This window comes from Streptomyces sp. NPDC047043 (assembly GCF_040644055.1).
Lineage (GTDB): Bacteria > Actinomycetota > Actinomycetes > Streptomycetales > Streptomycetaceae > Streptomyces.
In genome coordinates this window covers 113,018-167,881 of the sequence record NZ_JBEYVO010000030.1, presented here as the reverse complement: position 1 = coordinate 167,881, position 54,864 = coordinate 113,018, and the positions used below count along the sequence as shown (strand labels likewise).

The window sequence follows — 54,864 nt, the reverse complement described above, 5'->3', positions numbered from 1 at the left end:
CTGCGAGGCGGACTACACCCAGGCCGGGCAGACCTACCACCAGACCCTGACCTGCAAGTTCGGGCTCGACATGGGCTGAACGCGCGGAACGGCACGACCACTTCCCGCCTCACGCACCCCCCTGACCCTGACCCATCCTTGACGCCCCGCCCCGACTGCCGGGGCGGGGCGTCATCTGTTGTCGCGTGACGTCGAGTCTTCTTCAGTGGCGACCAGACGTCAGGAAGCGTCTTCGGGACTCGCCGCCGCGGCGTCGTCATCGCCTTCGGTCGCGGCCGCGATCCGGCCGCGGGCGTAGTCGGCCAGGAACCGTAGCGTGGCTGCATCCTCAGGGAACTCGCCGTGGCAGAAACGGAATTCCAGCCCGTCGTCCTTCAGCCCACGCAGGGTGGTGAGCACCTCGATCTGACTCAGCACGCTCGTGCAGGCCTCGTCGGAGAGGACGGTCTCCACCGCGATGCCCGCGAGGTGGTCGGCTGTCTCCTGTAGCTCCTGAGGGCCGAGAGACAGATGCCGGCCAGTGCGCAGCTCGGCGAACCACGGAGGTTCGGGAGCGGCACCGAGTTCCTCAAGACTGACGCCGGCAGCGGCAAGGGCTCCGCGCACGCGGTCGACGCGGGCGAGCAGGCCAGCGTCGGCCACTGCCGGAGGGACCGCGGCCGGCCGGGGAACGGGGGGCGGCCGCCGCGCGGGGGCGACGCCGGAGCTTGTCGAACACTCCTCCGAGCATGCCGGTGGATTCTCACATCGGCCACAGGGCAGGGCTCTGACCAGGTGTGATGGTTCCCGCTGTCAGGCCATCGTCACCTGGGTTGACCGGCATCTGCCAGGATGGGGGCATGGCGGGAGAGGCGAAGACACACGACGAACGGCTCCGGGATCTGGAGGCGTCGGCGTTCCGTACGGGGCGCACCCTGGCCGAGCATGGTGAGCAGCTCGGGGAGATCCGCGAGCAGCAGACCACCGTGTTCGGGAACATCGACTCACTCGCCAACGCCATCGGCGCTCCGGGAGAGCGCACGATCACGGACCGGTTGGATGGCATCGAGCGTGTTCTGTTCGCTCTGGCCCGTGCCCAGGGCCTCGACCCTGACGCTCTGACGCGTAAATAGGTGCAGGTCAGGGGTTGTTTGGGCAGGGCTGGGTGCCCGGTGGTCGTCGAGGCCGCCGGGCACTTGGTCTGTGAACGGTCAGGCTGCGCCTTTGATCGGGTTGAGGGTGACGGTGTAGCCGAGCTGGTTGAGTGCGGTGATCGCGCGACGGGTGGCGCGTTCGGGGTCGCGCTGGACGAAGTAGGTGCCGCCGAGTTCGTGGTAGGGGACGTTGTCGGTGAGCATGTGCCAGATCGCGGTGATGATCGAGTGCTCCACGGCGACCAGGGCTTTCATTGGTCCGCGGCGGGCGGTCAGCCGCTTGTAGCGGGCTTGTAGGTAGGTGTCCTTGTTTCTCGCCGCGCCGAGGGCGGCGAGTCCGAGGGCGCCTTTGAGGTAGGGGTTGCCGGGGCGGACCTTGGTGTTTTTGGTGCGGCCGGCGGACTCGTGGTGGCCGGGGCAGACCCCGGCCCAGGACGCCAGGTGCCCGGCCGAGGCGAACCGGGTCATGTCCCCGCCGGTCTCCGCGATGATCACTTCGGCGACGGCCCGGTTGATCCCGGGGACGGTGTCGAGCAGGTCGAGGGCGGGACGAAAGGGGGCCATCGCCTCCTCGATCCGCTGGTCCAGCTGTCCGATGGCATCGGTGAGCTGGTCGTAGTGGTCCAGGTGCAGCCGGGTGAGGAAGGCGTGGTGGGCGCGGAAGCGTCCGGTCAGGGCCTCGGTGAGTTCGGGGATCTTGTTGCGGAGTTTGCGTTTGGCCATGTCCGCGAGCGTCTGCGGGTCGCGTTCACCCGCGATGAGGGCCTCCAGCATGGCCCGGCCCGAGACGCCCATGATGTCGGAGGCGACCGCGGCGAGTTTGATCCCGGTGTCCTCCAGCAGTTTTTCCAGCCGCTGCACGATCTGCCCCCGTTCGCGGGTCATCTGGGTGCGGGCCCGGGTCAGGTCCCGCAGCGCGCGCACGGGTGCGGGTGGCACGAACGAGGGACGGAGAAGGCCGTGCGCGCCCAGTTGGGCCAGCCAGGCGGCGTCGGAGACGTCCGTCTTGCGGCCGGGCAGGTTCTTGACCTGCCGGGCGTTGACCAGGATCACGTTCAGGTCTTCGGCCAGCAGGTAGTAGAAGGGCTTCCAGTAGTCCGAGGTCGCCTCGATCACCACCAGCGTCACCTCGGCGGCCAGCAGGTGATCCCGCAGCGCGAGGACCTGGTTCGTCGTCGAACCCCAGGTCGTGGTCCGGGTGGTGAACGTTCCCCGTCGCCGTGTGCTCGGGGTGCGGACGCACGCCTTGGCGTCCTTCTTGCTGATGTCGAGGCCGGCGCAGCGTTCATGCAGCACGTCCACGGCCTTGCTCCCTCCCTCACCGACGGCCGGACAGCTCGCCGTTCCGGGAGGGCCAGGGTGGAACAGGAATTCTGACGCGCGTGCTCACAGCAACACTCCACGGTTCCCGTGGACGGCCCTCGGCACCATGCTGACCTGCGAGCTCACCGGCATCACAGAGCTATCGGTTTCGGCCGGAACGAACCTCATCAGCGTCCCGTACCGACATCAGCCCCCGTCAGGGCAGACAGGAAGCACCTCGGCGCGCGCCACGGCATTTACCACGCCCCCGGCGCGCACCGAAGGTGCGCTGAGTCGCTGACCTGAGAAGACGGTGTCGCCTTCGGCAGACGACCGGCGTGACGGTCTCGGACGACATGCCCGCCCGGGCCCGGACGTTCTGCAGTACCTGCGGGGGCGCCACGCGGCTTGATCGGCTCGTGCTGTCCGTGGGGTCGGCGAGGGTGGTGCGGACGAACGGTCGTCGACGTCCTCGGAGGGGCACTCATGACAGACATCTGGCACGGCCCGTACGACATGGGCCAGCGGCACGGACGCGACCGCCACCGTGATGCCGTTCCCCGTCACCAGTAGACCGACCGCCGACACCGACACCCTGAGGTCGCCGGCGATCAGCTCCAGGAGCCCGACGGGCAGGTTCTCCGCGGTGTTGAAGGTGAAGGCGGCCAGCATCAGCGCCCCGAGCACCGCCGCCCTGCGCCACACGGCCGGTTGTGCCGCGGCCGTACCTTCTCGGCTCGGCCCGGTCCGTCGCACCTGCTCAGCGGCACCGCCCATGCGATCAGCTCACAGGGCACGCCGCAACGGAATTCCGCTTCGGCGACCACAGGGTGCGGTGGCCGCCGACCGGCCGGTCCTTACGGCTTCCTGGCCACTCCGCAGAAGTGGGTCACGTCCACGATCTCTCCATCGGCCGATGGGTCGGGGCGCCAGCGCGAGCAGGAGACGACACCGGGTTCGAGCAGTTCCACGCCGTCGAACAGGCCCAGCAGTTCCTGGCGGGTGCGCAGGGTCATCGGGGCGGAGCCCTGGCTGTTCCAGTACCGCACCGCCTCCGTCATCGCCTCGCCGTCGACCTCGGTGGTGGGGTGCGAGATCACCAGGTAGCTGCCGGAGGGTACGGCGTCCAGCAGGCGGCGGACGATGGTCCGCGCCTCGTCGGTGTCCATGATGAAGTTGACGACGCCGAGCAGGGTGAGGGCGACCGGCCGGTCGAAGTCCAGGGTGCGGGCGGCGCCCTCCAGGATGGCGGCCGGGTCGTGCACATCGGCGTCGATGTAGTCCGTGACGCCCTCGGGGGTGCTGGTCAGCAGGGCGTGGGCGTGCCTGAGGACGATGGGGTCGTTGTCCACGTACACGATCCGGGAGCTCGGATCGACGCGCTGGGCCACCTCGTGGGTGTTGTCGACGGTCGGCAGACCGGTGCCGATGTCCAGGAACTGCCGTATGCCCGCCTCACTCGCGAGGAAGCGCACGGCCCGCGCGAGGAACTGACGGTCCGCCACGGCGGAGCGCGGCAGGGCCGGCACGAACTGCAGGATCTGGTCGCCGACTTCCTGGTCGACGGCGTAGTTGTCCTTGCCGCCCAGCCAGTAGTTCCAGATCCGGGCCGAGTGCGACACGTCGGTGCGGAGCCGGGCCACGCGCCCGGGGCCGTCGTCGCCGGGCAAGGAATCGTCTGACATGCCTCAGGTCTCCTCGTGTCATCACTTGATCGGTTCGGTGACCAAAGTAGACGGCTTCCGGCCGGTCGACACGTTGTTTCGACGATTGTGAGCGGGGACCATGCCGGTCCCGAAGTCGGGGCGCGGCAAATGGAGTTCACGGTTTCCGGGGCCCATGGCCGGCGTTTGGTCCGGCCCTGAGATGTCCCATCCCTCTCATGGCTTCAGAATGGCGTTATGGCCTGCTTGTTCCGGATCGGAGGCTCCCATGAAGGACTTCAAGTTCGAGCAGAAAGACATCGCTGTCACGCATTGAGCGGCTGACCGACTCACCGCGATCGCGGCCGCGCTGAAGGAGGGCGCTTCGACGGCAGCCGGTCGATGCCCCCGTATCCGCTGTACAGCTGGGTCGCGCGCCGGTACTGGATCGCGTGGAGCTGTCCACGCTGTCACGCGGAGCAGGGCAGAGACTGCGTGCTCGTCGAAGGAACGGACACGGGAGGCGGCGGCATCCCCACGATGAGCGGCTGCAGCCGATCCTGGACGAGCGGAAGGCCAAGCAGAAGCAGACCCCTCGGGCGTGGCGGGTGTACGAGGTCACCTGCCCGGACTGCGGGAAGGGGTACAACACGCCGTGCGAGAGTCCGGCCGATCCGCACCGCTCACGAGTCGAACTGGCCAAGGAATACAGCCGTCTTGGCACGCCCCCGCCGAAGAGGTGAGCGTGGATGCTCCTCGCGACGATCATCGAACGGCACCGTTAACGGGCTCTTCCTACTTCAGGTGGGGGCTGGTGAGTCCGCCTCCGATGAGCAGCATGCGTAGTCGGTAGTGATCGCGGTTGCGGAAGCCTCGTGCGATGCGGCGTTGGAGTTCGATGAGTCCGTTGATGGCCTCTGTGCCGCCGTTGTTGGCGCGGCTGGTGTCGAAGTAGGCGAGGAAGGCTTCGCGCCATTGCTGCAGCGTCTTGCCGAGTCGCTTGATCTCCTTGATCGGGCACGTCGGGAAGGTGGCGAGGACCTTCTCGGCGATCTTGCGTCCCTCGGCGGGACTGTCGGCCTGGTAGGCGGTTCGCAGTTGCTGGGCGCAGAGCCAGGCGACGAGAACCTCGTCGTGGCGTTCGTCAGCGGCGATCGCGAGGTCGAGTCGCGCTCGTTGTCGGTCGGTGAGTTTCTCGACCCCGCAGCGCAAGATGGTGCGGATGCCGTAGAGCAGGTCGCCCTTCCTGCCCCGGTGGCCATGGATCTGTTGCTGGACGCGACGACGGACCTCGTCGACGGCCGCGGAACCGAGCTTGACGACGTGGAAGGCATCCAGGACCGCAGTCGCATCCTCGAGCTTGTCATCGATGGCGTTCTTGTAGCCGCGGAACGGGTCCAAGGTCGCTTCCTTGATCCCGTCACGGAAGCCCGGTCCGCGTTCTTCGAGCCAGTCGGCGTAGGCCTGCCCGGACCGGCCCGGGACGAGGTCGAGCAGCCGGGCTCGTGTCCTTCCCTTCGCGTCGGTGGTCAGGTCGACCATCCCGGTCAGCATCTTCGGCCCGCGACCCCCTTGGTCGATGGGTCGTTCGCTGACGTGGTGCCAGACGTGCTCATCGACCCCGAGCCGGGTGACCCCGTCGAACCGCGTGTCGTCATCGGCCATCGCCTTGAGCAGGGGACGGATCGAGGTCCACACCGTGTTCCATGTCGTGCCGAGTTGGCGGGCGATCCCGCGCACGGAGGCGTGCTCACGCCGCAATTGTCGGATCGCCCACCGGCACGCCCGCACGGTGAGCAGCGCCCGCGGCTCGGCCACCGTATGGTTCTGCTCGGTGAACGTGCCGACCGGGCAGGCCGGTTCGACACAGCGCCCGGTCCGCTTGCGCCACACGATCTTCATGGGTCGGTCGAAGCAAGGTGCGTCGATTAGGACCACCTCGCGTCGACCGTGGGAGTGAGCGATCGCGCCGCAGGTCCGGCAGCCCATCACCATCCGCGCCGACTCGACCCGAACAGTCAATCGGTCGCCATCACCCCGGTCGACGTCAATCACGTGGAGATCGTCGAGGCCGACGAGCAGGTCGCAGTTCACGCAGTAGGTGTTGGCGTGATGGCAGCGCGCAGCGGCACGCGCCACGGGCTCAGACAACGTCGAGGCCTTCCCGAATGGCGCGTGTCTGATCTCGTCGGCGATGGGTCTAGTGACCAAAGGTGACCGGCTGGCCATGCCAGTCGGTCTTGCGGAGGAACTGTTCCCAGCTCAGCGTGTTGGGATCGATGCGCCGGCTCCACGTCGTGTCGCGGTCGTCTCGGAAGTATCCGAGGTCGACCGCGTACTGGACCATGCCGAGGGTCTCGTCGACCAGCAGAGGGTTCTCTCCCAGCGCGGGGAAGTAGGTCAGCAGGTCTTCGCGAGAGTAGGCGCTGCGGTATTCGGCTTTGAGTCCGGTGACGCGGGAGAACTCCTCGACCATCTCGGCTGGGGAGATGACGTCCCCCACGACCGGCAGACAGGCGCCGCGGTAGGTGTCGGGGTTGGAGAACACCTCGAGGGCGGCCGGCCCGGTCGCGGTGAGTGGGTCCACGAACGGGGCACGGAAGTCTTCGGGGAGGTAGAAAGGCATGAGCACCGTGTCACCATCGATGCGCGGGGGGTAGTACTCCAGCGCGTTGGTGTAGAAGAACGAGAGCATGATGAAGGTGTGCGCGATCGGCAGAGTCCGGATGTACTCCGCGATGAGCGCCTTGTCGGTGAAGTGCGGGGCGTACTTGGTGCCCGAGGACCGCTCGTCGACGTTCTCGAGAGCACTGAAGACGACGTGTATCACTCCGGCCTCGACCGCTGCATCGGCAAGTTGGCGCCCGAGAGGGAACTCCTCGGAGGGCGGCGCGATGGGCGGGGTCATCAGGAAGGCCCCCTCGGCCGATCCGAACGCGTCGACGAGCTCGCGCTGGTGACCCAGCGCGAGAGGAACCTGGGCGATCTCCGCTCCCAGTCCTGCCAGGCTCCGGGCCTGGGCAGAGCCGGCGTCTCGGGTCAGGGCTCGCACTCGGAACCTGCCGCTCTCAAGCAAGGAGGTGGCGACGCTCCTTCCCTGCTTGCTAGTGGCACCCGCGACGACGATCAACGGCTTGCTGCTCTCAGACATCGTGTACTTCCTCTTGTGTATCCCCGGTGTTCGCGGCGGACGGCAGTTGCGCGGCAGATACCGGAGGGGCGTGAACGCAAACGACCATATCGCGATATCGCGATGTGTCAATGTGTGGCTGGGGGCGAACTCGGTTCGTCACATCGAGATACGATGGTGTGTGAGAGGTGAGGAGGCGACCGTGGCGACGTCACAGGCAACGAACTCAGGAGGCGACGCGGAGAACGAGCCCCCTCTGGCTGCGGTCGAGGCCTTGAAGGCGCTGGCGAACCCTGCACGGCTGCAAATCATGGACTGGCTGCGGGACCCTCACGGCGAGTTCGCTCAGTGGGAGCCGATAGCCGACCGGGACGAGGTCGGAGTCTGCGTCAGCCATCTGCAGGCCAAGTCGGGGCTGGCGCAATCGACAGTCTCCTCGTACATGGCAACCCTCGAGCGGGCAGGCCTGGTACAGGCCACACGGGTCGGCAAGTGGGTCCACTACAAACGCAACGAGGGCACGCTGTCGCGACTCGCGGAGATGCTCCGCGGCACATAGCGACGATCACGAAGGGGCGCCACGAGGCGACCAACGGCGCACGGCACACCAGACTCCTCGCGACATCGCGGGCGTGACTGAGGCAGGAACCAATCCCTGCCTCCGCGATCCTCGAAGCCTTGCTTTCCACGCCGTTCAACGCTAGCCGCGATCATTACCCCAGGCATCGACCAGGGCGGCGTGTTCCACCAGATCGATCAAGCACTTGGCGACCGTTGCCCCCACCTGAAGTAGGAAGAGCCCGTTAACGTCCTCGTCCAACCGGGTTGAGGCGCTCGCCGTCGCCGTCTGGCGCCGACGGTGCGGCCGATGAGTGGTCCCGCGAAGCTCCGGGTGCAGCCACCCAGAGCCGTGGCCACCGGCGGGCCGCGGCCCGCGGCGGAGTCGTGGGGCGCTCCGCAGGGGTGCGTTGCGCCCTCCGGGCACGCCGAAGGCCGCGCCCGCCCCGGCGCGGTCAATGTCTCCAAACTTTGCGAGAGAACTCGATCTATCGAGTTTGCGAGGTATTTATAGAGCCGCCAAAGCCTTCATGAGCCGCTTTAGCAATGCTGACGGCTCCCCGTTTTCTTTTTGCTGCGGAGATTCGTGAGGTGGATCTCCTGGCAGCTCCATGACCGCCACCCGGGGCCGTCCCACCACCTCATGACGGCACTGCTGGGCAACAGCGGGCAGAGACGCGGGCGCGGGAGGCGCCGTCACGACCAGGGCCCGCGTACCGTCCTCGTCCTCGGCTGCACCGAAGCACGTGGCGTCGGCGATCAGTGACTCCAGCGCCGCGTTCGGATCGCGCGCCGCTCCCACGTTGTCCACCACGACCGTGATGCTGGTGCGCAGCGAGAAGCAGCTCTGCACGGCGTCACGGAGCTGTTCGTTGTGCGAACTGACCATGTAGTGCAGGGATTCGAACTCCGCCCTCCTGGGGGCGGCGTAATCCGTGTGCGGATCGTTCAGCACCTTTTCGCAGGCGTAGAGCGTGATGGGACGTGCCATCGCGGCGCGCCCCCAATTTGCTACCGCCGTTCCGCCCTCGCCACTCCAGACAAGCAGCACTGTGGAAAATGCCTTCACCCATTCGTCTCTGAGGTATGGAACCGGAATCAGGCTTTGCTCTGTCATGCCATCCACTACGACCTCGGCGGAGGTCATAAATGGTGCCCTCGCGGGTCGCGCAGCTGCCTGCAGCAGGCTTCCTTCCTCGCCCGGCCGTGAGCCGGTCTCGGTAGCGCCGTTCTCGCCTTCTGGAGAGGCCAGGAACCTGCTGCTGTCCGCGAGGTCTTCGATCTCCTCCGGGAGCGGGCTGACAATCATACTGTCCAGCAAGGCGATCCGCTGCTCAAGTCCCTCTTCGGATACTGGAGTGAAGCGCTCATCGACCGCACCGCCGGTGACGTCCTCGCCTTCCGCGGGCGTCTGCATGAGGCGCCAGTAGGCCAGCAGGCCCGCGTAGGTCTTGCCGCTGCCCACGAAGGATGGCATCTCGTACCGCTGCTCTTCCCAGTAGTTCATCGCCGAACCTCCGTCTCCTGCGTGACCAGCTTCTGCAGCCGCTTTTTTGCCCGGTGCAGGCGAACTCTGGCCGCTTGCTCCGTCGTTCCCAATTCCTTGGCCTGTTGTGCGGCGGTCGCACCGAAATAATCCATTGCGATCACGCGCTGGTCGTCAGTCGACAGCTGGCCAATCAACTCGTTAAGGCGAAGAAGGCCCACGCAGTGCTCTGGTTCCCCGTCTTTCGGAGCGGTCTGCACGACGATCTTCTCTGACATCTCGCACGGAACCTCCCGTAGTGCTTGCTGTTTCCTCCAGAAATCCACGTGCCTCTTGATCACGCGATCCCATAGGAACGCCTCCGGATCTCGTACTGAGGTCCACCACTGGGCTGTCTCCTGGAAGGCGGCCGCCACGACGTCCTCCGCGTCAGCCTGTGCCAGGCGGGACTCGCGCGCCATCAGACGGCGGACGGTCGGGTTGTACCGGGTGCGGAAGAAGGACCTGAACTCGTCCATGGTGCGGGGCGCTTCATTGCTCACAGCTCCCTGACTCCGTCATCTGTCACTCGTCCGGCTGCGCGCCGGACCTCGGGGACGCACAGGAGGAGGCCGCAGCGGATGGCCTGCTCATGGGGAGGACGAACGGCGGGGGCGGGTTGTTACAGCCGAACCAACGTGAGATGGCCGCGAGTTGTGCCATTCTCTGAATCCAGGGTTATTCCAGGGTTAGTTTTCCATGAAGGGTTGCACCGTGAAGATCGTCATTGAGCTCCCTGACCCGGCGCCGGCGAGCGTCTTTGCGGCGCTCGCCGACCTCATGGCTCGCATCGGGCCTGGCGCCACGGTGACGACCGACACCGAATGGACCGTCGACCGCGCTGTGAAGATGCTTCGGGACACCAACGCCCGCACGCTCCTCTTCGTGGAAGCCGCCATCGAGGGCGAAGGCTGGGTGGACGGGCCAGCCTTCCGCGAGCGGTGGGGCGAGACCGCGCTGCGCGGACCGTCGCAGTCCATCACCAAGGCCATCAAGCGGGGGGCGGAGCAAGGGCATTGGTCCCCCGACATCACCCCGCCGTTCCAACCCACCACCCCGGACAAGAACGGTTGGTCGAAGACCAGCGGCTATTACCTCAGCGACGGGCTGCTTTCCGTCTTCACCGAGGCCATGAGCATCCTGAAGACGGAGAAGAAGGGGAGCATCTGACCGGTTGCATCCGTACCGAATGTGCGGCGTACGAGTACGAGCGAGAGCCGCGTCTTCCCCAGCTCCGGAGAGGACGACCAGACATCGCCCTTCGGCCTGACCGCCCGCAGCGAGCGACCGAAGCCGGACCGGCGGGGCATAGGTTGGCTGACACCCGTTGTGCCCGCGTGGTGGACTACATGATCCATGACCGAGCTCAGCTGCGGCGCGGTCGTGCCACCACAGGTGCGGACATGGACAAACCCGCGAGGTCGGTCCAAGGGGAGTGCGGCCACTTCCCGGATCCCGCAGGACCAAGTGCACCTGCTTGTAACGACGCAGTGGTCCTCGTCGTCTGTCTGGGGCAACAGCATGCACATCGGCACCAGTTGCCGCTCGGCCAGACGATCCCGGGCGTAGGCCGCGTGTCCTGGAACCGTTGGAGAGCACTACTGTGTCCACGCTCGCGATTCTCGTTGGCCTGCTCCTCGTCCTGGTCGGCTTCATCATTTTTGCTGGTCTCGCCTTCCTTGTGCACCGTCACCCAGCATGGGCCGAACCTGTGGTCGTTGCGTTGGGCGGCGTGACTCTGATGGGCATGGTTATCGGGCTGGTCATCACCCGATGACGACGAACGGGAGCAGCACTACGACCGAGGACCTGGCCCGGAGCGTGTCCCACGTGCCCTGCCCCACCTGCAAGGCTCCGGCGGGACGGCCGTGCACGGTGCCGGGCAGCCACGAGTCTCGCTTTCAGCGGGCTCTGTCACAGCGACGGCAGTGATCGAAGAGGAGTAGTGCTCGCCGAGCACGCGGGCAGAGGCACTCGCGCCGCGGTGGCTACCCAGTCTGGGAGCCGTCGGCACTCGCGGCCGGGACGAGCTCCAAGGTTCCGGAGTGGATACGCTCACGTGCGGGGTGTCGGAGCCACTGGCATTGGCTCCGACACCCCTTCTGGCTTTGGTCAGTCGTCGATGTCTTCGCGTGGTGCGAGGAGCGCGAAGTAGGTGTCGCGCGCTTCCTGGCTCAGCTCACCGTCGAGGGAGAGCGCCTGGCGCAGAGTGCGCAGCGTCTCCGTGGGCGGGACATCCCACCGGTTGCGGGCCTGGCGCATGATCTCGCCGATGTACCAGTAGGCGGATGACGGGTGGTGGCGGATGTACCAGTCCAGCATCTTCGCCACGGGGATGGTCAGGCTGAGGTGGTACCAGGACGGGTCCTTTCGTGTCCCCTTCCTCGTGCTGTTGCCGTGTTCGTGGAGTTCGATGGACTCGGCGAAGTCGTTGAGGACGGTGCCTTCGATGGTGGGGCCGAGGATGTCGGTGGGCAGGATGCGGTCCAGACTGGCTGCGACGCTCCAGGCGAGTGCGTCGGAGATCTCGCGTACGGAGGTCTCGTTGCGCTGGCGCAGGACCCACCGTTTGCGCACGTCGGGCCGGCCCCACAGGCGCTAGAGACCGGAAGGCATGAAGCGGGACGGTGACGGTGTGCCGCCCAACCAGTGGGCGACGGTGGCCAGTTGAGGCGGTGCCACCGCCTTCGAGGAGGCTGTTTCATGGCAGAGACCGCAGTCCCCAAAGTCGTTCCGAGCGTGCCGACGGGTGAGCCGGTTGACCTGACGCGCCCGCACTTCGTCGGGATCGGCGGAACGGGCATGCTGCCCGTGGCGCGTGTGTGTGCAGAACGCGGATTCGCCGTCTCCGGCAGCGACGTCGGGGCCTCGGAGCAAGTGAAGAATCTGGCACGGCTGGGCGTGACCGTGCGCACGGGGCACGCTGCAGAGCACCTGCCGGCGGATGCGACCGCGCTGGTGTTCACGCACGCCATCGCACCAGACAACCCGGAGATCCTGGCGGCCCGGGAGCGGGGCGTTCCCGTGGTCCACCGTTCCGCGGCGCTGAGCGCCCTGATGGCCGGGCACAAGGCGGTCGGGGTGCTGGGCACGCACGGAAAGTCCAGCACAGCGGGCATGCTGGCCGTCACGTTGAGCCGCATGGGACAGAACCCGTCGTACATGGTGGGCGCCGACCTGGAAGAGCCCGGCAGCGGAGGCCGCGCGGGCGGCGAGAGCGGCCTGTTCGTCGCCGAGATCGACGAGTCGGACCGCACGCTCCTCGGCGTGGGCGTGGGCGTGGGCGTGGACGTGGCGGTCGTGACGAACATCGGGTACGACCACCCGGAGAACTACGCCAGGCCGGTGGACTACTTGGGCGTGTTCGAGGAGTTCGTGCGGGGCCTCGGGCCGGACGGCATCGTCGTGCTGAACGCCGACTCTCCCGGCTGCCGCGAGCTGGAGTCCCGACTGCGGGACGGGGACTCCAGCCCCGCCAGGCGCAAGAAGCCGACGATGTCCGGCAGCCCGTACGCCATCCCGACGAGCCGGTCGTCCACACGCATCCGCCAGCCGCCGTCCTCAGCAGGCGGGTAAACCACAATGGGCTGGGTGCTGGCCATGGCACCAGCGTGCGCGCAGGGGTGCCAGAGCGCATGCGGGGCAACCGTGCCGCTCGTAGGCTGGACGTGCTCGGGGCTCCTGCGGAGGTTTTGCCATACCCCGAACGATCTGGAGCGGTGCGATCAGCTTCGGCTTGGTGACCGTCCCTATCCATGTTGCGTCCGCCACCGAGAACCATGCGATCCAGTTCCACCTGGCGGACATGGGCCGGGTGCGGGTGCGGAAGGTGTGTGAGCTGGAGGAGAGGGAGGTCGCCCAGTCGGAGATCGGCAAGGGCTACGAGTACGCCAAGGACCAGGTGGTGGCGATCTCGGATGCGGAGCTGCGGGAGCTGCCGCTGCCGACCGCCAAGGCCATCGAGATCCAGGCCTTCGTGCCGCTGGAGTCGATCGATCCGATCCGTATCGCCGAAGGCTACTACCTGGTGCCGGACGGACAGGTGGCGGCGAAGCCGTACAAGCTGCTGCGGGAAGCCCTCGGCCGGTCGTCGAAGGTGGCGATCGCCAAGTACGCCTGGTCCGGCCGGGAACGCCTGGGCCTGCTGCGGGTACGCGAAAATGCGATCGTTCTGCACGCGATGCGCTGGCCCGACGAAATCCGTGATCCAGCCGCCGTCGACCCGCCCAATGAGAAGGTGTCCGAGGAGGAGATCGAGGGGGCCCTCGCCCTCATCGACGGCATGACCCAGGACGACCTCGAAGGGCCCGAGTTCACCGACGCCTACACCGAAGCCATGGCGAAGATCATCGAGGCGAAGCGGGAAGACAAGCCGCTGCCCCAGGCCCCGGAGCCCGAGCAGCCGGGCCAAGTCCTTGATCTCATGGCAGCCCTCACCGAGTCCGTCCATCAGGCCAAGGCCTCCCGCGGCGAGGACGCCGACGTCCATCAGATGCCGAAGAAGAAGACCGCGAAGAAGCAACCGGCCAAGAAGACCGCGGCGAAGAAGGCCACGAAGAAGACGGCGGGGCGCCGGCCACGCAGCGCCTAACTGCGCTCCCTGGCCCTCACAGACCCTCGGACGAAGGTCGGAAACGCTGGTACCGTCGCTCGTATGGACCAGAACGGATCTCAGGTGCCGCCCTTCGAGCCGGAAGAGTACGCGCGCGTCGAGGCGGCCGCGAACATCGTCGGCAAGACGCCCGAGGACTTCGTCCGCGACGCGGCGCTCACGGCCGCCGATGACCCGTTCCTCAAGGCCCTCAGCCGAACCCGTGACCGCGTCCCGCAGCTTGCGGAGGTCTTCGCCACTCAGGGCACCCCCACGGCCGACTCCGGAGCGGCGTCTTGGCCCGACCCGGCGCCGCTGGGCAGCCGTGACCTGCACGACGCCCGGCACGGTCACGCCGCGTGACCCGATTCCTCACCCCGCAAGAGCTCCTGCAGATCACGCAGACCCTCCCGGGCGACCCGGCCTGCCTCGACCTGGGCGTCCTGGACGCCGTCTGCGCCCGGGTTCAGGCCCACTACATGGGCCGCGATGTCTATGCCAGCGACTGGCTCAAGGCCGCGGCCATGCTGGAGACCATCGCCCTGCACGAACCGCTCGAGGCGAGGAACGAATTTTTCGCCTGGCTGGTCGCCGAGACATTCCTGAACACCAACGGCGTCACCCTGCACTACGAGCCGGAGGAAGCCCTCGCGCTCGTCATGCGCGCCAAACACAAGGGCGCCCCCGTGCAGGAGGTCGCCGCGCAATTGCGTGCCTGGTCCACCGCCGGCTGAAGTCCAGTAGGCGATGGATGCGGCCCGGGAACTGCGAGACCGGCGATCACTCGCCTCCAGCCGTGTCACAGGGATGGGTGTGCGAGGCGGTGTCGGCGGAGTAGCCGGCTGGCTGGCAGGCCCAGGCGGATGGGGGTTCGCCTCGTCCATGGCAGGCTCCCAGGATCGAGCGGCGCTGCATCCACGCTATGTCTGCTCTTAGGCGGCAGCGAGCTGGAGGAGTTCCGCGACGCCCTGCGCGTCCTGGTAGCGCTGAAAGCGGGGGAGGAGGTTGTCGACAAGCTGCACGCAGCGGGGGGCTCCGATCCGGCGGGCCAGGTGGAGGGATTCCGTGGCGGCGGCCGCGGCAGGCTCAGGTTCCTTCAGATCGAGGTAGGTCGCGGCGCGGTAGGCGAGGAACACGCCGCGGGTTTTGTCCCGGGCCGGCGTCAGGAGGCTTTCGCCCTCGGTGATGAGTCGGTGGGCGCGGCCGAGGTCGCCGAGGTCCACGAGGGCCTGGCCGGTGTCCACGGCGAGATCGGCTTCGGACACCCAAGCGCACCATGCGGGCCGGTCGCCGCCAGCGTCACTCAGGTGTCTTTCCGCTGCGGCAAGGGCTCCCAGCACGGCACGCCGTTCGTTCCGGCCGTCGTGTGCGGCGAGGGTACGGGCGAGGCGCAGCTGGAGTAAGCAGCGGGCGGCGGGGTGCTGGGCGCGCGTCAGCGCGTGATGCAGGATGCTGGCCGCGGTGGTGTGGTCGCCCCGCCAGGCAGCCTGGTAGGCGAGGTCGCTCAAGAGGCCAGCACCCATGTCGTGGTCCCCGGCCGCGTGGGCGTTGTGCAGGCCGGCAATCCAGTTCTGGCTGGCGTGGGTGTGACGGCCGAGATCGAAGCGGTGCCAGGCGACGGTCTGGGACAGGGAGGCGGCCAGGGTGTGCAGGCGCAGCCCGAGTGCCGGCGCGTAGCGGCCGTGCTCGAGGAGTTCGGTCACCGTGGACAGGTGGGCGTCCAGCAGCATGGCAGTGTGCTGACGCTGCTCGGTGGGGAGCGAGGCGAGGTGCCGGGTGGAGCTCTCCAGGTAGGCGACGAAGTCCTCGCCGATCGGTTTGCCGTCGCGGGCCTGGGCGAGGACCGCGGCGGGGCCGAGGGCCCAGTCCGAGGCCAGCGCGGACAGGGCGGCGCCGGAGATGGTGAAGAAGGTGCGGCGGTCCATCGCTGATCGCAGGGCCTCTCTGAGGGCGGGCACGAAACTGGCCGGTCCGAGCGGGACCACGCCGTCGGCGGTGAGCGGCACCCAGTTCGGCCAGTCGTCGGCGCGGACGATGTCCGCGGGCCAGCCGAGCGCTTCGGCGATGTAGATCTGGGATTCCTCGTTGGGTTCGACGCCGCGCTGCCATTTGCGCACCCGTGCCTCGTCGGTGCCGGAGCGCAGCCCGCGCCGGGTGGCCGCGGCCCGGATGCCGGAGACGAGGTCCTCCATCGTCATGCCACGCGCGAGGCGTGCCACAACCAGCGGGTGACGGGTGGTCTCTTCCACACCTCTATCCAAACACTCAGCGCACTCGCACGGTGACGTCTCGGCGGGCGCGGGACCCCCCGGGGACCCCCTCCAACTGGTCGACGAGATCGAACAGTTGAGCCCATTCTTGTGGAGTCGCAGCAGATGGGGTGGCAGAACACCACAGGAGGCCGCGTGCCCAGCACCCGAACGACACAGCCCGGCGCATCCATCGACATCCCGAGCGAACTCGAAGCCGCTCTGGTCGACCGTTCTCTCCCTCCCGGGGAACTGGACGGTTCGTTCCTGGCGCAGTCCACCATGAGGGAGTACCGGACCCAGCTGACGGCCGCCCCGCGGTTCGAGGAGACCGCCGCGACGCTGCGCCAGGTACTGACCGGAGAGGGCGGCGGATACGCCGTGCTGCGCCTGGGCAACCTGGCCAAGGCGCTGGGGATTGACGGCGACCACTTCCTGCGGCTGGTGACGGCCTTCGCGGCCGAGGTGGCGATCCCCTTCTCGCCCTTCCCGCGGTGGCCCCTGTGGAAGGACATCGGGGTCAAGGTCGACAAAGACCCGGGCCAGTCCAGCGGCATCGGGTACAACGCGTTCCACATGGACCTGGTGAACGCGACCCGGCCCCCGGACTACACCACGCTTTTGTGCGTCCGCCCCGACCGGCTCGGCGGCGGCCTCAGCATCCTTTCCGACGCCCACGCCGCGGTGGCGCGGCTGTCGGAGAACAGCCGCGCCCTCCTGGCCGAGACCGCCTACCACTACGGGACCTTCTTCGACCTGCACGGCGTCGGCGACGAGTACAAGCCGTTCCCGATTCTGGACGGTTCCAACCCGGAGGAGGGGTTCGTCCGGTTCACCGCCAAGATGCTGAAGAGGTCCGAGCTCGGCCAGGCGCACGCCGACGCCGCCAGGGAGCTCGCCGAGGAACTCGTCCGGGGTCAGATCTCCTTCATGCTCCAGCCCGGGGACTACCTCATCGTGAACCAGCGCCGCTTCCTGCACGGCCGGGAGGCACTCCACCGCGGTCAGGAGACCGCCCCCGCCGCCGACCGGCGGCTGCTCCTCCAGCTGTTCCTGCACGCCAGGGACGACGCCGGCTCAGCCGGGTAGCCGGCCCACCGCAAGGGGACCCGCCGAGTTCCGCCTCGGGGCATGTCGTCGAGCACGCGGCACGGCCGAGCACCACCTGGGAACGATCGCCCGCCGGGCAGCTCTAGATCCGGGACTTGCGTAGCGAGTGCCACACCGCCCCGGACAGCGCCAGCGCGGACCGCGGCACCGAGAGACGTTCGTGTTTTCGGTATAGCCGCCAGTTGTGCTCCACCAGCGCCAGCTTGTTCGAGGACAGCGACCCCGCCCGGCCGGCCCGGTAGATCGCCAGTGGTTCTTGCAGGCCCCGGGCGGGGTGCCCGTCCCTCATGATCGACAGCCACAGCGCGTAGTCCTGCCGCTTCGGCATGTCCGGCATCAGCCTCGTGCCCAGCACCGTCCGGTCGTACATGGCGGTCAGGGCCCCGATGTGGTCCTGCACCAGCATGTCCCGGTACGTCACCCGTTCTCGTGCCGCGACCACCCGCCCGTTCGGCGTGAAGTCGCTGGCCTCGCCCGTGTAGTCGCCAGCGACCTTGTAGTAGGAGGTGAACGTCAGTGGAGCATCGCCTCCGGCGGCGAACGCGAGCTGCCGCTCCACCTTGCCGGGCAGCCACATGTCGTCGCTGTCCAGGAACGCCACGAAATCCCCCTGTGCCCGCGCCAGGGCGAGGTTGCGGGCCCTGGCCGCGCCACCCTGCTCGGGCGCCGCCTGCGGGCGCACGCGCTCGTCCTGGCGGGCCAGGTCCTGCAGCAGGTCCATGGAGCCGTCGGTGGACGCATCGTCGGTGACCAGCAGTTCCACGTCGGTGTGGGTCTGCGCGAGCACGGAGCGCACCGACGCGCCAAGAGTGGCGGCCGAATTGTGGACCGGCATCACCACGGAAACCAGGGGCACTGCCATGTTCCTTACCCAGGTTGGAGTTGTCATGGACGTCGTTGTCGCTGGTCAAGGCTATGTGGGGCTGCCTCTGGCCGTGCGCGCCGCCGAGGTGGGTCACCGTGTCGTCGGCTACGACGTGGACCCGCACCGTATCAAGCGACTCATCGCCGGTGAGTCGTATGTGCAGGACGTGACCTCCTCTCGGGTCCGCGCCGTGCTGGATTCTGGGGCCTACGCGGCGACCACCGACGCTGCCGCGCTGGCCGGCTTCGACATCGCGGTGATCACCGTGCCGACTCCGCTGCGGGACGGCGTGCCCGACCTGACCTACATCGAGGCCTGCGCCCGGACGCTGGGCGCGCACCTTCGCCGCGGCGCGACGGTGGTCTTGGAGTCCACGTCCTATCCCGGTACCACCGAGGAGCTGCTGGTGCCGATCCTGGAGACGACCTCGGGCCTCAGAGGCGGGGTGGACTTTCTGGCGGGATTCAGTCCCGAACGCATCGCTCCGGGGAACAAGAGGTGGTCGTTCGCCGGGACGCCCAAATTGGTGTCCGGCATCGACGCCGCGTCACTCGATGCGATCAAGGGGTTCTACGACGGCATCTTTGAGACCACGGTTCCGGTGTCCGGGACCAGGGTCGCCGAGATGGCCAAGCTGATCGAGAACGTCTTCCGGTTCGTCAACGTCTGTCTGGTCAACGAGATGGCGACGCTGGCCGCTGGCCTCGGCGTAAACATCTGGGAGGCGATCGACGCGGCCGCCACCAAGCCGTTCGGCTTCACGCGGTTCACCCCGGGCCCGGGAGTCGGCGGGCACTGCCTGCCCGTCGACCCGTTGTTCCTCTCCTGGAAGGTCCAGCAGGAGCTCGGCGTCCCATTCCGGTTCGTGGAACTCGCCAACGACGTGAACCGCCACATGCCCCACTACGTCGTTCGGCGCCTCACGACAGCACTCGACCGACGCCACAAGCCTGTCAGCGGGTCCCGGATCCTGCTGCTCGGCCTGACCTACAAGATCAACGCCACCGACCTCCGCGAGTCGCCCTCGGCACGCGTCGCCGAACTCCTGATCGACCTCGGCGCCGAGGTCCGCGGCGCCGACCCCAACATCCCGGAAGTCGACCGCAACCAGCTGAAGGTGCCCCTGGTGGACGCGAGCGCACAGGAGATCGCGGCCGCTGACGCCGTGGTGCTCCTCATGGACCACGCACGCTTCGACCTCCCGACGATCGAGAACAACGCGCCCTACGTCCTCGACTGCCGAAACCGCCTGTCCGGACCGAACGTAGAAACTCTCTAGCTCCTCGCCCCACCCCTGCCAACTCTGAATCCCCAGGAGCTATCTTGCGCGACGAATGGGAACACGCCCACACGGACTACACCCTGCCCGCACAGCGCCACATGCCTGCCTCGCTGGCCGAAAGCGAGAGTGACTGGCGCCACCACCTGGAACGCTCAACCCCCAACGGCTGGCTGATACGGCACAACGCCATGACCGAAGCGCTCGTCAGCGGACAGCCGATGTACCTGCTGCACACCACCAAGGACATCAACGCCATCCGCACCAGCCGGCAGTTGCACGTCTCCACCGGATGCCTGGTCGGTGCCCTGTACTGCTCACCTCTCGCCAGCCAGCGCCAGGGACTGCGCCCCCACAACCTCGGCGCCTACCTGCTGCGGACGAAACCCTCCACCACCCCCATGATCTTCGAGGTCACCCCGGATGCCCCGATCCGGCCCAAGGGCATCGACTACCTGCACCTCGGCGCCATCCACCTGCGCACCTACCGGCGCTACCAGAGCTTCCTCACCCCGGCCGAACACGACCGGCTCGGCCGCGCCGTGCTGGCCGGACTGCACGCCGCCGCCCCGTTCCTCGACGTCGCCCTGCGCAACGCCGCCGGCCATGCCACTGCGGCACCTCAGTTCATCGACCAGCTGGCCGACGCCGTGGCCCATGTTCCGTTCCTCGGCTACCTGTACTTCGAGGTGCTGTCCGAATACCTGATGCTCCACTCCGCCACTGCGGAGACCAAGATCTACGCCCAGGCGGGAGAGTTGAATAACTTGCTCTACAAACGGCTCGCCTTCGCCGCCGTGGACGACATGAACCAGTTGTTCGACCTGGCCAGGTTCAACCCGCGCCATCAGCGGCTCGTCCAGCTCATCGAAGGCCTGGAACCGGCTCTCGGTCCGGGAGTCGCCGAGTACGTGCGGCGACGCCTGTCTCACCTGTTCGCCCGGACCGCCCTGCACCCGTCCCAGGACGCAGCATCGGTCAGCTTCCAGGGCGTCGGACTCGGCACGCTCCGCAAAGCAGCGCCTGGACTGATCGGCCAGATGATCTTCCGTGAGATTCGGTACATGCCTCGCTACCAGCACCTGTACCACTGCTTCGAGAAGGCCAAGGCGCTGGAGGCATGGGACTACTGGAATAACGAGGGAGTGCCCACCCCCTTCAACGGAGTCCTCCCCAAGGGAGAGATGGGGATCAATCCCGTCTACCCCCGGTCGGCAGTCAGAGCATGGACCGCAAAACCGGACGCTAAGGGCTATGTGCATCCGGTCGAGGAGATCACGGCCGACTTCACGCCGCACCTGGCGTCGTGGTGGGCGTCACCGCGCCGGCGCGAGATGCAGCACTCCACCGGTGACTCACCATTCGAGTTGGGGGCCTGGTCTCCCGTCCATCCCAACGGACATCCAATGGAGTTTCCGCATGACCGCCAAGCTCCTGAACGTCCTGACCGGCATCAACCGCCCTGCCGCGCCTTCCTCCGGGAGCATGATCCTCGTTAACGATCTCTACGGCGCGATGCCTGAAATCCACACAACCTTCCTGGGCAGGGAGCCGGTCGATCAGACTTGGAAGGGTGCCTTTGATGAGCTGATCACCCTCTCCACGCCGAAACACCCCCACGGCCCGGACTTCGCTCCCTATGTCGGTGCGCTGACGCGTGAGGTCGGTGCGCTCATCGAGAAGATCCAGCCGAACATCATTCACGCCCAGTACCTCGGGTTCGCTCTCAGCCAGGCATTCACCCGAACGGCTGGCAACATCCCGGTCATCGCCATCGCCCACGGCCCCGACGTGCTGGCGGCCGAGTGCAGCGCAGCGGAACGTGAAGGTCTGATCGAAGTAGCCGCCACAAGCGCCGCTATCGTCGCCCCGACTGCCGCCCTCGCCGACCGCATCGACCATCTCACCGGAGGCCGTTTCACCGATCGTCTCACCGTCATCCCGTGGGGCATCCCGTTGAGCGATGCCCTGGTAAGCGATCAACCGCCTAGCGAATCCGGACCACTGTCGTTGGTGCACGCCGGTCGTCTGGACGACAACAAATCCACAATCACTGCGGTGGAAGCCCTCGCTTTGACTGACCAGCCCCACCACTTGACTGTGATAGGCGAAGGCACGTTGCGGGAGCATCTGGAACACCGGGTCCTCGAACTCGGGCTGCGCGACCGGATTCAGTTTGATCCGTTCCTGCCACGTGTCGAACTATGGCGCCGCCTGCCGAACTTCGACGCCTTCGTCTTCACGACCAAGGGTCTGGAGGCTTTCGGACTCGTCCTCATTGAGGCCCAAGCCCACGGACTGCCGGTTGTCTACTCCGATCTTCCCGGTGTGCGGGAAATCCTCGGCACCGCTGGTGTTCCCTACACTCCCGGCGACCCGCGCTCGCTGGCGGTAGTCCTGGACGAGATGGGCCGGAACTTCCACAGACGCAAGGCGTTCACCAAAACGGCTCTCGCCAACGCGCGCCGATACAACATCACTGCCACCGGCCGCCAGCTTCGGGAACTGACGCTCCGCGTCACCGCCTGACCCGCTTCCTTGTCGCCGTCCCGACTAGCCTTCCGCTACTGAACTTGAACCCGTGATGTCGGGTTCCTCGCGGGCTGACGTGCGTCAACGGCGGCGACGCAGGCCGGACAAGCTCCACGCAGACAAGGGCTACGACTATCCTCACCTGCGCCGGGCGCGCACTATGTGACACAAGACACCATTGACGCGCACATGTCTTTCACGTGCTCACTGCTCTTGGTAAGGAAAACTGCTGGAAGGCGACGGCCGATGACCCCTTACGGGCCCTCGGCAAGGCCGCCGACCTCCTACGCCCTCCTGAACAGGCGGAAATCCCTTGGAGATAGACCCGCTGGTCATGCCAAGCTGTCACCCACCAAAGCGGCGTAGCTCAGATGGCCAGAGCGCCGGTCTCCAAAACCGGATGCCGCAGGTTCGACTCCTGCCGCCCCTGCCATGGATCACATCCTCAGACAGCTGAGGTGAGCCTCACCAACGAAGCCACCTGGGTCTTCCCGGTCGTCAAAGTCTCCGTCACAGCCCGGGCCCATCGACGCGGCGACTCCGCGCCCGGAATGACCTTTTGTGTGAGGCACGGCCCCATCTCAGGACCGAGGCCCCGTCCGCCCCGAACTCCTCGGCAGACGCCAGCCACAGATACAGCGGCCGCGACGGCACCTTCCGTGTCCCGGATGGCCAGGTACGCATGCCCCGTCGCCGGGCTCGTATCCACCGCCGCCCACCGCAGACGCTGAGTAGCGCGCGGCCCGCCGTTCCCGAAGGATCGGCGGGCCGTCGAGGGTGCCCCCCGCTCGGCGACGCACCACGACCGTACGCCCGCCACATCAGTGCGTCCACACCTCCGGGCCACCACCTCGCCACTCGATCAACTTCGTCGTAGCCACGTCGACCTGGTCCCAGTCCGGCAGTCCAGCACGGCGCAGGAACACCAGCACATCCCGCTCATGGAAGGCCCGGCCGAGGATCACCCCGTCGATGCGTACCCGGCGGCCGCCCTCCTCGTCGGGCGGGTACACGATCACCGGACGCTGCACCATGACCTCAGGATCATCCCGGCTGCACCGACCCGCACCCGCCCGTCGACCGAGAAATCCGCAACTCGGTGTCCGGACGGCAGAACGGGCACGAGTCCAGCTGCGCGTCCGTGAGCGCCAGCGTGGCCTCATGCGCCGATGCCCGGTGAGTGCGGTGCTGGCCCGCGCGGTGCCGCGGCGGCGAGTGATCACAGGGGCGAGGAGGCGAGTGGAGTGCAGGCTCCCGCACCTTTGACGTTCCCGCCCGAAGCTTCCCGGCGGCAGCCCGGGAGCCGAATGAGTGTTCCATTCATGGGGAGTGGAGGGTTAAGGTCGCGGTCTTCGGATCTTGTACGGAGGTGCCGGCATGGACAACAGCACAACCCCGCGCCGGGGCCGACCCCCGGGCCCGCAGACCGCCGGGGGAGAGCTGACCGACCGCCAGTCGGCCATCGTCCGCTACATCACCGAGACCGTCGACCGTCAGGGCTATCCGCCGTCGATGCGGGAAATCGGCCAGGCCGTGGGCCTCGCCAGTACCTCCTCGGTCGCCTACCAGCTGATGGCGCTCGAGCGTAAGGGGATCCTCTACCGCGACCCGCACACGCCTCGCGCATACCGCGTGCGTCCCTCCTGGGCGCCCGACCTCGGCAGCAGGAGCGAGACGGCCGTCGAGGTACCGCTCGTTGGACGGATCGCCGCCGGCGCCCCTTTGCTCGCCGACGAGGTCGTCGAGGACGTCTATGCCCTTCCCCGGCAGATCACCGGCAGCGACGGGGACGTCTTCGCCCTGACCGTCTCCGGCGACTCCATGATCGACGCGGCGATCTGCGACGGTGACATCGTCACCGTCAAACGGCAGGACAGCGCCGACCATGGCGACATCGTCGCCGCACTCCTGGAGGACGAGGCCACCGTGAAGGTCCTGCGGCGCCAGGACGGACGGGTGTGGCTCATGCCGCGTAACCCGGCGTACGAGCCGATTCCCGGCGACGAAGCGCGGATCCTCGGCAAGGTGGTCGGCGTCTTCCGCCTGCTGTGAGAAGACGAGGGAGCGACGAGCAGCCTCCAGCCTCCAATTCATACGCCGTCCCCAGCAGATGCCGCCTCACGCAACGCGGCCTCGGCACGGTTGCGCGACGTAGCGGCGGTGCAAGAGTGGCGTTATGTGTGGTCGATACGTATCCACTCGCAGCCCGCAGGAGTTGGCCCCGCTCTTCGAGGTGCCCGACGTACCTGCGAAGGAGACGCTCGCGCCGAACTGGAACGTCGCCCCGACCAACGACGTGTGGGCGGTCCTCGAACGCGCACCCCGCGACAAGGAGGACGCTGCGCCGGTGGAGCGGGCTCTGCGGCCGCTGCGCTGGGGCCTGGTCCCGTCCTGGGCGAAGGACCTGAAGATCGGCGCCCGGATGATCAACGCGCGGGTCGAGACGGTGCACGAAAAGCCCGCATTCCGCCGCGCGTTCACCCGGCGCCGCTGTCTGCTGCCCGCCGACGGCTTCTACGAATGGGAACAGATCAAGGACCCAAACACCGGCAAGGCGCGCAAGCAGCCGTACTTCATCCACCCCGAAGACGACCAGGTCATGGCGCTCGCCGGTCTGTACGAATACTGGCGCGACCCGGCCGTCAAACAGGACGACGACCCGGCCGCCTGGCTGATGACCTGCACCATCATCACCACCGAAGCCACCGACACGGCCGGCCGCGTCCACCCCCGCATGCCGCTCGCTCTTACTCCTGAGCACTACGACGCCTGGCTCGACCCCGCCCACCAGGACCCCGACGAGCTGCGGGCCCTGCTCGGCCAGCCGGCCGGCGGTCACCTGGATGCCCGTCCCGTCTCCACGGCCGTCAACAACGTCCGTAACAACGGCCCCCAGCTCCTGGACGAACTCGCCTCCTAGGGCTGTTCCGCCGTTGCAGTGTCGCCCGAAAGCGACTTCGCCCGGAGGGCGAGCGCGTCGGAGGCGGGTATGGCACCGTGGACTCGGGCTGGCTCCGCCACTTTCCCCCGTAGTAGCGGAGCCAGCCTCACGCCATCCCGGAGCTCTCAACAGGCCGGGGGAGCACCTGTCGGAGATCGGCGTATAGGCGGATCCGTACGCCGGGCTGACCCGTTCCGCGTCGAACGCTCGGCCGTGGCCGCCCCCCCATGTCCGGGCGACGGCGTCCTGGAAGGCCATCACGGTCGCGTCATCGACGCCCGCGACCTCCACGACAGCCAACCCCGGCTCCGCCACGTGCGCGTCATTGATCGGTCCCATGCACGGCACTACGCGCTGGTGTCCTGGATGGTTCTGTGACCGGGCGGCATGCACCCGCCCGAGTAGCCTCCGGGCGGACAGCGAGCCGACACCCTGGGCGTGGAGCGGTTGCCCCGTCTGCCTCGATGGTCAGGACACTGGGACCGGAGGCACGGGCAGATCCGCCCCGGTGGTCCCGGAACCCTGTACGCGGTACCGGCCGCCGCCGATCGGCACGGACCGCTCCCGCATCACCGCGGCAACGGCCTCAGGCCAACGTGTCCGCTCCGACCACGTCACGTTCACCAGGTCCGCGCCGTCCAGGTTCGCTCTGTCGAGGTTCGCGGCGTCCAGATCGGCGCTGCGCAGGATTGCGCCGCGCAGGTCGGTGCCCCGCAGGTCCGCGCGGGTCAGGTCGGCGCCGTCCAGGTCTGCGCCGCCCAGGACCGCGCCCGGCAGGATCGCGCCGGGCAGGTCCGCGCGGACCAGGTGTGCGCCGGTCAACCATGCGCGGGTCAGGTCCACGCCGGTCAGGTCCACGGCGCGCAGGTCGGCACGAGTAAGATCCGCGCCGGTCAAGTTCGCGGCGATCAGATACGCGCCGCGCAGGTCCGCACGAGTCAGGTCTGCCTCTTCCAGGTGCGCGCCGCGTAGGTCCGCGCCGCGCAGGATCGCCCCGCGCAGGTCGGCGCCGCGCAGGTTTGCGCCTCTTAGGTACGTGCCGGTCAGGTCCGCGGTGCGCAGGTCCGCGCCGTCCAGAGGACGGAGGCGAGCGCCACCGGCCAGGAGCACCCGGGTCCACCAGTTGGAGGCCTGCACGCGCAGCCAGGGGCGGGACGGGCGGGCCGCCACGGCGAGGCGCCCCAGCAGGCTGTCAGGGCGCGTCTTCACGGACATCCCCGTCCTCGTGTACGGGCGGCAGTGGCGAAGGTGCGGTCGCGGGACGGCCCTGAGGTGTTTCGGACATGGGTCGTGGTCCGGCCTCCACGCCGGAGAGGATGCCTCGGATCGTGGCGGGGGCGCCGATGCCGAAGATGAAGGCCGGCCATGGCCCGCTGATCTGATCGTGCGCGGCGGTGGCCACCACGGACCCCAGCACGAGCGCGACGGCCAGCACGAACAGCCGCGGCCACAACTCGCCCTCCTTGCGCCACGGCCAGGTGTACCCGGCCGACACGACAGCCACAGAAAGGGACCACACCGAGGCCGCTCCACCGCCGGCCAAGCCCCACAGTGCCGCCTGCCACCACGTCATCCTCTGACGATATCCGTCCAACACCGGTATTCACAGGACGAGTTGGAGATCACGCCAGCGCCCCGGGCACAGCACGTGCCGGCGCCAGCTCATCAGGCACGGCGGGCGTGATGCCCCGGACGACCCGGTGGGCCGGGATCAGAGCCGGGTGCTGGTGTGCCGCACGGTCGGGCCCCATTTCTCCGTGACGGCGGCCATGCACCACTGGCAGAGCGGGCTGCCGCCGCTGCCGTATTTGTGTGTCTTGCGCTGGCAGGTGGCGCAGGGGCCGACCTGGTTGCCGGAGCAGACGAGCGCGGACGGGTCGGGCTCGGTGATCGGGGGCGGGGGAGTGGTCATGGCAGTGGTCCTGTTCCGGGCGATTCGTGCAAGTCGCCCGTGCGTAAGAATGTCGGACGGGATGGCACGGCCGTTCGAGCCGTGCGGCGGTGGCTGCGTCCGGCTAAGTCGAGGATGTCCAGCTGGGCTTCCGGCCGGCAGTGGCTGCAGGCGCGCAGTCCGCCGGCCAGCAGTCGGCGGGCCTCCTCGCGGCTGACCGGGCGGCGCCGGCTGCCCGCCATGTGGCAGTCGCCGGCGTGTACTCGCACGGGCGGCCGGCCGACGCCGATGCCGAGCTGGACGATCCAGTCCGGCGGCCGCGGCCGGTTGCGCCGACCGTGTTCCTCTTCTGCCTGACGCTGCCGGACGGCTGCGATCTTGGCGTCGATGCGCTGCAGCCACAGGACATGCCAGACCCGCAGGGTGTGCAGGCGCTCCAGGTCGGGTGGCAGATCATCGAACACATTTTTGATTCTATGCTCATGATCCATCATTCGCGCCCCTCGCGTGTTCGAATATTAGTTCGATACCGTGGGGTGTGGGAGGTGGGTGTGATGACCAACGGCACCGAGGCGCTGCCGGCAGCGCCGTGTGTGATGCATGTGCGCTGCCCTAACCGGCTGGGACAGGAGCGCTACCGGCAGGTCCTGGAGCAGCTCGCGGACCTCTCCCCGGTCGTGCAGGCCCTGCCGCCGACCGCGGCCCTGGTGGAGTTGAAGGGCGCGCTGCGCTACCACGGCACCGACGCCCGCCGGCTGGGCGAGATGCTGCGGGTGCGCACGCTGTCCCGGCTCGGCATCGACGTCCGTGTCGGCATCGGCCCCTCGATCACCGTCGCGGCCACCGCCTCCGCCCAGATCCCCCAGCCCGGCGGCGTCCTCGCCATCGGCCCCGAGCGGGCCGCCGGCTGGCTGGCCGGGGCTGCCGGTCGAGGCCCTGCACGGCATCGGCCCCCGCCAGGCCGGCGTGCTGCGCGACTACGGCATCCACTGTGTGGGCCTGCTCGCCGCCGTCCCGCCCGCCACCGTCCAGCGCCTGCTGGGCGGCCGCGCCGGCCGCACGGTCGCCGACCGGGCCCGCGGCATCGACCCGCGCCCCGTCGTCCCCCGCGCCCTGCCCCCGGCCGCGAGTGTCCGCTGTTCCTTCGACCGGCACGTCCTGGACGGGTCTGAAGTCCGCGCGGCCCTGCTCGAGTTGGTGGTGCGGCTCGGGCTGGTGCTGCGCCGCCGCGGGCAGGGGGCCCGCGCGCTGACGCTCACCCTGACCTTCGCCGGCAACAGCCGGTGGGAGAAGACCCGCCGCCTTACGGCGCCGTCCGCGCACGACGACGACCTGCGCACCCTCGCCTACCAGCTGATGGACGCCGCCGGCCTGCAGCGCGGCCGGCTGACCGGACTCGCCCTCAAGGGCGAGGACCTGGTCGGCGCCGGCCAGGTCGCGACGCAGATCAGCCTCGACGACGCCCGCGAAGCCCGGCTGGTCGCGGAGACGGCCGTCGACCGCGTCCGGGACAAGTTCGGCCCCCGCGTCATCGGCCCCGCCGCCGTCTTCCGCCGCGCCTCCTGACCCGATCCCGATCCGCTCCCGCTTCGCAGAGGTGAGACCCGTGTTGCTTGACCCACCCGGATGGCCCGGCCGGCCCCAGGGACTGCCACACTGGCCCTACGTCCAGGCCGTCGACGCGGCCCTCACCGCCCGCGGCATTCCGCCGGGCGTCGTCCGGGCCGACGTCCGCACCCGCCAGCGGGGACTGACCACCTACATGCTGCTGCGGTGGGACGCCAGCCGCACCAGCGGCTTCGGCGGCATCCGACTGGAATGGGAGGAACGCCGGGGCTGGTTCTACGCCCTGCTCGGACTCGGCAGTGACGACGTCCTGCTCCACACGGTGCTCACCCCGATCGAGACCATCTACGCGGAGCCGGACGCGCTGGCCGATGTGGCCGAGGAACTGCTGCACCACCGGCGGCTGCCCGATACGCGCTGCCGGCGGGAGTGGGACGGCGCGAAGGAGGCCCGCGCGGCCGCCGTCGACTTCCGCCGCAACGCCTTCGGACTTTCCCCGGCGAGGTCCAGGATGGGAGCGGAGATCACGGAGGGGGAGGGCGTGCAGCTGACCATCGACACCCGGACCGACACCTACGAGCAGGCGATCGCGGCCGTGCAGGCCGCGTACGGGCTCAACCCCACCCTCGTGGCGGGCAGTTGGCCCGACGCCCCCGCGCACGAGCCCCGCCCCGACCCGGCGGACCTGAGCAGCGAGGACCTCTGGGAGGGCTGGACGGAGCGGCTGCTGTTCGACACCGTCGCCGCCGTGATGCCCGGCGCCCGGGCCGTGCTGCGCCGCCTGGTCGAGCTGGGCGGCACCGCCTCCTACGACGACGTCCGCGGGCACTTCATCCACCACCCCGAGACGCCGATCCCGCACGGGAAGATCGGCGGGGCACTGACCAGCGTCCGCGCGGTACGCCGCCGGATCGGCCCGGACAATCGGACCAACGTGCTCCAACTCGACGACCGTATACGCGTCTACCGGATCGAGCCCGCACTCCTGGAAGGTCTCAAGCGGGTCTTCGACCTCGCCGACACCCGCCCCGACCTCCTGCGCCAGGAACCAACCAGCCCGTGACCAGTCACGTCCGGTGAAGCGCCGGGTGGGGTGGTCAGGCGGGCGGGTCGGTGGCCAGGTCGTCGGCGTGTTCGCCGGTGGCGAGGTAGACGACGCGGCGGGCGATGTTGACGGCGTGGTCGGCGAAGCGTTCGTAATAGCGGCCGACCAGGGTGACGTCGACGGCGGTTTCCACGCCGTGGTGCCACCGCTCGTCCATCAGGTGATGGAAGATCATGCGGTGCAGCTCGTCCATCCGGTCGTCGTCCCGCTCTAGCTGCAGCGCGGCCTCGACGTCGTGCGTGATGAGGACCTCGGCGGCCTGTGCCATCAGACGCTGGGCGAGCTGGCCCATCTCCAGGACGGTGCGGCGCAGATCCTGCGGCACGGCGGGCTCGGGATAGCGCCTGCGGGCGACCGCGGCGACGTGCTGGGCCAGGACGCCGCAGCGTTCCAGGTCGGCGCTCATGCGCAGGGAGGTGACGGCCGGATCAGCGTCCGGTAGGCGAGGGAGCTCACCACGAGCAGCACCAGGAGTACGGGGGCAAGCTGCCAGAACCCGGGGTCGGAGACCCGCGCCATCTCCAGCCCCGCGAACGCTGCGAGGCCGACGATGACGCAGGAGCCCACGACTCTGCGCTCGATCCAGTACCCGGTCACTCCCGCATCACCCGCCCGAGGAGAAGAGGCTGTTCCAGCCGCCGACGGCCTTGGCGCCCTGCCAGGTCTTCACCCCGGTGGTTGGCGACGGCCCGGCCGCTCTGCGCGTCCTCGATCACCTTAGCGCCGGTCAGGGTAACGAAGATGCCGGTGATGCAGCTGCCGCAGTCCTTCTGCATGCAGGAGTCGATCGCCGCCGCGGCGATGAACACCACGCCGATGCCGGTGTACACGACACCCGCGCCCACGCAGACCGCGACTCCGACGCCCGCCGTCCCGGCACCGGTGGCGGCCGAGCAGTACGCCCCGACTGCCAGGGCGGTGCATCCGGTGGCCGCCATGGCCTCGGTGTGCCGTCGTCGAAGATGCCGCCAAGAGGTCCTGTTCTCATGCCCGCGGCCAGCTGCGATCACCCGATCGAGACTCCCGTTCGACGCGCACCCGTCAAGATCGGAACGACAACAGCTTCTAACCTGCGCCCCTCAGTCGCCCTCCCCGCACCAGCGCCAGAATCTCGCGGTGCGTGGTCATCCGGCTGCTCGCTCAACGCGGCCCGGGTCTGCTGATGGTCCTGCGCGAGGCCGATGTGGACTTCGTCCTGCTGGACAGCACTCTCCCCGAGTGCGACCAGGTCGGCGACGGACGGGCCCACTGCTCCCACAGGCGCCGCCGGCGCAGGTCCGTCAGCGGTCTCGGCGGCGCTCTTTGAGATAGGCCAGTACCGCCAGCACTCGACGGTGAGCATCGCCGTTCTCGGAGATGCCGAGTTTTTGGAAGGTGCTGCGCATATGGGACTCGACCGTGCGCTCGGAGAGGTGGAGGCGCTGCGCGATGGCGGCATTGGACAGCCCCTCGGCGGCCAGCGCCAGCACCTCATGCTCCCGGACGGTCAGAGTGGAGATCGGGTCATCTCGACCGGTCGTACGCAGGAGGGCGGCGACAATCTCGGGATCCAGGGCCGACCCTCCGGCTGCCACCCGGCGCACGGTGTCGAGGAAGTCGGCGACGCTCAGTACCCGGTCCTTGAGCAGGTAGCCGAAGCCGCCGGAGGCCACCAGCGGCAGGCACTGGCGAGTCTCGATGTGCTGAGACAACAGCAGCATCGGGAAGCCCGGATGGGTCTGGCGGATGTCGCGGGCGGCCCGGGCACCATCGGATGTCATCGTGGGCGGCATACGGACGTCGATGACCGCAAGGTCGGGTCGCAGGCGGGCAACCGCGGCCACGAGCGCGTCGGCGTCGGTGACCGCCGCAACGATCTCGTGACCGGCCTCGGTGAGCAGACGGGCCAGCCCTTCGCGGAAGAGCGCAGAGTCCTCGGCCAGCAGAATGCGCATGTCAGATCGTCACCTGGATGGTCGTGCCCGAGCCCTCGGGGCTGTACAGGCTCAGCCTTCCGCCGACCGCACTCACCCGGTCACGGACGGATGTCAGCCCGTATCCGAGGTGGGCGCCGCCGATGCCGTCGTCGGACACCTCCACGTGCAGCGCCGACCGGTCCTGTCGGACGCCCAGGCTGATGGCGGTGGCACGGGCGTGCTTGAGCGCGTTGGCCAGGGCCTCGGCGACCACGAAGTACACGGTGGTGGCGACGGCCTCCGGGACGTCCACGTCGCATACGGCCGCCTCGACTGGCACCGGGCAGTCGCCGACGAGCGCGTTGAGGGCGACGGCGAGCCCATCGTCCAACAGGCTCGGGCGCACGCCGTGGGCGAGGCGGCGCAACTCGGCCACCGTGCCCGCGAGCGTGGTGACGGCAGCGTCCAGGTCGCGGTGGGTGGGGTCACCCGGGCCAAACCGGCTCTGGGCCGACCGCAGCCGCATTCCGACCGCGATGATCTGCTGCTGCGCACCGTCGTGCAGGTCGCGGGCGAGCCGCTCCCGCTCGGCCGCAGTCGCCAACGCCAACCTGGACTGACTTGCCCGGGCCTCGTCCAGTGCCATGCGCAGTTCCAGGCGCAACCGACTGACCTCGATCGGTAGCCGAGCCCGCACGGCGGCGTCGCGGGTGCGGCGCATCCGCCTGGCGGTCGGCGCACCGAGCAGGATGACTCCCGCATCGCTCGCGCCGGTCACCAGCGGCACACACGTCGCGTCGTCGGGCACCGTGACAGGCTCCCCGTCGAGGCCGACGTATGTGCGGGGCGGGCTGGTGGGCAACTTCAGGAGCAGGCGGAGCTGCGGGTCGCCGACGACGGACCGGAGGAGATCCGCGACCTCTTCCGGCTCTGCCGCACCGTCCCTGACCCGCCGCACGAACTCCTCCACGCGTGCGGTGATGACCGTCCGGTCCCGGTCGACCAGCCGTCCCACCAGGTTGTTAACGCCGCGGTGCAGCGGCAACAGGCACAACGCGGTGACGAACGCCGCACCGGTCAGGCCGATTTCGGTGCCCGCACCGAACAGATCCGCAGCGAACAAGACCAGGACGGCGAAGATCGACGCCGACACCAGGGTGGTGAGCAGCCAGGCCAGTGACGCGCCGAGCAGCCGGTCCACGTCGAACAGGTCATACCGCAACACGGCCACCGTGACCGCGGTGGGCACCGCCCACAGCATCGCCACCATGAAACCGCTGTAAGCAACATTTATCGAGGCCCCCAGTATCTCGGCGGCCCAGCCTGCGGCGAGCAACACCGGCACGGCCCCGGCCCCGAGCATCAGCCAGCGCAGCTGCTGTCGCACCACTTCCCCACCCCGCCGATAGCGCACGACCAGACAGCAGACCGCGGCCCCCAGCACTGCCAGCACCCCGCCGAAGGCCGTAATCCCCACGGCCACCACCGCGGGCAGCGGGATCCGCCACGCGACCTGGCCGGGCAGCAACTTGGGACCACCGCGGTCGGGTGCGATGAACGACAGGGCCAGATTGAGGTAGAGACCGAGCACCACGCCCGCCCACGCGACGAGACGCCACGGGCGTCCCGGCAACAGTCCGTCGGGAAACACCAGGCACAGGGCGACGAAGCCGACCAGGTTCCACACCCACGCACCGGCCTTGAGCATGTAGAACAGACGGGCCGCCGGCGCCTGATGGGCCAGCGTGAGCGTCTCTCCCCACGTCTCGACGGTGAACACGGCAGCGGGGGCCGCGCCCACCCAGCTCAGTGCGCTGCCGACCGGGCTGCCCGGCACCCGCCAGGTGAGCAGGGATCCGGTGACGACCGGCACAACCAGGAAACCGGTCTCGAAGGCCCACAGGCCGGGTGACAAGGCCCGCATGGACCCGAAGGCCAGCCAGGCCCTGACGAGACATGCTGCGGCGAAGACTGCCCCTGGCAGAGCCACACGGACTGTCTTCGCCATGACGCCATCATCGCGGCGCAGGGGGCCTTCGTCATCAGTGCCAGCACGCAGTGCAGACCGCGCGGGTCATTCCGGCGCCAACCCGGATGCGGGTGAGACGACCTCCAAGAGACGCTGACGGCCCTACCTCGACAATGAATGGAGCGGTCGTGGAACTGATCCTCATGGTCCTCACCGCGTTCCCGCTCGGATACTTCATCCGCAGCCGGACGGCCGCGCTCGTCGCCTACATCGCCATGCATTCCTTCGTGTTCAGCTTCCAGAACACGGCACTGCTGATGGAATGGCTGGGCGGCGACTACTCGGCCTTCCCCAAGGACGCCACCTCGCCGCCATGGTCGTACCTCTTGATCAACGTCGCGATCTACGCGGCCGGCCTCGGTCTCGTCCTTCTCGGGGGCAAGGCGCGCGCCAAGGTCAGCGCCAAACGTGCCCGGAACGCCGTGGACATCGCCGGATAACGCTGGGGCCCAGCCCAGCTGAAACACAGCTTGCGTCGGACACGCGGGCTGTACCGTGAACGAGGCAGCGCCCGAGGGCGCAGGGAGGTGTCACGTTGAGAAGGGTCCTGGGAGTCTCGGCGCTGCTGCTGGCGCTCGCCGCTTGCACGTCGGGCACATCGAAGGTGCAGCAGTCCCCATCCGCCTCGGCGGGAGAGTCCCCCACGGTGATCCGTCTGACGATGGCCGTGCCCTACGGCACCACGTCTTCGGTGGACAGGTTCATCGCGCAAGTCGGCAAGGCGACCGAGGGATCCCTGCAGATCAAGGCCAAGCAGGGGTGGCGGACGGGCCAACTCGCCTACGAGGACGGCACGATCGCGGACGTTCGGGCGGGCGAAGCGGATCTGGGGGTGGCAGGCACGCGGGCCTTCCCCGGCCCGGTGCGGATACTCAGCGCGCCCGAGCTGATCACCAGTTACGCCGCCCAGGAACGGCTGCTCAACAGCCCCCTCTACCAACGGCTGGGCACCGCACTGAGCGTCCCCGGGATCACCGGCCTCGGCCTGCTCCCGGGCCAGTTCCGCTACCTGTTCACCGCGAGCGGCTCGGCCCCGACGCCCGCCGCTCTGCACGGGCGGCTCGTCGGCGTGGCACAGTCGAAGCTGGCAGACAGCACCTTCCACGCTCTGGGCGCACGCACCCGCTGGTATCCGCTGTCCGGGTCGGTCAGCGACATGGACGGCGTCGAGTCCTCGATTTCCTCCTTCAACCACGAGGGCTACATCTCCTCCACGAAGTACCTCACAGGGAATCTGGCGCTGTGGCCACGGATAATCGTCCCCTTCATCAGTGACACCGCGCTGAAGCGCCTGAGTCCCCAGCAACGCCAGGCGCTGACCGGGGCCGCGGCCGCCACCTTCGAAGACACGATGTCGGAACTGCAGTCTGAGGACGCGGATGAGCTCGCCGACCTCTGCGCGGGAGGGCTGGTCGTGAGGCAGGCCAGTCCAGCGCAGCTCGTGGCGTATCGTGCGGCGGTCGCGTCGGTCGGCACCCGGCTGGAGAACGACCCCCAGACCGGCGAGCTGTTCACCATGGTCAAATCGCTGGTGAAGGGAGCGAAGCCGGAACCCGCCCTGCACTGCTGATGCCCCTGGACCAACGATCACGCAGCACGGAAGCATCAACAAGAACTGGCAAAGCGCGTTGCAGGCCTACGTCGTCGAGACGCTACCAGCAGCTGTCGTTCACGGTCCGATGAGCTGGAGTACGTGTGGCCAACTCTCCGCCTTCGTACGGACGTTCGCTGGGCGGCTTCCGCCCAGCTGGCCGCCTCCGCCGCCCGGGAGATGGCCTCGCCGGTACGGAATCCGCCGGTGAAGGACACCATCCGCACATCGGGGGCGGCCACGATCGCAGCGGCGATGCCGGTGCCGTCGTACGGCATGCACGCGCAAGCTCCGGGTGGACAGGTTGCTCTTGGCGACGGCGGGCGTGTCACCAGCCAGGGAAGGGGATCACTGCCAACGCAGGAACTGCAGCACTGCCTGCACCCGCCGGTGCTCGCGCTCGCCCGGTTCCAGGCCGAGCTTGGTGAAGACACTGCGTACGTAGCCCTCGATCGTCTTGGGGCTCAGGACTAGTTCGTCGGACAATGCGGCGTTGGTCAGCCCCTGGGCCATCAGGGACAGCACCTCCCGCTCACGGTCGGTGAGTTCGGCGAGGGGGTCACGTTCCCGTCGCCGGCCAACCAGCCTGGACACGAGTTCGGCGTCGATCACGACCTCGCCACCGGCGACGCGTCGTACGTCGACCGCGAAAGCACCGAGGTCGGACACCCGGTCCTTGAGCAGGTAGCCGACCGCACCGTCGAAATCTTCCATGAGCCGTAGTGCGTGATGCACCTCGACGTACTGCGACAACAGCATCAGCCCGACCTGCGGCGCGAACGAGCGGATCTCGGCCGCGGCCTCGATGCCCTCGTCCGCGAAGTCCGGTGGCATGCGCAGGTCGGTGATGACCACGTCCGGTGGGTCACGGCGGACGAGGCCGACCAGATCGGCACTGTTGCGAGCTTGAGCCATCACCTCGAAGCCCTCCTCGGTGAGGATGCGAGCCATTCCCTCCCGGAAGAGGACCGCGTCGTCGGCGACGATCACTCGCACGGCAGCGCCGCCCTGAGCCTCGTCCCGCCACCAGAGGGGCTGTCGACCTGGAGGTCACCGCCGAGTGCGGCGAGGCGATCCGCCAGCCCCTGCAACCCCGTTCCCGGTCCTGGGCGTGCGCCGCCGCGACCGTCGTCGGTGACCTCTACGCAAAGCCCGCCTTCGACCAGGGCCACGTCGACGACGACCACGCCTGCGCCCGAATGCCGTGCGGCGTTGGTGAGCGCCTCGCTCACCACGTAGTACGCCGTCGCCTCGATGTCGCGCGGCAGGCGACCTGTGCCGCTCACGTGCAGTCGCACCGGGATCGCCGACCGGTCCCCGAGCGCGGCGAGCGCGGGTTCGAGACCCGACTGGGCCAGCACCATCGGGTGCAGGCCACGGGCCAGCTCACGCAGTTCGGCAGTGGCCTCCAGCAGTTGCGCCCGCGCCTGTTTGACCCGGTCCGCCATCGCCGCGCCGTCGGCCTCCGCCTGTTTGGCGAGGGCGCCGAGTTCCAGACCCAGGGTGACCAGTCGCTGCTGCGCACCGTCGTGGAGGTCGCGCTCGATGCCCCGTCGGGCTGCGTCCTCGGCGGTGACGATCCGGCGGGCCGCCGCCTGGATCTCCTGGGCCTGTTGCTGCTGCACGATGACCAGGCCGGTCTGCGCGACCAGGTCCGACAGCAGTCGGTCCTCCGTGGCGCTGAGCGACTCGCCCGCCGGCTTGCAGACCGTGATCGCGCCGCGCACGCTGCCGCGGTGGACGACGGGCCGGACCAGCCGCCGCGTCCCGCCCAGCCCGGCGACGGTTGCCGGGCCCACCTCCACGGTCATAGCCGGCCACTGGCCCCGCGGCATCAGATGACGCTCGTCGCCCACCCACACGACAACCTCGGTGGCGCCGACCGCGCCTGCGACCGTGGCTGCGATGGCATCAAGCAGGTCCCGCGGCGGGTCCTCCAGGTGGGCCGACAACCGGGACAACGCCTCGTACGGCGTCGCGCGATGCCCGTACACGAGACGATCCGCCAGGCGCTGCGCCCGCCGCCGCAGCGGCTCGAACGCGACCGCCACGACGGCCGTCGTAACCAGCGACAGTGCTCGTTCGTCAGCCGGAACCACGGCTCCCGCACCGACGACGATCGCCACATACGCGGTCATGATCAGCAGCAACAGGGCCCCGACGACGAGGGTCTTGTTGATGACCGGGTCGATGTCGTAGAGCCGGAACTTGAGGATCGCGAACCCGGCAGCGACCGGGATCAGCGGCAGCGCGAGCAGGCCCGGCACCGGGCTGCCAAGGGCAAGCAGGCCAGCCACCAGCAACACGATCGCCGTGACGACCGCGAACACGAGCCAGCGCATCTGACGCGCCTCGTCGCCGCGGGCGCGGCGGATCCGCACCACGATCGCGACAGTCCACAGCACCTGGAAGAGCAGATAGCTGTACGGGGCGTACTCCCAGACCCGGTCCGCCACCTCCCCGCCGGGCACAGTCAGCGGGTGCGGTGCCGCCAGCCCCATCCGGTCGTACTCCACCGGCCACAGCGCCGACACCACCGCGAGAACAGCTGCGACCGCCATCATCGCGACCACGGCGAACCGCCACCAGGGGGAGGGGAGCCGCCCGTCGGGGAAGGCCATGAGCGTCCACCCGGCCAGCGCGATCGCCAGCGGCAACGGCCACACGCCGATCCAGCCGATCCAGGAGGCTCCGGCCAGGGCGCCGTCGTGCAGGCCGTACTGGCGGCCGAAGAACATCACCGCGTGCAGCACGCCGGTCGCGACGAACAGCCAGCCCTCGGGGTGCCGCGGCCGCACCCGGACGACGTACAGGCCCACGGCGGTGAAGGAGGCGCCGATCAGGCCGTTGTGCACGTTGTCCAGGTGGAAGCCGAGGTTCCAGCCGTAGCCGACGAGGGTCGCGACCAGCAGCGCCACCAGTGCGGCTCCGGCTTCGCGGACCGTCGGCGGGGCCTGGTCGTTCGCCTCCGTGGCCGCTGACATGAAGCAATGCTGGCACAGCGGCGACGCTCGCGGATGAGGGTTGTCCCTGGCCGAAGTGCAGGGTGCGCACCGTGTCCCGGAACCCCGGGGAGGGACACCGTGGGACCACCGGCTCGTCACGACCGAAGGAGTCCCCATGAGCACGTCGACTCGGGTCCGCACCCAACTCTCCCGCGCCGGACGCCCCGAACGGGTCGCCGGGCCCCTCCTGGTGCTGGGCGGGGTCGCCTTCTTCGCGGGCGGCGCCATCCACCCCGGTGACAGTGGTGAGGGATCAAAGGTCTCCCAGCTCCACGAGATGCTGATCGACTCGATGTGGTACCCCTCGCACGCGCTGCTGCTGGCCGCGACGGCGTGCTTCGCGGCCGCGATCCTCGCCTTCCGGCGCCGCGGCAGTCTCGGCTCCGGCATTGTCCAGGTGACCGACGTCGTCTCCGTCATCGCCGTCGTCGCCACGATCGGGATGACGGTGCACCTGTTCGCCGCCCTCGGTGCGGACGGGATCGCCGACGGCGAGAAGACGTTCCTCTACCACGTGCAGACGTGGAACGAGACGATCGTGGATTCGCTGTGGGGCCTAGGTATCGCCGCTCTCGCCGTCACCGGCGGCCTCACGCGCACCTTCGGCAACCCGATCACGCTCGCGCTCGGCCTCGTCGGAGGGCTGGCCTTCGCGTTGGCGTCCGCCACGATCGCATTCACCGACCGCTTCGACGCACTGTTTCCGCTCGCCTCGCTCATCGGGATCTGGGCCATCGTGGTCGGCCTCATGATGTTGCTGCGGAAGGCCCGCTCCGGGCTCGCCGCACCTACCCCGGATTCCGACCGGGCCGGGAACTCCAACTGACCTGCGACAGACCACCGTGCTGTGCATGCACAGCGCAACGCTGAGCACTCAAGCGGCCAACCAGAGTCACTCAGTGACTACTCCCCCTCGTGAACGACTCCGTTGGGAAAGGGACGAACTGCTGGCTGTGGTGGTCACTTTGGCTCACGGACCCGCAGGTCAAGTGATCCACTCCCAGCCAGAGTGCGGGCCGGTATGCCCGCCCTGTCCTTTTGCCAACGGAGTCGTGAACGAGGGGGCTTCTCGTCAAGCTGGTGGGGCTTGGCGACGGGCCAGCCCGGCCCGCAGAACGTTGGAAGCCCCCACGGTGTCGGCGTGCGCGTGGTGGCCGCAGCTGACGCAGTGGAACTTCTGCTGGGTGGGCCGGTTCTGCTTGGCGGTGTGCCCGCATGCGGGGCACCGCCGGGAGGTGTTGCGGGGGTCCACCGCCATCACTTGCCGTCCGGCTCCTTCCGCCTTGGCGGCCAGGATCGCGAGGAACACCCCCCATCCGGCATCGGCGATCGAGCGGTTGAGCCCGGCCTTCGCGCCGGCCCCGTTGGGCAGGAAGTGGCCCGGCTGTTCCGGGTCCGGCTTCGGTGCGGGGGCCTTGCTCATGGTGCGGATCTTTAGGTCTTCGTGCGCGATGAAGTCGTGTTCCCGCACGAGAGTGAGCGCGGTCTTGTGCGCGTGGTCCAGACGCTGACGGCGCACCTTGCGGTGCAGTCGGGCGACGGTCTGTACGGCCTTGCGGCGGCGCTTGGAGCCTGGCTTGCAGCGGCTGAGGGACTGCTGTGCGGCTTCGAGCTTCGCGGAGGCGTTCCGGCCGTGGCGGGGGTTGGGTACGAACTTGCCGTTGGAGTCGGCGAGGAAGTTGGCTATGCCCATATCGACGCCGACCACGGAGCCGGTTGGCGGCAGCGGCTCGGGGGTGGTCTGCTCGGCGGTCAGGATGACGTACCAGCGGCGCCCTTCCCGCTTCACGCTGACTGTCTTGACCTTTCCGGCCACCGGCCGGTGCTGCTTGACCTTGACATGCCCCACGCCCTGAAAACGTACGCGGGTCTGCCGGTCGTGCGGCGTACTGTCCCAGCGGCAGCCGTCCCCGTCCTTGGGGAAGTCCACCGTGTCGAACCGCCGCCCCGCGCGGAACCTCGGATACCCCGGCGCCTCGCCTGCCTTGACACGGCGGAAGAACGCGGCGAACGCCTTGTCCAGCCGGCGCAAGGTCGCCTGCTGCGAGCTGAACGACCAGCGGCCCTGACGCTCCGGATCGAAGGCCCGGATGTCCTTGAGCTGCCCGGACTGCCGCCCGTAGCGGACCGTCGTCTTCGAGACGTGCCGGTACGCGGACCGCCGCTCCTCCAACGCACCGTTGTAGAGGGAACAGTGATCCCGCAGCATCTCGCCGAGCGACTGGGCCTGACGGACGGTCGGGTACATACGGAACTTGTACGCACGGATCAACGGGATCACCCCCTCCAACTGTTGTGATCACCCTAGTGCGGGCCACTGACAACGGCGGTCCGCCCAGCGGCGAATCGCCGCTCCTTGCCCTGCTCCGCAGGAGCTTCATTTCACCCCCCACCTCAAGGTGGGGGAACCCACGAAGGAGACAGGATGGCCAACTGGCGTGCTCAGACGTCATCCGCTTTCCGAACGTGACCGTTTGGTTCGGGTTGGGTGGGCATGGGTTTCGGCTCACGGCGGGAGAGATGGGTGTGTTCCGTCCGCTCGTCTGGGTCGTGGAGGTGCCTGGTGCCATCGGTGATCGGTCTTCTGGAGGCGAGGGAGAAGGAGACCCGGGAGGAGGTGGCGCGGTTGCGTGCCGCGCTCGAAGAGGCGGAACGTGCTCTTCAGCGTCTGGTGGATGCCCGGGTCACGGTGACGGAGGTGCTGACCGGGGAGCCGGCGGTGGCGCCGAAGTCTGCGCTGAAGGGGCCGGTTGCGGGATCGACGGTGCCGCACCGTGTAAGTGGCGATGCCGGTGAAGAGCAGGGTGCCGATGCCTGCCACGATCCCCGCGGCGGTTGCCCACTTCGTCCAGTCGATGCTGCTCCACCACCGCCTGGCCGGTCGTTCGCCCTCCTCGCGTACCCGTGCGCGTACGCGGTCCGGTGCGGGGCGCTGCCGCGCGAGCCGTAATCGATGGGGTCGTTGTGGGCTGTTGACCATCTGTCCCCCATGGAGTGCGTTGCACGGCGATGATGCGCGCCTTTGACCGTACGGCTCAGGTGCCGCTCGAAGTCCTGATCCGCTGATCCTTAGCCGTACATACGCTGAAAGTGCGCTGGTGTGACGGCGGAGGCTCCCCGCCTTCCTCTTCGGCGAGTTCCTCACGCGCTACGGGCCCGCGGTCAGCGTTTGATGCGTCCGCGGACGGCGAGGACGGCGTGGGCCAGGAGTGGGGGTTCGAAGAAGCGAGAGGCCAGTTCGACGTAGGCGCCGGCGATCGTGACGCCTTGCCTGCTGGAGCGGAAGACGACCGAGTTGACGGTGATGTTGAGGGGGTGCCCTTGTTGTCAGTGCTGCCTGGCAGGGTGTGGATCATGTTCGACGGACTTCATGACATCGACTGGGCGTCGATGGAGCACGCGTACGGCTCGGCCGAGGAAATGCCGGCGCTGCTGACGGCGCTGCGCTCCCCGGACGCTGTGGAGCGCCGCAAGGCCCTCGACCGCTTCTACGGCGCGGTCCACCATCAGGGCAGCGTGTACGCGGCCACGGCAGCCAGTCTGCCCTTCCTGTTCGAGCTGGCCGCCGACGCCGCCACGCCCGACCGGGCCGCCGTCGTTGCGCTGCTGGTCAGCATCGGCCGGGAGTCTTTGGACTCGGGCTTCGAGGACGACGGCACCGAGATCGAGTACTACCCCCCGATGGGCTGCGCGCAGGCCGTCGCCTTCCTTCGCGAGCGGGGTGCGCGGTTCGCCGTACTCGCCCGCGACCCCGACCCGGGCGTGCGGCTGGCCGCGATCCCCGGGCTCGGGCTCTTCACCGACGACGCCGACCTGGCCGCCGCGGTGCTGCGCGAGCGGCTGGCCGCCGAGCAAGGAATCGCCGCGCGGCTGCAGGTCGTTCAGGCGGCGGCCGCCCTGGCACTGCGCCTGCCGGCGGCCGCGCACCAAGTGACGGACTGGCTCGCAGGGATCGCGGCCGATCCCGCCCGGGACTCGGCTACCCGGCTCGCGGCCCTGATCCAGCGGGCCTGCTGCGCCCCGGAGGCGATCGGTGAGGACGTCGTAGCGGCCGCCGTCGACCGGCTGCGCGAAATCGCCCGCGCTCTGCCCGTGCGGCCGATCACACCGGCCCTGAGCCGCCCGGCGGCACCCAGCGACGGAGTGGCCCCCCAGGTCGTCGGCGCCTTCGAGGAACTGGACCGGCACACGCGCGTATACGCGCCGACCACGGCCCTGCTGCACGCCCTCCACGAAGCCCTGGCGGACCGGGTGCCCGAGCGGACCGCGGTGCTGGCCGAGCAGCTGGCCAGCGCTGACCCCGGCTCGCGCGTGGACGCGCTCCGCATGAGCGGGGAGCTGATACGGACCTGGCGCGGCGACCACACCCGGCTCCTGCTGCTGGTCGCCGACCAACTCACCACGACCGACCAGGAGGTCGCCGCCGAGGCCGCGGCCGTCCTGGCTTCCTGCCACCCGATCGCCGCCCCGGCCCGCGAGGCACTCGCCGCGCACGTCAGCGCCGAACGCGCGGCGCACGGCCCCAACGTGTGGGGCGCACCGCAGCCGCAGCTCCGTCGGGCCCACCAGGAGGCAGTGCGGGCACTGGCCCGTCTCGGCGACACGCGCGCGCTGCCGAGTCTGCTGACTGCGCTGGACGGCGACGTGGACGCCTGGCGCGCGATCCAGGTAGCTGGGCATCTGCCGCAGGCGGCCGCCCAGTTGGTGCCCCGGCTGAGAGACCATCTGCGCCGACTCGACCTCTCCCAGCAGTGGACCGAGATGAGCGCCAACGCGATCCTGGCCGCTCTGGCCGCGCTGGGCGACCCGGCCGCGGTTCCTACGGTGGTGGAGACGCTCGGCGCCGCGGTGCGCCACGAGCAGCACCAGGTCACGCGGTCGGCGCTGAAGGCACTGGGCGCGTTCGGCCCGGCGGCGGCCGGCGCACGGGACACGATCCGGTCGCTGACCACCGCCACCGACGCGCACGTACGGCCCGCCGCCGTCGCCGCGCTGTGGGCTGTCCGCGGTGAACCAGCCGAGGTCATGCCGCTTCTGCTGGCTCTCCTCGACGACCGCATCACCTTCCGCATCAGCGACGCGGCTGACCTGCTCGGCGAGATCGGACCGCCCGCCTCCGCTGCTCTGCCGCGCCTGCGCAACCTCCTGACGCACGACTACGAATGGGTCCGGGTGCGCTGCGCGGCCGCGCTCTGGGAGATCGGCGGCGAGGCCGAGGCCCCCGTCGTCCTGGACACTCTGCTCCAGGCCTGGGCGGAGAACCCCTCGACGGCCAACCACGTCGTGGACTGCCTGGACCGCATGGGATCCCTCGCGGCACCGGCCCTGCCCCTGCTCCGCAAACAACTGGCCCTGCCCCGACGCGGCGGCAGGTTCGCGAGCATCGACCACGACGAGGAACTCCAGCGGGTCGGCCGTACCCTCATCGCCCGGCTCGACCCCCCTCCAGCTCCGGGAGCACCCGCTCCGCGAACAGCCTGAGACCGAGGCCTCCCGTGACCCAGGGAGATGCGCTGTCAGCTGGTCAGGCCGTGGTCTTGTGCCCAGGTGGCGACGGCGCCGGAGTTGCGGGAGCTGAACCGGTTGGGGCGGAGTTGACCAGAGCGGGTGATGAGGCCGTTCTCCGGATAGCCGAAGGCCTCGAGCAGTTCGTCGGCGAGCGCCGCGGCGGCCTCGAGCAGACCACGACCGCGATCGGCGATGTCGTCGAGGAGAACCGAAGGAGATGACGGGTGTGGCTCATGCCGCGTAACCCGGCGTACGAGCTGATTCCCGGCGACGAAGCGCGGATCCTCGGCAAGGTGGTCGGCGTCTTCCGCCTGCTGTGAGAAGACGAGGGAGCGACGAGCAGCCTCCAGCCTCCAATTCATACGCCGTCCCCAGCAGATGCCGCCTCACGCAACACGGCGTCGGCACGGTTGCGCGACGTAGCGGCGGTGCAAGAGTGGCGTTATGTGTGGTCGATACGTATCCACTCGCAGCCCGCAGGAGTTGGCCCCGCTCTTCGAGGTGCCCGACGTACCTGCGAAGGAGACGCTCGCGCCGAACTGGAACGTCGCCCCGACCAACGACGTATGGGCGGTCCTCGAACGCGCACCCCGCGACAAGGAGGACGCCGCGCCGGTGGAGCGGACGCTGCGGCCGCTGCGCTGGGGCCTGGTCCCGTCCTGGGCGAAAGACCTGAAGATCGGTGCCCGGATGATCAACGCGCGGGTCGAGACGGTGCACGAAAAGCCCGCATTCCGCCGCGCGTTCACTCGGCGCCGCTGTCTGCTGCCCGCCGACGGCTTCTACGAGTGGGAACAGATCAAGGACCCCGATACCGGCAAGGCGCGCAAGCAGCCGTACTTCATCCACCCCGAAGACGACCAGGTCATGGCGCTCGCCGGACTGTACGAATACTGGCGCGACCCGGCCGTCGAACAGGACGACGACCCGGCCGCCTGGCTGATGACCTGCACCATCATCACCACCGAAGCCACCGACGCGGCCGGCCGCGTCCACCCCCGCATGCCGCTCGCCCTCACCCCTGAGCACTACGACGCCTGGCTCGACCCCGCCCACCAGAATCCCGACGAGCTGCGGGCCCTGCTCGGCCAGCCGGCCGGCGGTCACCTGGATGCCCGTCCCGTCTCCACGGCCGTCAACAACGTCCGTAACAACGGCCCCCAGCTCCTGAACGAACTCGCCTCCTGAACCGGCGCCGGCAACACGGGGGAGGGGACTTCGCGCAGGAAGCGAGCGCGTCGCACCCGTGTATGGCACCGTGGAGCCAGGCTGGCTCCGCCGCTTTCCCCCGTAGCGGCGGAGCCAGCCTCACCCTGTGCTCCACGGCGCCTTCGGCGGCAGCGAGGGATCCTCAAGGACCTGCCGCAGATCGGCATACATCCGCAGCCGCACCCCAGGCTGGCCGACATCCCGGGTGGTGCACTCGGCGGGCGAGGTTCCCCACATGCGGGCGATCGCTGCCTGGAAGGCAAGGACGGTGGCATCGTCGCAACCCGCCACGTCGATGACGAGCAAGCCGGGTTCGGACAGGTGCACTTCTCGCATCGGGTCCACGTCGGTCAGTACGCGCTCGTGCACGGCTGGGGTCCTCCTCAGGCTCCGGATTCACCTGACTGGGCGAGTTGTCAGTGGCGACGTCTACCGTCCCTGATATGACCAGTTCGCCGAACTCTCCTGACAACGCATGGGTGTTGGAGGCCACCATCCAGACGGCCCCAGCGGCCGATCCCCAATGGCAGGAACAACTCGACAGGCCCCGCCGGATCGCTTCGTACGACCCGGAGACGAAGACCTGGCACGCCCGCCTCGGCGCACTCGACCTCGCGGGCGTTCAGCTGCTGCAGGCCCTCTTCGATGCCGCGCGTGTCCACGGCACCGAGGTGCACCTGATGCCCGTGGCAGTTCCGGCGTACGGCCCTGTCTTCATGCGGGGGCTGGAGGTGGCCGCTGTTCTGATGGTGCAGGCCGATCGCGGTCGACCGCTTGGTCAGCTGCCTCTGGAGTGAGGAGCCTGCGTCGGGTGAGGACCTCGAGCACGTTGTCAGCGAACCTGGTGGTAGTCCGCGGGTCCGCTGCTTGTCCGCGATCGCGTCGAAGTCATAGATCAACCGGGCGACTTCTTCGCGTGCCGGCCGTCCGCCGTCGTCCGGGACACGCGGCACCCGGCGAGCACCGTCTACTGCTCGCCGAATTGCCGCCCGACATCATGCTGGGCCGGAGACCGTCGGGCCGGAGTGAGGGGACCAACGGCCCTAGCAGTCACCGGGACAGGGGAGAGATCGTCGAGTGTTCGGAACGCGCCACCACACCAGCAGCCTCGGGGAGGTGCCGTGAAGAACGAGTCCCGCGTCACCCCCACGGCGCGGATGATCGAGCTGGGCCGGGAGGAGTCCTTGGCTCTGCTGGCCAGTGTTCCCATGGGCCGCGTCGGGTTCACGCAGTGGGCGCTGCCGGTGATCCGCCCGGTCAACCATCTGGTCGACGGTGATGCCGTCGTCATCCGCACCCACGGCGGATCGGCGCTGCTGAACAACGCCGGTGTCGATCAGGTGGTGGTCTATGAGGCCGACGAGATCGATCCGCAGACTCGCACCGGGTGGAGCGTCATGGTCAGCGGGCCGGCCACCCGGATCACCGCACCGGTGGAGGTGGCTCGCTACCGGCAGCTCCTCCTTCCCTGGATCGACATGGACATGGACCACGTGGTCCGTATCTCGGCCGAGATCGTCACCGGCTACCGTCTTGCCGGTACCAGGGCATGAGGCCAAGAAGACACCAGGGGGTCGCGGGCCGCGTTCTATTGAGAGTGTGATCAGGGGCGGTGAGCATATGGACCGAACCAGTCAGGCTTTGATGCGGCAGAGGGCCGAGCGGATGTGTGAGGCGGCACGCGCAGCCGCCGTCCGGGCGTCGACCCTGGGCACGGCCGCGACAGCCGCCTGCTTGGCCGCGCAGCAGATGCGCAGCGACAACCAGCGCATGCTCGCCGCCGCACGCGCCGGATGGCAGAAGATCAAAAACGGTTGCTAACCGCCCGCAATCGTCCCCATCGTGAGGTACGGCACACGCGCTGGTCAGCGGGCGCAGTCCGCTGCCCGCTTCTCTCCGAGAACAGTGCACCGCACTCCCGGCAGTCCCCGCCGGGCGCGTCCAGCCAGTACGCATCGCTCAGCTGGGCAAAGACCACACCGTTGCCGTCATCCTGTGCCGCGCTCACACTCAACCAACGACCACGCCGCCCGCGGGCTACCCCACGATCCGACCTGTCATGACCCGACGCCAGAGCGGCATCTGCATCGAGACGACGGCCGACAACGCGGGCAGGAAGGGCAGCACTCACTCTGCGACGGCGTCCGCGAGCGTCGCGCGCACATTCAGCACCGTGTCGGCCCCGGTCAGCTCCAGCACGCGCAGTAGTTGTGGCGACGGCGCGGCCACCCTCAGGTCCGTCTGGCGGTGAATGCGCAGAAGCAGCGTCAGGAACATGGAATCCGCGAACGTCACCCCGGCCGCGTCCACCACGACCCTGGGATACTCGCGCGCGGCACTTTCCAGCGCTTCGTTCAGGGCCCCCGACGTGTTCAGATCGAACTCCCCGCGGGCAGCGACCACCCAGGCCTCGCCCAGCGCATACTCCACCACCGTCGTGTGTCCGCCCTTGGGCTCGGAATGCAGTGGCTTGCACTGGTCATCGGCCTCACCGGTCATGCTTGATTATGTCGAGCACGCCTGCGGCCAGCGACCAGGCGCCTGACTTCAGACACGGGCGCTTATGTCGCACGACGTCCGAGGGGGCCCTCGGGGCGATCACCTGGGTCCACATGGCGGGTTGACGAGGATCGGGAGCTGATGGCGAGGGCGGCGGGGTAGAGCACCTGGCGTCCGTAGCGGGCGCGGGCGCGATCGGTGACGGCTTCGATCGCGAGGGGTTTGTCGTCGCCGGCGTCGAGGGTGAGTTGCCGGGTGGCCTGGTCGGCGGGTCGAAGGGCGTCGGCGCGCAGTGCGATGCTGCGGACCCGGGCACGTTGGAGGCCGAGCGAGTCGTACACCGCGTAGGCGGCCCGGGCCAGAAGGACAGTGTGCTGGGTGGCTTCGGGCAGGGTCCGGCTGCGGCGGGTGGCGCTGAGGTCGGCGTAGCGGATCGTGCAGGTCACGCTCGTGGCGATCTGGCCGGAGGCGCGCAGGCGGGCACCGAGGTCGTCGGCGAGGGCGAGCAGGACGCGCCGGTGGGCGGCCGGGTTGAGTTCGTCGAGGGCAAAGCGGTGCTCCGTGCTGAGGCTCGCCGGTGCCGGGGTGGGGTCGACGACCGTGGTGTCGCGGCCGTGGGCATGTTCGTGAAGGGCCCAGCTGGCGCGGGCGCCGAGGAGGCGCTGCAGCGTGGACTGGGGGACGTCGGCGACGTCACCGACGGTGTGCAGGCCGTACTCGGCGAGCGTCGCGGCCGTCTTCGTGCCCACGCCGGGCAGTTCCCGTACCGGCCGGGGCTGCAGGAACGCGGTGATCGCCTCGGGGGAGTCGTCGATGACGGTGCGCCGACCCGCTGCGGCGAGGGCGCAGGCCATGGCGGCGAGCATCCAAGTGCCGGCCACGCCCGCCGAGCTGCGCACCCCGAAGTAGGCGAGCGCGCGGAGTTGGACGAGTTCGGTGATGCCGCGGGCATCGCGCTGCCACCATCGGGTCGCCCCGGTCAGGTCAAGGAGAGCACCGTCCTCGAGCAGTTGCACGCGCGGCGTGAAGTCCTCCAGCAAGCGGCGCAGCCGTTCAGGGAGTTCGGCGTCGGCGTCCGGCGGCAGGTCGAAGGAGAGGTGGAGGATACGGCGGCCGCTCATCATGATCACCACCCTGCGCTTCCCTGGCTTCGGTGGCCGAGCCGGCGCAGGTCCGCGGAGCGGGTCCCGGTGGGCTGGAGATCGGCACAGGGGTGAATCCGGGCCCCGGCCGTGCCGTCGGCAAGCGTGCGCTGGGGCGTGGCCGGCTGTGCGGGGGTAGGGGCCGGGCCGGTGCGGCCGAGGAGTTCGAGGGCGGCCTGGGGGCCGTGGTCGCGGCGGGCGGCGGCCACCTCGTCCAGGTCCCAGACCATCTCGCCGACGACAGTGCGGCGCGGGCCGCGCGCCTCGACGGTGCCGCGTACCAGCAGCAGCCCGGAGTGGAACACGGTGTGCGCGACGCGCTCGTGGGAGTCCTCGAAGAAGGCGATGTCGACCAGGCCGGAACCGTCCTCCAGAGTGCAGAAGATGACACGCTTGCCGGACGGGATCGGCGGCGTCTGCGTGGAGGCCCGCACTCCGGCGACCAGCATCTTCGTGACGGAACGGGTGCGGGTGCGGGAGATCGACAACGGCGAGGGGCGGCCGGCTGCTGCGGATCGTCCGTCGAGGCGCTGGTGCAGGAGCGGTGTCCGGTGGCGTGCCGGGAGGAAGTCCTCGTACGGACGAAAGGGCCTGACACCTGATCGTTCCGTGCCTGCCTTCGGCTGCGGCCTACATCCGCGGAATTACCTGTCGCGACCAGAGATGGTGCCGTGGTACCACGACAGCCTTCCTGTCCAAAACCTATCGTCCCTGGTGAGGCGCCGAAACATGTGGTGCCCACTTCAAGGGAGACGATTTTGGCTCAGCAACCGATCCAGCGGTATGAGGACAAGCCGGCCGCCGACGCACCACGTTCCGCGGCCGACCCCGGGCTGCCGGGGCGGAACACTGCGGGTGACTCGCTGCCCGTCACCTTCGCCTCCCCCCACCCCCGGGTCAACTCGTGACCGCCACCGGCAAGGCGCGCATCGCCGACACGCCGTACGCCAAGGTTCCCGCCATCGCCGCGGTCTTCTGGGTCGTCAAGGTGATCACCACCGCTCTAGGGGAGGCGGCCGCGGACTCCTTCGCGGTTGTCCCGTACGTGGTGCCCGTCATCCTCGTCGTGTTCGTCGTGGCGTTCCGTCGGCAGCTGCGGTCGCCCCACTACCAGGCGATCCCGTACTGGACCACGGTCGCTGGCATCGCCGTCTTCGGCACGGCTGCCTCCGACCTCCCGACAGCCCTCCTGGCCGTCCTCCTGAGCGGAGGCAACTTCAAGGCGGTGCTGCCTCTGCTGTTGGTGACTTTGGGATACGTCACTGCCACCGCTCTGGTGCTCCGGCGCTGGTACCGATCGGAAGGGACGCTCTCGGTCCACAGCATCACCACGCGGCGTCGGCAGAAATTCTACTGGTGGACCGTGACGTGCACGTTTGCCATGGGCACGGCGGTGGGTGACCTGCTCGCGGGCCCCCTGCACGTCGGCTTCCTGGGCTCGAGCGTATTGTTCGGCGTCGCCATCCTGGTTCCGTGGATCCTCCACCGCCGCCGCGCCCTCAACTCGATCGCGGCCTTCTGGGCGGCGTACATTCTCACCCGGCCGTTGGGGGCCTCGGTGGCCGACTGGCTCGACAAGCCCGTTCACGACACCGGTACCGGGGGCGGTGGTCTCGACCTCGGAAGAGGACCGGTCGCCTTGACCGCATTTGCGCTGTTCGTGGCCCTGGTTGCCTATCTCGTGATCAAGCGCCCCGACGTCCAGGAACCGCACGAGGGCACGGGGCCCGCCCCGGGCGGCTCCCTCACCAGGACGGCGGACGCCTGAACGCAGTCGGGTCGAGGAGTGACGACTCCTCTTTCCGGCGTACCTCCCCCCAGGCGATTCGGAGAGCTGTTTGGTGGGCCAGAGGGCGATGGTGCCATGACGAACGCGTTCGTTACGGTGTGGGTGTGACTGCTCAGCCTGACCCCCCGCGGAGCCGCCGAGAGCGGCCCGCCAAGTCCGCCCTGACCAGGCACGGCATCGTGTCCGCCGCGGTCGCGATCCTGCGAGCCGAAGGGCTGGAGAAGGTGACCATGCGGCGCCTGGCGCAGGAGCTGGACACCGGCCCCGCGTCGCTCTACGTCTACGTCCGCAACACCGCCGAGCTGCACGCCGCCGTCCTGGACGAGCTGTTGGGCACGGTTGGGCCGGCCTCTGCCGGGGGCGACTGGCGCGAGCGGCTGGAGCGGGTGCTCACCGCGTACACCACGATGCTCTTCGAGCACCCGACCCTGGCCCGCTCCGCGCTCACCGCCCGGCCAAGCGGCCCGAATTACCTGAACCTCATCGAGACGCTGCTGGCCTTGCTGGCCGAGGGCGATGTCCCGCCCGTGCAGGCCGCGCTGAGCGTGGATCTGTTGCTGCTGCACGCCACCGCGACGGCCGCCGAGCACGGCGCCGGCAAAGCGCCCGACGAGGACTGGGACGCCCTGCGCCGCACGTTGGAGGGCATCTCGGAGCGGATCCATCCGCACATCGCCGCGCTCGATGGTGTGTTGCTCTCGGGGGAGGGGCCGGAGGGCCGCCTCTCCTGGGGGTTCCGCACGCTCATTGCCGGCATCGAGCGGACAGCCGTGACCGATTGATCTCAAGAGTCTGACTGGCCGCGTTGTACTGTGCCGACCAGTTCGAGCCCGTCCGCTGGCGTCGACGCGCGGACAAGTGGCGTGTCCTCTGGCTGCTCCTCCGTTGCGTTCCCTCAGTCGACCTGAGGCCGGGCGAGCCCGAGGTCGTAGGCGATGATCACGGCCTGGATGCGGTCGCGGGCTCCGATCTTGGCCAGGACACGGCCGACGTGGGATTTGACGGTGGACTCGGCCACGACCAGACGAGCGGCGATCTCGCCGTTGGTCCAGCCCTTGCCCATGGCGACGAGGATTTCGCGCTCGCGGTTGGTGAGCGAGGCGAGCCTCGGATCTTCCGCCGGATCCTTGCGGCGCAGAGGCAAGTGGTGTGCGAACTCGTCCAGGAGACGGCGGGTGAGGGCGGGGGCGACCACGGCGTCCCCGATGGCGACGGCACGGATACCGGCGAGCAGCTCTTCAGGACGGGCTTCCTTGAGGAGGAACCCGCTGGCGCCGGCGCGGAGGGCCGCGTGGGCGTACTCGTCCAGGTCGAAGGTTGTCAGGACGAGGACGCGGGAACGACCGCCGGCGGCGACGATGCGGCGAGTGGCCTCTATACCGTCCATGCCCGGCATCCGTACGTCCATGAGGACGACGTCGGGACGCAGTTCGGCGGTCTTTCGTACAGCTTCCGCCCCGTGCGCGGCCTCACCGACCACCTCCATCTCGGGCACAGATTCCAAAAGGACACGGAAGCCATAGCGTTGGAGATTCTGGTCGTCGACGATGAGCACAGTGATCACGAGGCACCGCCCCGGGGCGTGAGGTCGAGGGTGGCCTCCACGGCCCATCCTCCGCCGGGCGCCGGCCCGGCGCTCAGACTGCCGGAGTAGAGAGCCACTCGCTCGCGCATGCCCACCAATCCGTGTCCTTCCTCGTTCGACTTCTGTGGCGTACGGCCCTGGCCGACCGGGCCGGTGTCATGGACGCGAACCTTCAGCCGGGCGTCCTCCATGGCGATCGTGAGATGGACTCGTGTGCCGGTACCGGCGTGCTTGAGGGTGTTGGTGAGGGCTTCCTGCACGATGCGGTGAACCGTCAACTGCACGCCGTCGTCGAGCTGTTCCGATACTCCCGCGGTCCGGTAGACGACCTCCAGCCCGGCGGTCCGTACCTTGGCGCACAGCGCGTCGACGTCCGCGAGGCCGGGCTGCGGGCTCAGCTCGGGCTCGTGCGTGCGCTCCTCTGTGGCATCACGCAGGAGGCCGAGCACACGCCGTAGCTCGCCCAGTGCTTGACGACCGGTGTCTCCGATCAGGACGAGCGCTTCCTTGCCCCGTTGCGGGGAGACGGCGGTGGCGTACGCCCCGGCGTCGGCGAGCGTGATCATGACGGACAGGTTGTGGCCCACGATGTCGTGCATCTCGCGCGCCACCCTGGCGCGTTCGGTGGCGACCGCCAGTCTGCCGCGCTGATCATGCTCGATCTCCAGACGTGCCGCTCGCTCCCGCAAGCCCGCGACCTGGGCCCGACGGATCCGTAGTGCGAGGCCGAGTGCCAACGCAGCGGTTGCGGCGCTGAGCAGGAAGAACAGGGCGACCCAGACCGAGACGGCGACCGAGACGCGCACCGCGACCAGCACCATCGCCCCCAGCATCGCTGCGCCGGCCTGCGGCAGCTGCCGCAGCCGCCCGTGCAGAGCCAGGCTGTACAGACTGACGAGCGGAGCGATGTCTGCGCGCAGCGCGATGCCCAGTGCCCACTGAACCGCGAAGACCGTCACCACTGCGACGAACGCCGGCCATGGCTTCCGGCGCCGCCACAGCAGCGGCAGCACCAGCCCGGCCTGCAGGGCGAGCATCCCCGCCAACGTCGGTTGCGTGAGTGTGGAGCGAAGCGCGCGGGGGACGTCACCGTCCCCGGTGACGCCCCCATCCATCAGGTCCGGCAGGCAGAACAGCACGAAGACCAGCCCGACCACCGCGATGTCCACGACCCACGGGCGCTCGGCGTCGGCCCGTCCCAGCCGTTCACCGAACCGGCTGAGACGGGCGATGTACGGGCCCATCTCGGTGAAGTCGTCGGTGGTCATGGGGCTCAGGGCTCCGCGGTGCCGCTCGTCAGACGTCGCTGCGTACCAGGCGATACGCCGCTCCGGCCAGCGCGAGCACTGTCCAGCCGACGAAGACCAGCAGGCCGGCAGTCGGTGACAAGGTCGTGGAGTCGTGGGTCAGGGAGTACATTGCCTCGCCCGCGTTGCCGGGCAGGTAGGGGCTGATGTCGTTCTGCCAGGATTTCGGCAGCAGTTGCACCAGACCAGGGATCAGCAGCAGGGCGGCTACCAGCACCGAGATGCCGCCCGCGACCGAACGCAGCAGGGCCCCCAGCGCCGCGCCCATCACTCCCACGAGGCCGAGGTAGAGGCCCGCGCCCAGCAGGCTGCGTACGACACCCGCGTCCGACAAACTCCGGGCGGCGTTCGTGCCGTCGACGATGCCGCTGGCGAACAGGAAGGTGACGAACGCGCCGAGGGTTCCCACCACCAAGGCGACCAGGCCAAACACGAACGACTTGGACCACAGGACGGGCAACCGGCGGGGCACCGCGGCCAGCGTGGCGCGGATCGTACCGGTGGAGTACTCCCCAGCGGTGACCAGTACGCCCAGAACACCGATCGCCAGCTGGGCGAAACCCGTACCGAACAGGGCGAGACTCACGGCCGTCGCGTCGGCGAAGTCGCCGTCCAGGGGCTTTCCGGAGTCGAGCTGCGATTTGTACTGCGTTGTGGCGATGAGCCCGACCGCCACCAGGAACAGCAGGGCCAGGCCCAGGGTGATCCACGTCGAGCGCAGCGACCACAACTTGGCCCACTCCGAACGCACCACCCGCACGCTGGTCACCCGGTAAGCGGGGCGCGGTGAGGAGCCGGCTTCGGGCGTCTCGGGAGTCCCGGTCGGCACGGTGATGGTGCTCATGCGGCCCTCCCCGGGGTCTCGATGCCGGTCGTGGAGGCGTGGTACTCCACGGCGTCCTTGGTGAGATCCATGAACGCCTCCTCCAGGGACACCGTCTTCTGGCTCAGCTCGAACAGCGCGATTCCGTTCTCCGCCGCCTTGAGACCGATCTCCCGGGCGCTCAGTCCCCGCACCTGCAGTGCCTCGGAGCCAGGCCGACCTGTGATGTCGACGTCCGGCCCCGCAAGGACCTCACGCAACCTCGTCGGATCCTGCGTCGCCACGTTCACCATGTCGCCGCCTGCCTCGTGGACGAGATCGTTCACGGTCGTGTCCGCCAGCAGCCGCCCGCGGCCCACGATGATCAGATGGTCCGCGACCAGAGCCATCTCGCTCATCAGGTGGGATGACACGAAGACCGTGCGCCCTTCTGCCGCGAGCCCGAGCAGCAGGTTGCGGATCCACAACACACCCTCGGGGTCCAGCCCGTTCACCGGTTCGTCCAGCATCACCGTCTGCGGATCGCCCAGCAGCGCCGCGGCGATCCCGAGCCGCTGCCCCATCCCGAGGGAGAAGGCCCCGGCCCGCTTTTTGGCGACGCTGCCCAGGCCCGCGAGATCGATGACTTCGTCGACCCTGCTGCGTGGTATCCCATGGGTCAGCGCGAGTGCGTTGAGATGCTGGAAGGCCGAGCGTCCGGGGTGGACCGACTTAGCCTCGAGCAGCGCGCCCACTTCTTGCAGTGGCGCGCGGTGCTGGGCGTACCGGCGTCCTGCGACCGTGACAGAACCACTTGTCGGCGCGTCGAGCCCGACGATCATGCGCATGGTCGTGGACTTTCCCGCGCCGTTCGGCCCGAGAAAGCCGGTGACGGTGCCAGGTCGCACGACGAAGTCCAGTCGGTCCACGGCTGTCTTCTCGCCGTATTTCTTTGTGAGTTGTTGTGCCTCGATCATCGAGTGGTGTCCTCGGCTGGTGGCGCCGGACGGTCCTGGCGCCTCTGTCGCCAAAGCTAGGCGGACGGGTCCTTGGTCTCGTGATACTGCGGTCTGAACTCTTGCG

Annotated in this window: 59 protein-coding genes, 1 tRNA gene and 7 pseudogenes (1 of these 67 running past the window's edge); 31 read left to right on the top strand and 36 right to left on the bottom strand. The window is 68.9% G+C overall.

The window, feature by feature from the left end; all coding sequences use genetic code 11:
- A protein-coding gene (locus ABZ880_RS39260) for a hypothetical protein (protein WP_361273498.1) crosses the window boundary here: on the top strand, window positions 1-79 show its final stretch. It extends 491 nt beyond the left edge of the window; 79 of the gene's 570 nt are visible here — the last part of the coding sequence; its start codon lies beyond the left edge, outside the window; it ends in the stop codon at window positions 77-79.
- Window positions 80-219: 140 nt separating this feature from the next.
- Here ABZ880_RS39260 and ABZ880_RS39255 read toward each other — a convergent pair whose 3' ends face one another.
- On the bottom strand, window positions 220-642 hold the full coding sequence (locus ABZ880_RS39255; protein WP_361273496.1) for a hypothetical protein: 423 nt from the start codon (window positions 640-642) through the stop codon (window positions 220-222).
- A 197-nt stretch (window positions 643-839) separates the two neighbouring features.
- Here ABZ880_RS39255 and ABZ880_RS39250 point away from each other — a divergent pair, with 197 nt between their 5' ends.
- Entirely contained in the window at window positions 840-1,112 is a 273-nt protein-coding gene (locus ABZ880_RS39250; RefSeq protein ID WP_361273494.1) for a hypothetical protein, read from the top strand.
- Between the two features lie 78 nt (window positions 1,113-1,190).
- Here ABZ880_RS39250 and ABZ880_RS39245 read toward each other — a convergent pair whose 3' ends face one another.
- From ABZ880_RS39245 to ABZ880_RS39225, 5 genes and pseudogenes are all read right to left on the bottom strand, one after another.
- Window positions 1,191-2,435, bottom strand: coding sequence for an IS110 family transposase (locus ABZ880_RS39245; protein ID WP_361273491.1), 1,245 nt, complete (start codon window positions 2,433-2,435; stop codon window positions 1,191-1,193).
- Between the two features lie 498 nt (window positions 2,436-2,933).
- A pseudogene (locus ABZ880_RS39240) lies at window positions 2,934-3,212 on the bottom strand (MFS transporter); the annotation flags it as partial.
- 80 nt (window positions 3,213-3,292) lie between these two features.
- Window positions 3,293-4,120 (bottom strand): SAM-dependent methyltransferase, encoded by an 828-nt coding sequence (locus ABZ880_RS39235; protein WP_361273489.1) that lies wholly within the window; start codon window positions 4,118-4,120, stop codon window positions 3,293-3,295.
- A gap of 753 nt (window positions 4,121-4,873) precedes the next feature.
- Entirely contained in the window at window positions 4,874-6,217 is a 1,344-nt protein-coding gene (locus tag ABZ880_RS39230; protein WP_361273486.1) for an ISL3 family transposase, read from the bottom strand.
- 61 nt (window positions 6,218-6,278) lie between these two features.
- Window positions 6,279-7,229, bottom strand: a complete 951-nt coding sequence (locus ABZ880_RS39225; protein WP_361273483.1) for an NmrA/HSCARG family protein — start codon at window positions 7,227-7,229, stop codon at window positions 6,279-6,281.
- Between the two features lie 289 nt (window positions 7,230-7,518).
- Between ABZ880_RS39225 and ABZ880_RS39220 the strand changes: the two genes are divergently transcribed.
- Window positions 7,519-7,767, top strand: coding sequence for a helix-turn-helix domain-containing protein (locus tag ABZ880_RS39220; protein WP_361273544.1), 249 nt, complete (start codon window positions 7,519-7,521; stop codon window positions 7,765-7,767).
- A 507-nt stretch (window positions 7,768-8,274) separates the two neighbouring features.
- On the opposite strand, the gene ABZ880_RS39215 is transcribed toward ABZ880_RS39220, so the two are convergent.
- Both ABZ880_RS39215 and ABZ880_RS39210 read right to left on the bottom strand, forming a co-directional pair.
- Window positions 8,275-9,273, bottom strand: a complete 999-nt coding sequence (locus ABZ880_RS39215) for a hypothetical protein (RefSeq protein WP_361273481.1) — start codon at window positions 9,271-9,273, stop codon at window positions 8,275-8,277.
- Window positions 9,270-9,794 (bottom strand): sigma factor-like helix-turn-helix DNA-binding protein, encoded by a 525-nt coding sequence (locus tag ABZ880_RS39210; protein WP_361273479.1) that lies wholly within the window; start codon window positions 9,792-9,794, stop codon window positions 9,270-9,272. Before ABZ880_RS39210 ends, ABZ880_RS39215 begins: the two co-directional genes overlap by 4 nt.
- A gap of 211 nt (window positions 9,795-10,005) precedes the next feature.
- Between ABZ880_RS39210 and ABZ880_RS39205 the strand changes: the two genes are divergently transcribed.
- Window positions 10,006-10,461 carry a hypothetical protein gene (locus tag ABZ880_RS39205; RefSeq protein WP_361273477.1) on the top strand — a complete coding sequence of 152 codons (456 nt, stop codon included), beginning with the start codon at window positions 10,006-10,008 and terminating at the stop codon, window positions 10,459-10,461.
- A 433-nt stretch (window positions 10,462-10,894) separates the two neighbouring features.
- The gene (locus ABZ880_RS39200; protein WP_361273475.1) at window positions 10,895-11,068 is read left to right on the top strand and encodes a hypothetical protein; all 174 of its coding nucleotides are present in this window, start codon (window positions 10,895-10,897) and stop codon (window positions 11,066-11,068) included.
- Between the two features lie 335 nt (window positions 11,069-11,403).
- On the opposite strand, the gene ABZ880_RS39195 is transcribed toward ABZ880_RS39200, so the two are convergent.
- Entirely contained in the window at window positions 11,404-11,868 is a 465-nt protein-coding gene (locus ABZ880_RS39195) for a hypothetical protein (RefSeq protein WP_361273473.1), read from the bottom strand.
- 126 nt (window positions 11,869-11,994) lie between these two features.
- Here ABZ880_RS39195 and ABZ880_RS39190 point away from each other — a divergent pair, with 126 nt between their 5' ends.
- The 4 genes from ABZ880_RS39190 (at window position 11,995) to ABZ880_RS39175 (ending at window position 14,616) form a co-directional block, all read left to right on the top strand.
- Window positions 11,995-12,867: a Mur ligase domain-containing protein gene (locus ABZ880_RS39190; RefSeq protein WP_361273471.1), complete on the top strand. Its 873-nt coding sequence runs from the start codon at window positions 11,995-11,997 to the stop codon at window positions 12,865-12,867.
- Window positions 12,868-12,988: 121 nt separating this feature from the next.
- Window positions 12,989-13,882 carry a Ku protein gene (locus tag ABZ880_RS39185; RefSeq protein ID WP_361273541.1) on the top strand — a complete coding sequence of 298 codons (894 nt, stop codon included), beginning with the start codon at window positions 12,989-12,991 and terminating at the stop codon, window positions 13,880-13,882.
- A gap of 63 nt (window positions 13,883-13,945) precedes the next feature.
- Entirely contained in the window at window positions 13,946-14,245 is a 300-nt protein-coding gene (locus tag ABZ880_RS39180; RefSeq protein WP_361273469.1) for a hypothetical protein, read from the top strand.
- Window positions 14,242-14,616, top strand: coding sequence for a fic family toxin-antitoxin system, toxin component (locus ABZ880_RS39175; RefSeq protein ID WP_361273467.1), 375 nt, complete (start codon window positions 14,242-14,244; stop codon window positions 14,614-14,616). The genes ABZ880_RS39180 and ABZ880_RS39175 overlap by 4 nt, the downstream gene beginning before the upstream one ends.
- A 198-nt stretch (window positions 14,617-14,814) precedes the next feature.
- Here ABZ880_RS39175 and ABZ880_RS39170 read toward each other — a convergent pair whose 3' ends face one another.
- Window positions 14,815-16,131 carry an XRE family transcriptional regulator gene (locus tag ABZ880_RS39170; RefSeq protein WP_361273465.1) on the bottom strand — a complete coding sequence of 439 codons (1,317 nt, stop codon included), beginning with the start codon at window positions 16,129-16,131 and terminating at the stop codon, window positions 14,815-14,817.
- A 156-nt stretch (window positions 16,132-16,287) separates the two neighbouring features.
- Between ABZ880_RS39170 and ABZ880_RS39165 the strand changes: the two genes are divergently transcribed.
- Complete coding sequence (locus tag ABZ880_RS39165) at window positions 16,288-17,220, top strand: TauD/TfdA family dioxygenase (RefSeq protein ID WP_361273463.1); 933 nt, start codon at window positions 16,288-16,290, stop codon at window positions 17,218-17,220.
- A gap of 103 nt (window positions 17,221-17,323) precedes the next feature.
- Here ABZ880_RS39165 and ABZ880_RS39160 read toward each other — a convergent pair whose 3' ends face one another.
- Window positions 17,324-18,097, bottom strand: coding sequence for a glycosyltransferase family A protein (locus ABZ880_RS39160; protein WP_361273461.1), 774 nt, complete (start codon window positions 18,095-18,097; stop codon window positions 17,324-17,326).
- A 31-nt stretch (window positions 18,098-18,128) separates the two neighbouring features.
- On the opposite strand from ABZ880_RS39160, the gene ABZ880_RS39155 reads away from it, so the two are divergent.
- The 4 genes from ABZ880_RS39155 (at window position 18,129) to ABZ880_RS39140 (ending at window position 22,350) form a co-directional block, all read left to right on the top strand.
- The gene (locus ABZ880_RS39155) at window positions 18,129-19,385 is read left to right on the top strand and encodes a nucleotide sugar dehydrogenase (protein WP_361273459.1); all 1,257 of its coding nucleotides are present in this window, start codon (window positions 18,129-18,131) and stop codon (window positions 19,383-19,385) included.
- 44 nt (window positions 19,386-19,429) lie between these two features.
- Window positions 19,430-20,884: a hypothetical protein gene (locus ABZ880_RS39150; protein WP_361273457.1), complete on the top strand. Its 1,455-nt coding sequence runs from the start codon at window positions 19,430-19,432 to the stop codon at window positions 20,882-20,884.
- Window positions 20,805-21,914, top strand: a complete 1,110-nt coding sequence (locus ABZ880_RS39145; protein WP_361273455.1) for a glycosyltransferase family 4 protein — start codon at window positions 20,805-20,807, stop codon at window positions 21,912-21,914. Before ABZ880_RS39150 ends, ABZ880_RS39145 begins: the two co-directional genes overlap by 80 nt.
- Window positions 21,915-22,273: 359 nt before the next feature.
- Window positions 22,274-22,350 (top strand) — tRNA-Trp (locus ABZ880_RS39140).
- A 388-nt stretch (window positions 22,351-22,738) separates the two neighbouring features.
- On the opposite strand, the gene ABZ880_RS39135 is transcribed toward ABZ880_RS39140, so the two are convergent.
- Window positions 22,739-22,951: a hypothetical protein gene (locus ABZ880_RS39135; RefSeq protein ID WP_361273452.1), complete on the bottom strand. Its 213-nt coding sequence runs from the start codon at window positions 22,949-22,951 to the stop codon at window positions 22,739-22,741.
- Between the two features lie 10 nt (window positions 22,952-22,961).
- Window positions 22,962-23,237, bottom strand: coding sequence for a DUF6233 domain-containing protein (locus ABZ880_RS39130; protein ID WP_361273449.1), 276 nt, complete (start codon window positions 23,235-23,237; stop codon window positions 22,962-22,964).
- Window positions 23,238-23,294: 57 nt separating this feature from the next.
- Between ABZ880_RS39130 and lexA the strand changes: the two genes are divergently transcribed.
- Together lexA and ABZ880_RS39120 are read left to right on the top strand one after the other, a co-directional pair.
- Window positions 23,295-23,969, top strand: a complete 675-nt coding sequence (lexA, locus tag ABZ880_RS39125; RefSeq protein WP_361273447.1) for a transcriptional repressor LexA — start codon at window positions 23,295-23,297, stop codon at window positions 23,967-23,969.
- A gap of 124 nt (window positions 23,970-24,093) precedes the next feature.
- Window positions 24,094-24,837, top strand: a complete 744-nt coding sequence (locus ABZ880_RS39120) for an SOS response-associated peptidase (RefSeq protein WP_361273444.1) — start codon at window positions 24,094-24,096, stop codon at window positions 24,835-24,837.
- A 127-nt stretch (window positions 24,838-24,964) separates the two neighbouring features.
- On the opposite strand, the gene ABZ880_RS39115 is transcribed toward ABZ880_RS39120, so the two are convergent.
- The 6 genes and pseudogenes from ABZ880_RS39115 to ABZ880_RS39090 form a co-directional block, all read right to left on the bottom strand.
- The gene (locus ABZ880_RS39115) at window positions 24,965-25,087 is read right to left on the bottom strand and encodes a DUF6207 family protein (RefSeq protein WP_361273442.1); all 123 of its coding nucleotides are present in this window, start codon (window positions 25,085-25,087) and stop codon (window positions 24,965-24,967) included.
- A gap of 47 nt (window positions 25,088-25,134) precedes the next feature.
- Window positions 25,135-25,197, bottom strand: a pseudogene (locus tag ABZ880_RS39110) (DUF6207 family protein); the annotation flags it as partial.
- Between the two features lie 129 nt (window positions 25,198-25,326).
- Window positions 25,327-26,067, bottom strand: a complete 741-nt coding sequence (locus ABZ880_RS39105; RefSeq protein WP_361273439.1) for a pentapeptide repeat-containing protein — start codon at window positions 26,065-26,067, stop codon at window positions 25,327-25,329.
- Window positions 26,051-26,431, bottom strand: a complete 381-nt coding sequence (locus tag ABZ880_RS39100) for a hypothetical protein (protein ID WP_361273436.1) — start codon at window positions 26,429-26,431, stop codon at window positions 26,051-26,053. The genes ABZ880_RS39105 and ABZ880_RS39100 overlap by 17 nt, the downstream gene beginning before the upstream one ends.
- A 138-nt stretch (window positions 26,432-26,569) precedes the next feature.
- Entirely contained in the window at window positions 26,570-26,770 is a 201-nt protein-coding gene (locus ABZ880_RS39095) for a hypothetical protein (protein ID WP_361273433.1), read from the bottom strand.
- Window positions 26,767-27,213: a DUF6233 domain-containing protein gene (locus tag ABZ880_RS39090; RefSeq protein ID WP_361273431.1), complete on the bottom strand. Its 447-nt coding sequence runs from the start codon at window positions 27,211-27,213 to the stop codon at window positions 26,767-26,769. Before ABZ880_RS39090 ends, ABZ880_RS39095 begins: the two co-directional genes overlap by 4 nt.
- Before the next feature lie 90 nt (window positions 27,214-27,303).
- Here ABZ880_RS39090 and ABZ880_RS39085 point away from each other — a divergent pair.
- A pseudogene (locus tag ABZ880_RS39085) lies at window positions 27,304-28,315 on the top strand (hypothetical protein).
- 40 nt (window positions 28,316-28,355) lie between these two features.
- Entirely contained in the window at window positions 28,356-29,378 is a 1,023-nt protein-coding gene (locus ABZ880_RS39080) for a hypothetical protein (RefSeq protein WP_361273428.1), read from the top strand.
- Window positions 29,379-29,412: 34 nt separating this feature from the next.
- Here the strand turns inward: ABZ880_RS39080 and ABZ880_RS39075 are convergent.
- The 3 genes and pseudogenes from ABZ880_RS39075 to ABZ880_RS39065 form a co-directional block, all read right to left on the bottom strand.
- Window positions 29,413-29,841, bottom strand: a pseudogene (locus ABZ880_RS39075) (PhoU domain-containing protein); the annotation flags it as partial.
- Window positions 29,823-30,017 (bottom strand): hypothetical protein, encoded by a 195-nt coding sequence (locus ABZ880_RS39070; protein WP_361273426.1) that lies wholly within the window; start codon window positions 30,015-30,017, stop codon window positions 29,823-29,825. The pseudogene ABZ880_RS39075 and the gene ABZ880_RS39070, both read right to left, overlap by 19 nt.
- Window positions 30,014-30,358, bottom strand: coding sequence for a hypothetical protein (locus tag ABZ880_RS39065; protein ID WP_361273423.1), 345 nt, complete (start codon window positions 30,356-30,358; stop codon window positions 30,014-30,016). Before ABZ880_RS39065 ends, ABZ880_RS39070 begins: the two co-directional genes overlap by 4 nt.
- Window positions 30,359-30,543: 185 nt before the next feature.
- On the opposite strand from ABZ880_RS39065, the pseudogene ABZ880_RS39060 reads away from it, so the two are divergent.
- A pseudogene (locus ABZ880_RS39060) lies at window positions 30,544-30,690 on the top strand (IS5/IS1182 family transposase); the annotation flags it as partial.
- Between the two features lie 10 nt (window positions 30,691-30,700).
- Here the strand turns inward: ABZ880_RS39060 and ABZ880_RS39055 are convergent.
- Both ABZ880_RS39055 and ABZ880_RS39050 read right to left on the bottom strand, forming a co-directional pair.
- The gene (locus tag ABZ880_RS39055; RefSeq protein ID WP_361273420.1) at window positions 30,701-31,354 is read right to left on the bottom strand and encodes a response regulator transcription factor; all 654 of its coding nucleotides are present in this window, start codon (window positions 31,352-31,354) and stop codon (window positions 30,701-30,703) included.
- 1 nt (window position 31,355) lies between these two features.
- Window positions 31,356-33,323 carry a histidine kinase gene (locus ABZ880_RS39050; protein ID WP_361273418.1) on the bottom strand — a complete coding sequence of 656 codons (1,968 nt, stop codon included), beginning with the start codon at window positions 33,321-33,323 and terminating at the stop codon, window positions 31,356-31,358.
- Window positions 33,324-33,472: 149 nt separating this feature from the next.
- Between ABZ880_RS39050 and ABZ880_RS39045 the strand changes: the two genes are divergently transcribed.
- Together ABZ880_RS39045 and dctP are read left to right on the top strand one after the other, a co-directional pair.
- Entirely contained in the window at window positions 33,473-33,784 is a 312-nt protein-coding gene (locus ABZ880_RS39045; RefSeq protein WP_361273415.1) for a hypothetical protein, read from the top strand.
- Window positions 33,785-33,879: 95 nt separating this feature from the next.
- Entirely contained in the window at window positions 33,880-34,914 is a 1,035-nt protein-coding gene (gene dctP, locus ABZ880_RS39040) for a TRAP transporter substrate-binding protein DctP (RefSeq protein WP_361273413.1), read from the top strand.
- Between the two features lie 35 nt (window positions 34,915-34,949).
- Here dctP and ABZ880_RS39035 read toward each other — a convergent pair whose 3' ends face one another.
- Genes ABZ880_RS39035 through ABZ880_RS39025 form a run of 3 tightly spaced genes read right to left on the bottom strand, consistent with a single transcriptional unit; the run spans window position 34,950 to window position 37,919 of the window.
- Window positions 34,950-35,267, bottom strand: a complete 318-nt coding sequence (locus ABZ880_RS39035; RefSeq protein ID WP_361273411.1) for an aldehyde dehydrogenase family protein — start codon at window positions 35,265-35,267, stop codon at window positions 34,950-34,952.
- Window positions 35,268-35,283: 16 nt separating this feature from the next.
- Window positions 35,284-35,931: a response regulator transcription factor gene (locus tag ABZ880_RS39030; RefSeq protein ID WP_361273408.1), complete on the bottom strand. Its 648-nt coding sequence runs from the start codon at window positions 35,929-35,931 to the stop codon at window positions 35,284-35,286.
- A complete protein-coding gene (locus ABZ880_RS39025) occupies window positions 35,922-37,919 on the bottom strand; it encodes a histidine kinase (RefSeq protein WP_361273405.1) in 1,998 nt (665 codons plus the stop codon). Before ABZ880_RS39025 ends, ABZ880_RS39030 begins: the two co-directional genes overlap by 10 nt.
- 136 nt (window positions 37,920-38,055) lie before the next feature.
- Here ABZ880_RS39025 and ABZ880_RS39020 point away from each other — a divergent pair, with 136 nt between their 5' ends.
- Entirely contained in the window at window positions 38,056-38,766 is a 711-nt protein-coding gene (locus tag ABZ880_RS39020) for a hypothetical protein (RefSeq protein WP_361273401.1), read from the top strand.
- Window positions 38,767-39,012: 246 nt separating this feature from the next.
- Here ABZ880_RS39020 and ABZ880_RS39015 read toward each other — a convergent pair whose 3' ends face one another.
- Entirely contained in the window at window positions 39,013-40,212 is a 1,200-nt protein-coding gene (locus ABZ880_RS39015) for a transposase (RefSeq protein WP_361273398.1), read from the bottom strand.
- A gap of 291 nt (window positions 40,213-40,503) precedes the next feature.
- On the opposite strand from ABZ880_RS39015, the gene ABZ880_RS39010 reads away from it, so the two are divergent.
- The 5 genes and pseudogenes from ABZ880_RS39010 (at window position 40,504) to ABZ880_RS38990 (ending at window position 44,636) form a co-directional block, all read left to right on the top strand.
- Complete coding sequence (locus ABZ880_RS39010; RefSeq protein WP_361273395.1) at window positions 40,504-40,890, top strand: hypothetical protein; 387 nt, start codon at window positions 40,504-40,506, stop codon at window positions 40,888-40,890.
- A gap of 404 nt (window positions 40,891-41,294) precedes the next feature.
- The gene (locus tag ABZ880_RS39005; protein WP_361273392.1) at window positions 41,295-43,421 is read left to right on the top strand and encodes a HEAT repeat domain-containing protein; all 2,127 of its coding nucleotides are present in this window, start codon (window positions 41,295-41,297) and stop codon (window positions 43,419-43,421) included.
- 113 nt (window positions 43,422-43,534) lie between these two features.
- Complete coding sequence (locus tag ABZ880_RS39000) at window positions 43,535-43,669, top strand: hypothetical protein (RefSeq protein ID WP_361273389.1); 135 nt, start codon at window positions 43,535-43,537, stop codon at window positions 43,667-43,669.
- Window positions 43,670-43,672: 3 nt separating this feature from the next.
- Window positions 43,673-43,768, top strand: a pseudogene (locus tag ABZ880_RS38995) (repressor LexA); the annotation flags it as partial.
- A gap of 124 nt (window positions 43,769-43,892) precedes the next feature.
- Window positions 43,893-44,636, top strand: coding sequence for an SOS response-associated peptidase (locus tag ABZ880_RS38990; protein ID WP_361273386.1), 744 nt, complete (start codon window positions 43,893-43,895; stop codon window positions 44,634-44,636).
- Window positions 44,637-44,756: 120 nt separating this feature from the next.
- Here ABZ880_RS38990 and ABZ880_RS38985 read toward each other — a convergent pair whose 3' ends face one another.
- Window positions 44,757-45,026 carry a DUF6207 family protein gene (locus tag ABZ880_RS38985; protein ID WP_361273383.1) on the bottom strand — a complete coding sequence of 90 codons (270 nt, stop codon included), beginning with the start codon at window positions 45,024-45,026 and terminating at the stop codon, window positions 44,757-44,759.
- A 74-nt stretch (window positions 45,027-45,100) separates the two neighbouring features.
- Between ABZ880_RS38985 and ABZ880_RS38980 the strand changes: the two genes are divergently transcribed.
- Window positions 45,101-45,454 carry a hypothetical protein gene (locus tag ABZ880_RS38980; protein ID WP_361273380.1) on the top strand — a complete coding sequence of 118 codons (354 nt, stop codon included), beginning with the start codon at window positions 45,101-45,103 and terminating at the stop codon, window positions 45,452-45,454.
- Between the two features lie 324 nt (window positions 45,455-45,778).
- Complete coding sequence (locus ABZ880_RS38975) at window positions 45,779-46,210, top strand: pyridoxamine 5'-phosphate oxidase family protein (RefSeq protein WP_361273378.1); 432 nt, start codon at window positions 45,779-45,781, stop codon at window positions 46,208-46,210.
- Window positions 46,211-46,784: 574 nt separating this feature from the next.
- On the opposite strand, the gene ABZ880_RS38970 is transcribed toward ABZ880_RS38975, so the two are convergent.
- The 3 genes and pseudogenes from ABZ880_RS38970 to ABZ880_RS38960 all read right to left on the bottom strand — a co-directional run.
- Window positions 46,785-47,156 carry an STAS domain-containing protein gene (locus ABZ880_RS38970; protein WP_361273375.1) on the bottom strand — a complete coding sequence of 124 codons (372 nt, stop codon included), beginning with the start codon at window positions 47,154-47,156 and terminating at the stop codon, window positions 46,785-46,787.
- A 62-nt stretch (window positions 47,157-47,218) separates the two neighbouring features.
- Complete coding sequence (locus ABZ880_RS38965; RefSeq protein ID WP_361273538.1) at window positions 47,219-48,280, bottom strand: hypothetical protein; 1,062 nt, start codon at window positions 48,278-48,280, stop codon at window positions 47,219-47,221.
- Between the two features lie 2 nt (window positions 48,281-48,282).
- Window positions 48,283-48,750, bottom strand: a pseudogene (locus tag ABZ880_RS38960) (OB-fold nucleic acid binding domain-containing protein); the annotation flags it as partial.
- 452 nt (window positions 48,751-49,202) lie between these two features.
- Here ABZ880_RS38960 and ABZ880_RS38955 point away from each other — a divergent pair.
- Window positions 49,203-50,066, top strand: a complete 864-nt coding sequence (locus ABZ880_RS38955; protein WP_361273373.1) for a hypothetical protein — start codon at window positions 49,203-49,205, stop codon at window positions 50,064-50,066.
- Window positions 50,067-50,191: 125 nt separating this feature from the next.
- On the top strand, window positions 50,192-50,869 hold the full coding sequence (locus tag ABZ880_RS38950; RefSeq protein ID WP_361273370.1) for a TetR/AcrR family transcriptional regulator C-terminal domain-containing protein: 678 nt from the start codon (window positions 50,192-50,194) through the stop codon (window positions 50,867-50,869).
- 113 nt (window positions 50,870-50,982) lie between these two features.
- Here the strand turns inward: ABZ880_RS38950 and ABZ880_RS38945 are convergent, their stop codons facing one another.
- The 4 genes from ABZ880_RS38945 to ABZ880_RS38930 are packed head-to-tail and all read right to left on the bottom strand — an operon-like array spanning window position 50,983 to window position 54,758.
- Entirely contained in the window at window positions 50,983-51,651 is a 669-nt protein-coding gene (locus tag ABZ880_RS38945; protein WP_361273368.1) for a response regulator transcription factor, read from the bottom strand.
- The gene (locus ABZ880_RS38940) at window positions 51,648-52,940 is read right to left on the bottom strand and encodes a histidine kinase (protein ID WP_361273366.1); all 1,293 of its coding nucleotides are present in this window, start codon (window positions 52,938-52,940) and stop codon (window positions 51,648-51,650) included. The genes ABZ880_RS38945 and ABZ880_RS38940 overlap by 4 nt, the downstream gene beginning before the upstream one ends.
- A gap of 28 nt (window positions 52,941-52,968) precedes the next feature.
- Entirely contained in the window at window positions 52,969-53,823 is an 855-nt protein-coding gene (locus tag ABZ880_RS38935; protein ID WP_361273363.1) for an ABC transporter permease subunit, read from the bottom strand.
- On the bottom strand, window positions 53,820-54,758 hold the full coding sequence (locus tag ABZ880_RS38930) for an ATP-binding cassette domain-containing protein (protein WP_361273361.1): 939 nt from the start codon (window positions 54,756-54,758) through the stop codon (window positions 53,820-53,822). The genes ABZ880_RS38935 and ABZ880_RS38930 overlap by 4 nt, the downstream gene beginning before the upstream one ends.
- Window positions 54,759-54,864 lie beyond the last annotated feature (106 nt).

Bases quoted from the DNA above. Each gene is read 5' to 3' on its own strand.
- ABZ880_RS39250 (WP_361273494.1), top strand. From the start codon at position 840: ATGGCGGGAGAGGCGAAGACACACGACGAACGGCTCCGGGATCTGGAG.
- ABZ880_RS39235 (WP_361273489.1), bottom strand. From the start codon at position 4,120: ATGTCAGACGATTCCTTGCCCGGCGACGACGGCCCCGGGCGCGTGGCC.
- ABZ880_RS39225 (WP_361273483.1), bottom strand. From the start codon at position 7,229: ATGTCTGAGAGCAGCAAGCCGTTGATCGTCGTCGCGGGTGCCACTAGC.
- ABZ880_RS39220 (WP_361273544.1), top strand. From the start codon at position 7,519: ATGGACTGGCTGCGGGACCCTCACGGCGAGTTCGCTCAGTGGGAGCCG.
- ABZ880_RS39215 (WP_361273481.1), bottom strand. From the start codon at position 9,273: ATGAACTACTGGGAAGAGCAGCGGTACGAGATGCCATCCTTCGTGGGC.
- ABZ880_RS39190 (WP_361273471.1), top strand. From the start codon at position 11,995: ATGGCAGAGACCGCAGTCCCCAAAGTCGTTCCGAGCGTGCCGACGGGT.
- ABZ880_RS39180 (WP_361273469.1), top strand. From the start codon at position 13,946: ATGGACCAGAACGGATCTCAGGTGCCGCCCTTCGAGCCGGAAGAGTAC.
- ABZ880_RS39155 (WP_361273459.1), top strand. From the start codon at position 18,129: ATGGACGTCGTTGTCGCTGGTCAAGGCTATGTGGGGCTGCCTCTGGCC.
- ABZ880_RS39145 (WP_361273455.1), top strand. From the start codon at position 20,805: ATGACCGCCAAGCTCCTGAACGTCCTGACCGGCATCAACCGCCCTGCC.
- ABZ880_RS39135 (WP_361273452.1), bottom strand. From the start codon at position 22,951: ATGGTGCAGCGTCCGGTGATCGTGTACCCGCCCGACGAGGAGGGCGGC.
- ABZ880_RS39130 (WP_361273449.1), bottom strand. From the start codon at position 23,237: ATGGAACACTCATTCGGCTCCCGGGCTGCCGCCGGGAAGCTTCGGGCG.
- lexA (WP_361273447.1), top strand. From the start codon at position 23,295: ATGGACAACAGCACAACCCCGCGCCGGGGCCGACCCCCGGGCCCGCAG.
- ABZ880_RS39120 (WP_361273444.1), top strand. From the start codon at position 24,094: ATGTGTGGTCGATACGTATCCACTCGCAGCCCGCAGGAGTTGGCCCCG.
- ABZ880_RS39115 (WP_361273442.1), bottom strand. From the start codon at position 25,087: ATGGGGGGGCGGCCACGGCCGAGCGTTCGACGCGGAACGGGTCAGCCC.
- ABZ880_RS39100 (WP_361273436.1), bottom strand. From the start codon at position 26,431: ATGACGTGGTGGCAGGCGGCACTGTGGGGCTTGGCCGGCGGTGGAGCG.
- ABZ880_RS39095 (WP_361273433.1), bottom strand. From the start codon at position 26,770: ATGACCACTCCCCCGCCCCCGATCACCGAGCCCGACCCGTCCGCGCTC.
- ABZ880_RS39065 (WP_361273423.1), bottom strand. From the start codon at position 30,358: ATGGCGGCCACCGGATGCACCGCCCTGGCAGTCGGGGCGTACTGCTCG.
- ABZ880_RS39055 (WP_361273420.1), bottom strand. From the start codon at position 31,354: ATGCGCATTCTGCTGGCCGAGGACTCTGCGCTCTTCCGCGAAGGGCTG.
- ABZ880_RS39050 (WP_361273418.1), bottom strand. From the start codon at position 33,323: ATGGCGAAGACAGTCCGTGTGGCTCTGCCAGGGGCAGTCTTCGCCGCA.
- ABZ880_RS39025 (WP_361273405.1), bottom strand. From the start codon at position 37,919: ATGTCAGCGGCCACGGAGGCGAACGACCAGGCCCCGCCGACGGTCCGC.
- ABZ880_RS39020 (WP_361273401.1), top strand. From the start codon at position 38,056: ATGAGCACGTCGACTCGGGTCCGCACCCAACTCTCCCGCGCCGGACGC.
- ABZ880_RS39005 (WP_361273392.1), top strand. From the start codon at position 41,295: ATGTTCGACGGACTTCATGACATCGACTGGGCGTCGATGGAGCACGCG.
- ABZ880_RS38990 (WP_361273386.1), top strand. From the start codon at position 43,893: ATGTGTGGTCGATACGTATCCACTCGCAGCCCGCAGGAGTTGGCCCCG.
- ABZ880_RS38980 (WP_361273380.1), top strand. From the start codon at position 45,101: ATGACCAGTTCGCCGAACTCTCCTGACAACGCATGGGTGTTGGAGGCC.
- ABZ880_RS38970 (WP_361273375.1), bottom strand. From the start codon at position 47,156: ATGACCGGTGAGGCCGATGACCAGTGCAAGCCACTGCATTCCGAGCCC.
- ABZ880_RS38965 (WP_361273538.1), bottom strand. From the start codon at position 48,280: ATGATGAGCGGCCGCCGTATCCTCCACCTCTCCTTCGACCTGCCGCCG.
- ABZ880_RS38940 (WP_361273366.1), bottom strand. From the start codon at position 52,940: ATGACCACCGACGACTTCACCGAGATGGGCCCGTACATCGCCCGTCTC.
- ABZ880_RS38935 (WP_361273363.1), bottom strand. From the start codon at position 53,823: ATGAGCACCATCACCGTGCCGACCGGGACTCCCGAGACGCCCGAAGCC.
- ABZ880_RS38930 (WP_361273361.1), bottom strand. From the start codon at position 54,758: ATGATCGAGGCACAACAACTCACAAAGAAATACGGCGAGAAGACAGCC.